This is a genomic window from Ruegeria sp. BG6, from assembly GCF_056538465.1.
The window spans coordinates 1-57,303 of record NZ_JBQFTB010000020.1 but is presented as its reverse complement, the minus strand read 5'-3'; the positions used below and the strand labels follow the sequence as shown (position 1 = coordinate 57,303).

General features: G+C 55.1%; 54 protein-coding genes and 3 pseudogenes (1 of these 57 only partly in view). 28 read left to right on the top strand and 29 right to left on the bottom strand.

The window, feature by feature from the left end:
* The 9 genes from ACR0JW_RS22380 to ACR0JW_RS22340 form a co-directional block, all read left to right on the top strand.
* Positions 1–1,390 carry the 3' portion of an acetolactate synthase large subunit gene (locus ACR0JW_RS22380; protein ID WP_170681120.1) on the top strand. It extends 284 nt beyond the left edge of the window, so 1,390 of the gene's 1,674 nt are visible here — the last part of the coding sequence; its start codon lies off the left edge, out of view; its stop codon occupies positions 1,388–1,390.
* Positions 1,391–2,360: 970 nt separating this feature from the next.
* On the top strand, positions 2,361–2,945 hold the full coding sequence (locus ACR0JW_RS22375; RefSeq protein WP_170681118.1) for an ANTAR domain-containing protein: 585 nt from the start codon (positions 2,361–2,363) through the stop codon (positions 2,943–2,945).
* Positions 2,942–4,111 (top strand): ABC transporter substrate-binding protein, encoded by a 1,170-nt coding sequence (locus tag ACR0JW_RS22370; RefSeq protein ID WP_170681115.1) that lies wholly within the window; start codon positions 2,942–2,944, stop codon positions 4,109–4,111. The genes ACR0JW_RS22375 and ACR0JW_RS22370 overlap by 4 nt, the downstream gene beginning before the upstream one ends.
* A 270-nt stretch (positions 4,112–4,381) precedes the next feature.
* Positions 4,382–5,746: a CmpA/NrtA family ABC transporter substrate-binding protein gene (locus tag ACR0JW_RS22365; protein ID WP_170681113.1), complete on the top strand. Its 1,365-nt coding sequence runs from the start codon at positions 4,382–4,384 to the stop codon at positions 5,744–5,746.
* Between the two features lie 73 nt (positions 5,747–5,819).
* Complete coding sequence (locus ACR0JW_RS22360; protein ID WP_170681111.1) at positions 5,820–6,902, top strand: ABC transporter permease; 1,083 nt, start codon at positions 5,820–5,822, stop codon at positions 6,900–6,902.
* Positions 6,903–6,907: 5 nt separating this feature from the next.
* Complete coding sequence (locus tag ACR0JW_RS22355; RefSeq protein ID WP_480714481.1) at positions 6,908–8,587, top strand: ABC transporter ATP-binding protein; 1,680 nt, start codon at positions 6,908–6,910, stop codon at positions 8,585–8,587.
* 4 nt (positions 8,588–8,591) lie between these two features.
* Positions 8,592–11,027, top strand: a complete 2,436-nt coding sequence (gene nirB, locus ACR0JW_RS22350) for a nitrite reductase large subunit NirB (RefSeq protein WP_480714480.1) — start codon at positions 8,592–8,594, stop codon at positions 11,025–11,027.
* Positions 11,024–11,356: a nitrite reductase small subunit NirD gene (gene nirD / locus ACR0JW_RS22345; protein WP_170614615.1), complete on the top strand. Its 333-nt coding sequence runs from the start codon at positions 11,024–11,026 to the stop codon at positions 11,354–11,356. The genes nirB and nirD overlap by 4 nt, the downstream gene beginning before the upstream one ends.
* A complete protein-coding gene (locus ACR0JW_RS22340; RefSeq protein ID WP_170681105.1) occupies positions 11,356–14,016 on the top strand; it encodes a nitrate reductase in 2,661 nt (886 codons plus the stop codon). Before nirD ends, ACR0JW_RS22340 begins: the two co-directional genes overlap by 1 nt.
* A gap of 516 nt (positions 14,017–14,532) precedes the next feature.
* Here the strand turns inward: ACR0JW_RS22340 and ACR0JW_RS22335 are convergent.
* A complete protein-coding gene (locus ACR0JW_RS22335) occupies positions 14,533–15,900 on the bottom strand; it encodes a sensor histidine kinase (protein WP_480714479.1) in 1,368 nt (455 codons plus the stop codon).
* On the bottom strand, positions 15,897–16,565 hold the full coding sequence (locus ACR0JW_RS22330; RefSeq protein WP_170681103.1) for a response regulator transcription factor: 669 nt from the start codon (positions 16,563–16,565) through the stop codon (positions 15,897–15,899). Before ACR0JW_RS22330 ends, ACR0JW_RS22335 begins: the two co-directional genes overlap by 4 nt.
* 139 nt (positions 16,566–16,704) lie before the next feature.
* On the opposite strand from ACR0JW_RS22330, the gene ACR0JW_RS22325 reads away from it, so the two are divergent.
* The 5 genes from ACR0JW_RS22325 (at position 16,705) to ACR0JW_RS22305 (ending at position 22,346) form a co-directional block, all read left to right on the top strand.
* Positions 16,705–17,793, top strand: a complete 1,089-nt coding sequence (locus ACR0JW_RS22325) for a type 2 periplasmic-binding domain-containing protein (protein WP_170681101.1) — start codon at positions 16,705–16,707, stop codon at positions 17,791–17,793.
* Between the two features lie 80 nt (positions 17,794–17,873).
* A complete protein-coding gene (locus ACR0JW_RS22320; protein WP_480714478.1) occupies positions 17,874–19,904 on the top strand; it encodes a tripartite tricarboxylate transporter permease in 2,031 nt (676 codons plus the stop codon).
* A gap of 88 nt (positions 19,905–19,992) precedes the next feature.
* Positions 19,993–21,081 carry a 4-oxalomesaconate tautomerase gene (locus ACR0JW_RS22315; RefSeq protein ID WP_480714477.1) on the top strand — a complete coding sequence of 363 codons (1,089 nt, stop codon included), beginning with the start codon at positions 19,993–19,995 and terminating at the stop codon, positions 21,079–21,081.
* Positions 21,082–21,132: 51 nt separating this feature from the next.
* Entirely contained in the window at positions 21,133–21,351 is a 219-nt protein-coding gene (locus tag ACR0JW_RS22310; RefSeq protein ID WP_170681095.1) for a hypothetical protein, read from the top strand.
* Positions 21,352–21,365: 14 nt separating this feature from the next.
* Positions 21,366–22,346, top strand: coding sequence for a D-2-hydroxyacid dehydrogenase family protein (locus ACR0JW_RS22305; RefSeq protein ID WP_170681093.1), 981 nt, complete (start codon positions 21,366–21,368; stop codon positions 22,344–22,346).
* Here the strand turns inward: ACR0JW_RS22305 and ACR0JW_RS22300 are convergent.
* A pseudogene (locus tag ACR0JW_RS22300) lies at positions 22,315–22,521 on the bottom strand (AbrB family transcriptional regulator); the annotation flags it as partial. The gene ACR0JW_RS22305 and the pseudogene ACR0JW_RS22300 sit on opposite strands and share 32 nt — an antisense overlap.
* Positions 22,522–22,733: 212 nt before the next feature.
* Between ACR0JW_RS22300 and ACR0JW_RS22295 the strand changes: the two are divergent.
* Entirely contained in the window at positions 22,734–24,047 is a 1,314-nt protein-coding gene (locus ACR0JW_RS22295; RefSeq protein WP_480714476.1) for a serine hydrolase domain-containing protein, read from the top strand.
* Between the two features lie 188 nt (positions 24,048–24,235).
* Here the strand turns inward: ACR0JW_RS22295 and ACR0JW_RS22290 are convergent, their stop codons facing one another.
* The 5 genes from ACR0JW_RS22290 to ACR0JW_RS22270 form a co-directional block, all read right to left on the bottom strand.
* Positions 24,236–25,222, bottom strand: coding sequence for a zinc-dependent alcohol dehydrogenase family protein (locus ACR0JW_RS22290; protein WP_480714475.1), 987 nt, complete (start codon positions 25,220–25,222; stop codon positions 24,236–24,238).
* Between the two features lie 41 nt (positions 25,223–25,263).
* Positions 25,264–26,109 (bottom strand): enoyl-CoA hydratase/isomerase family protein, encoded by an 846-nt coding sequence (locus ACR0JW_RS22285; RefSeq protein WP_480714474.1) that lies wholly within the window; start codon positions 26,107–26,109, stop codon positions 25,264–25,266.
* A 92-nt stretch (positions 26,110–26,201) separates the two neighbouring features.
* Positions 26,202–26,990: an SDR family NAD(P)-dependent oxidoreductase gene (locus ACR0JW_RS22280; protein WP_480714473.1), complete on the bottom strand. Its 789-nt coding sequence runs from the start codon at positions 26,988–26,990 to the stop codon at positions 26,202–26,204.
* A gap of 12 nt (positions 26,991–27,002) precedes the next feature.
* The gene (locus ACR0JW_RS22275; protein WP_480714472.1) at positions 27,003–27,968 is read right to left on the bottom strand and encodes an LLM class oxidoreductase; all 966 of its coding nucleotides are present in this window, start codon (positions 27,966–27,968) and stop codon (positions 27,003–27,005) included.
* Between the two features lie 13 nt (positions 27,969–27,981).
* Positions 27,982–28,758 carry a CmcJ/NvfI family oxidoreductase gene (locus tag ACR0JW_RS22270; RefSeq protein WP_480714471.1) on the bottom strand — a complete coding sequence of 259 codons (777 nt, stop codon included), beginning with the start codon at positions 28,756–28,758 and terminating at the stop codon, positions 27,982–27,984.
* 113 nt (positions 28,759–28,871) lie between these two features.
* On the opposite strand from ACR0JW_RS22270, the gene ACR0JW_RS22265 reads away from it, so the two are divergent.
* Positions 28,872–29,777, top strand: a complete 906-nt coding sequence (locus ACR0JW_RS22265) for a LysR family transcriptional regulator (protein ID WP_480714483.1) — start codon at positions 28,872–28,874, stop codon at positions 29,775–29,777.
* A gap of 330 nt (positions 29,778–30,107) precedes the next feature.
* On the opposite strand, the gene ACR0JW_RS22260 is transcribed toward ACR0JW_RS22265, so the two are convergent.
* From ACR0JW_RS22260 to ACR0JW_RS22205, 12 genes are all read right to left on the bottom strand, one after another.
* Positions 30,108–30,674 (bottom strand): disulfide bond formation protein B, encoded by a 567-nt coding sequence (locus ACR0JW_RS22260; RefSeq protein ID WP_170379215.1) that lies wholly within the window; start codon positions 30,672–30,674, stop codon positions 30,108–30,110.
* A gap of 9 nt (positions 30,675–30,683) precedes the next feature.
* Entirely contained in the window at positions 30,684–30,839 is a 156-nt protein-coding gene (locus ACR0JW_RS22255; protein ID WP_425084400.1) for a DUF5993 family protein, read from the bottom strand.
* A 145-nt stretch (positions 30,840–30,984) separates the two neighbouring features.
* Positions 30,985–31,929, bottom strand: a complete 945-nt coding sequence (locus ACR0JW_RS22250) for an aldo/keto reductase (protein ID WP_480714470.1) — start codon at positions 31,927–31,929, stop codon at positions 30,985–30,987.
* Positions 31,930–32,451: 522 nt separating this feature from the next.
* A complete protein-coding gene (ureG, locus tag ACR0JW_RS22245) occupies positions 32,452–33,081 on the bottom strand; it encodes an urease accessory protein UreG (protein ID WP_170682699.1) in 630 nt (209 codons plus the stop codon).
* On the bottom strand, positions 33,078–33,749 hold the full coding sequence (locus ACR0JW_RS22240; protein WP_480714469.1) for an urease accessory protein UreF: 672 nt from the start codon (positions 33,747–33,749) through the stop codon (positions 33,078–33,080). Before ACR0JW_RS22240 ends, ureG begins: the two co-directional genes overlap by 4 nt.
* Positions 33,715–34,167: an urease accessory protein UreE gene (gene ureE, locus ACR0JW_RS22235; RefSeq protein WP_170682698.1), complete on the bottom strand. Its 453-nt coding sequence runs from the start codon at positions 34,165–34,167 to the stop codon at positions 33,715–33,717. The genes ACR0JW_RS22240 and ureE overlap by 35 nt, the downstream gene beginning before the upstream one ends.
* A gap of 28 nt (positions 34,168–34,195) precedes the next feature.
* The gene (locus tag ACR0JW_RS22230) at positions 34,196–34,372 is read right to left on the bottom strand and encodes a DUF1127 domain-containing protein (protein ID WP_170682697.1); all 177 of its coding nucleotides are present in this window, start codon (positions 34,370–34,372) and stop codon (positions 34,196–34,198) included.
* Positions 34,373–34,540: 168 nt separating this feature from the next.
* Positions 34,541–36,301 carry an urease subunit alpha gene (ureC, locus tag ACR0JW_RS22225; protein ID WP_170682696.1) on the bottom strand — a complete coding sequence of 587 codons (1,761 nt, stop codon included), beginning with the start codon at positions 36,299–36,301 and terminating at the stop codon, positions 34,541–34,543.
* A complete protein-coding gene (locus tag ACR0JW_RS22220) occupies positions 36,276–36,608 on the bottom strand; it encodes an urease subunit beta (RefSeq protein WP_170613842.1) in 333 nt (110 codons plus the stop codon). Before ACR0JW_RS22220 ends, ureC begins: the two co-directional genes overlap by 26 nt.
* Positions 36,605–36,766: a hypothetical protein gene (locus ACR0JW_RS22215; RefSeq protein WP_170613844.1), complete on the bottom strand. Its 162-nt coding sequence runs from the start codon at positions 36,764–36,766 to the stop codon at positions 36,605–36,607. Before ACR0JW_RS22215 ends, ACR0JW_RS22220 begins: the two co-directional genes overlap by 4 nt.
* A 17-nt stretch (positions 36,767–36,783) precedes the next feature.
* Positions 36,784–37,086, bottom strand: coding sequence for an urease subunit gamma (locus ACR0JW_RS22210; protein ID WP_170613846.1), 303 nt, complete (start codon positions 37,084–37,086; stop codon positions 36,784–36,786).
* Position 37,087: 1 nt separating this feature from the next.
* Positions 37,088–37,825: an urease accessory protein UreD gene (locus ACR0JW_RS22205; protein WP_480714468.1), complete on the bottom strand. Its 738-nt coding sequence runs from the start codon at positions 37,823–37,825 to the stop codon at positions 37,088–37,090.
* Positions 37,826–38,124: 299 nt separating this feature from the next.
* On the opposite strand from ACR0JW_RS22205, the gene ACR0JW_RS22200 reads away from it, so the two are divergent.
* The 10 genes from ACR0JW_RS22200 to ACR0JW_RS22155 all read left to right on the top strand — a co-directional run bounded on the left by ACR0JW_RS22200 (position 38,125) and on the right by ACR0JW_RS22155 (position 47,993).
* A complete protein-coding gene (locus ACR0JW_RS22200; RefSeq protein WP_170682695.1) occupies positions 38,125–38,322 on the top strand; it encodes an ATP-binding cassette domain-containing protein in 198 nt (65 codons plus the stop codon).
* 744 nt (positions 38,323–39,066) lie between these two features.
* Positions 39,067–40,017, top strand: coding sequence for a tripartite tricarboxylate transporter substrate binding protein (locus tag ACR0JW_RS22195; RefSeq protein ID WP_170613888.1), 951 nt, complete (start codon positions 39,067–39,069; stop codon positions 40,015–40,017).
* Positions 40,018–40,085: 68 nt separating this feature from the next.
* The gene (locus ACR0JW_RS22190; RefSeq protein ID WP_480714467.1) at positions 40,086–40,571 is read left to right on the top strand and encodes a tripartite tricarboxylate transporter TctB family protein; all 486 of its coding nucleotides are present in this window, start codon (positions 40,086–40,088) and stop codon (positions 40,569–40,571) included.
* Positions 40,572–40,576: 5 nt separating this feature from the next.
* Complete coding sequence (locus ACR0JW_RS22185; RefSeq protein WP_170808133.1) at positions 40,577–42,076, top strand: tripartite tricarboxylate transporter permease; 1,500 nt, start codon at positions 40,577–40,579, stop codon at positions 42,074–42,076.
* Positions 42,077–42,078: 2 nt separating this feature from the next.
* Positions 42,079–43,254, top strand: a complete 1,176-nt coding sequence (locus ACR0JW_RS22180) for an L-rhamnonate dehydratase (protein WP_480714466.1) — start codon at positions 42,079–42,081, stop codon at positions 43,252–43,254.
* Positions 43,251–44,165 (top strand): dihydrodipicolinate synthase family protein, encoded by a 915-nt coding sequence (locus ACR0JW_RS22175; protein ID WP_480714465.1) that lies wholly within the window; start codon positions 43,251–43,253, stop codon positions 44,163–44,165. The genes ACR0JW_RS22180 and ACR0JW_RS22175 overlap by 4 nt, the downstream gene beginning before the upstream one ends.
* Before the next feature lies 1 nt (position 44,166).
* Positions 44,167–44,877 (top strand): GntR family transcriptional regulator, encoded by a 711-nt coding sequence (locus ACR0JW_RS22170; RefSeq protein ID WP_170613893.1) that lies wholly within the window; start codon positions 44,167–44,169, stop codon positions 44,875–44,877.
* A gap of 3 nt (positions 44,878–44,880) precedes the next feature.
* Entirely contained in the window at positions 44,881–45,876 is a 996-nt protein-coding gene (locus tag ACR0JW_RS22165) for a 4-hydroxythreonine-4-phosphate dehydrogenase PdxA (protein ID WP_480714464.1), read from the top strand.
* 3 nt (positions 45,877–45,879) lie between these two features.
* On the top strand, positions 45,880–47,388 hold the full coding sequence (locus ACR0JW_RS22160; protein ID WP_480714463.1) for an aldehyde dehydrogenase (NADP(+)): 1,509 nt from the start codon (positions 45,880–45,882) through the stop codon (positions 47,386–47,388).
* A gap of 317 nt (positions 47,389–47,705) precedes the next feature.
* Positions 47,706–47,993, top strand: a complete 288-nt coding sequence (locus ACR0JW_RS22155; protein WP_480714462.1) for a DUF1330 domain-containing protein — start codon at positions 47,706–47,708, stop codon at positions 47,991–47,993.
* A 9-nt stretch (positions 47,994–48,002) separates the two neighbouring features.
* Here the strand turns inward: ACR0JW_RS22155 and ACR0JW_RS22150 are convergent, their stop codons facing one another.
* The 8 genes and pseudogenes from ACR0JW_RS22150 to ACR0JW_RS22115 form a co-directional block, all read right to left on the bottom strand.
* Positions 48,003–48,530, bottom strand: a complete 528-nt coding sequence (locus ACR0JW_RS22150) for a GNAT family N-acetyltransferase (RefSeq protein WP_480714461.1) — start codon at positions 48,528–48,530, stop codon at positions 48,003–48,005.
* 203 nt (positions 48,531–48,733) lie between these two features.
* Positions 48,734–48,919, bottom strand: a pseudogene (locus tag ACR0JW_RS22145) (transposase); the annotation flags it as partial.
* A gap of 38 nt (positions 48,920–48,957) precedes the next feature.
* Positions 48,958–49,161, bottom strand: a complete 204-nt coding sequence (locus tag ACR0JW_RS22140; RefSeq protein WP_480714460.1) for an HGGxSTG domain-containing protein — start codon at positions 49,159–49,161, stop codon at positions 48,958–48,960.
* Positions 49,162–49,732: 571 nt separating this feature from the next.
* A complete protein-coding gene (locus tag ACR0JW_RS22135) occupies positions 49,733–50,065 on the bottom strand; it encodes a hypothetical protein (RefSeq protein ID WP_480714459.1) in 333 nt (110 codons plus the stop codon).
* Entirely contained in the window at positions 50,062–50,796 is a 735-nt protein-coding gene (locus ACR0JW_RS22130) for a DUF1376 domain-containing protein (RefSeq protein ID WP_480714458.1), read from the bottom strand. The genes ACR0JW_RS22135 and ACR0JW_RS22130 overlap by 4 nt, the downstream gene beginning before the upstream one ends.
* A 117-nt stretch (positions 50,797–50,913) precedes the next feature.
* Positions 50,914–51,120: a helix-turn-helix transcriptional regulator gene (locus ACR0JW_RS22125; RefSeq protein WP_480714457.1), complete on the bottom strand. Its 207-nt coding sequence runs from the start codon at positions 51,118–51,120 to the stop codon at positions 50,914–50,916.
* A gap of 212 nt (positions 51,121–51,332) precedes the next feature.
* Complete coding sequence (locus ACR0JW_RS22120; protein ID WP_480714482.1) at positions 51,333–52,223, bottom strand: tyrosine-type recombinase/integrase; 891 nt, start codon at positions 52,221–52,223, stop codon at positions 51,333–51,335.
* A gap of 51 nt (positions 52,224–52,274) precedes the next feature.
* Positions 52,275–52,415: pseudogene (locus ACR0JW_RS22115) on the bottom strand (Arm DNA-binding domain-containing protein); the annotation flags it as partial.
* Between the two features lie 492 nt (positions 52,416–52,907).
* Here ACR0JW_RS22115 and ACR0JW_RS22110 point away from each other — a divergent pair.
* Positions 52,908–53,054 (top strand): hypothetical protein, encoded by a 147-nt coding sequence (locus ACR0JW_RS22110; protein WP_170825060.1) that lies wholly within the window; start codon positions 52,908–52,910, stop codon positions 53,052–53,054.
* Positions 53,055–53,216: 162 nt separating this feature from the next.
* Here the strand turns inward: ACR0JW_RS22110 and ACR0JW_RS22105 are convergent, their stop codons facing one another.
* Positions 53,217–54,428 (bottom strand): hypothetical protein, encoded by a 1,212-nt coding sequence (locus ACR0JW_RS22105; protein ID WP_170682692.1) that lies wholly within the window; start codon positions 54,426–54,428, stop codon positions 53,217–53,219.
* A gap of 804 nt (positions 54,429–55,232) precedes the next feature.
* Here ACR0JW_RS22105 and ACR0JW_RS22100 point away from each other — a divergent pair.
* The gene (locus ACR0JW_RS22100) at positions 55,233–57,011 is read left to right on the top strand and encodes a caspase family protein (protein ID WP_480714456.1); all 1,779 of its coding nucleotides are present in this window, start codon (positions 55,233–55,235) and stop codon (positions 57,009–57,011) included.
* Positions 57,012–57,303: the final 292 nt, after the last annotated feature.

Sequence of the window (57,303 nt, the reverse complement as noted above, 5' to 3'; positions counted from 1 at the left end):
TGCGCATTTGGGCGGGATGCCTCTGGTTATGATAACGGGCCAAAAACCGATCAAGAAATCGAAACAGGGGCAGTTTCAGATCATCGATGTGGTGGGTCTGTTTGATCCGATCTGCAAGATGTCCAAGCAGATTGTGCACGGCAACACCATCCCCTCGTTAATCCGCGAAGCGTTTCGCGTCGCGCAAGAGGAGCGACCCGGTGCGGTTCTGCTGGAACTTCCTGAGGATATAGCAGCCGAAGATACCACCGAACCAGTCCTGCAACCTCATCCGCGTTACTATGCCGTGGCAGGTGACACGGTTCTGAATGAGGCGGCCGAGATGATCCGCTCAGCCAAAATGCCCTTGCTGCTATTGGGGGCAGGTGCCAACCGGAAACACGCCCGCAGTGCGCTCAGTCAGTTTGTAAATGATACGCAGATTCCTTTCTTTGTCACGCAGATGGGCAAAGGCGTGGTGGACGAACGGTCCGATCTGTTTTTGGGAACGGCAGCGTTATCCGATGGGGACTACTTACATTGCGCGATCGAACGGGCAGATCTGATTATCAATGTGGGTCACGACGTGGTGGAAAAGCCTCCTTTCTTCATGAAAGAAGGCGGAACCAAGGTTATCCATGTGAACTACAAGGCCGCGCAGGTCGACCAAGTCTATTTCCCGCAGGTCGAGGTTGTTGGCGATCTGGCTCAATCTATTGAACGGCTGGGAAAGAAGCTTGACGGTCCCTTGGAGTTTGACCGCAGCTACTTCGAGCGGGTCAAACAGGAAACCGACATGCACATCTCGGCAGGCGCAGATGATCCGCGTTTCCCAGTAATCCCGCAGCGTTTTGTGGCCGATACGCGCAAAGTTATGCGGGATTGCGATATCATCGCGTTGGACAATGGCATCTATAAAATATGGTACGCGCGAAATTATCAGGCCTACCAGCCCAACACAGTCCTGCTGGATAACGCACTGGCCACGATGGGAGCCGGCCTTCCCTCCGCCATGATGGCGGCCAAACTTTATCCAGACCGTCGCGTTATGGCGATATGTGGCGACGGCGGCTTTATGATGAATAGTCAGGAGATTGAGACCGCTGTTCGACTAGGGCTCAATCTGGTTGTGGCCGTGTTGAACGACAACTCGTACGGGATGATCCGCTGGAAGCAGTCTCACGCCGGGTTTGAAGATTGGGGGCTGGAGTTCAAAAACCCTGATTTTGTGGAATATGCCAGAAGCTATGGTGCGACAGGCCACCGGGTAGAGCGAACTGAGGATCTGGTACTGACCTTTGAGAAAGCGTTTGCAACTGATGGCGTCCATCTGATCGATCTTCCTGTTGATTACAGTGAAAACCAACGCGTTCTGATTGATGAACTGGCCGAAAAGGTTTGTTTGATCTAATCTGTTTTGTGGAAGGTCTGTCGGAGCGCTTTGGCCTAAGGCGGGTGAAGGTTTTGCCATTTAGAAATGGGGGTTCATCACCGGCGAGACGCGCTTCAAGCTGGGCTAGCATTTCAATGTAGTTTTTGAACGCTTTGGCATAAGTTTCCTAATCTGAAGAAAAACCAGCTCTGTATCCGTTCTCCCAGGGTGATCCTGGTTCGATGTAGGCGGTCTTCGCACCGACGGCGACGATCCAGTCCCGGGACTTCATGCGCAGCGAATCCTTGGCCGTTACCGTCACACTCAACCTAAATGGCGCTTACTCGGAAGTCGTGTAAAGCGAGTTAATGCCAAAGCTGCGCATCTGGGAACCGGGTGCGCGGCATCTAAGCGGCTATTCGATACTGCGACGTCAATGACGGCAAAGTCAGCATGTCAGTTATTCGGCAAGGTTCACGCTAGCGTCTGCTCTCTGCATAAGCGGACGTTCCCCGTCCGAACCACGGCACGACCCCTGCCGATGACCGCTTAGCGCGGAAGAACGGCCTTCTGAATAATTTGCTCGGATGTCTCCCAAGAGCCCAGACCTACAACGCAAAGTTAAAGGCATGCTGCACTTGCATCCGGCAATTCGCAGTCCAGAGCGTACATCGCCATTTTGCTCATCGGGCGGGAATCCGGACATTCGCTGCGATCGCGGAATAACGTGGTTCTTGCCGTCAAAGCGGACCTTCGATTTCGCATCGTCGATGAAATTGCATTTCGACCCGTCAGATCCAGAGATTGGCCCAAATGAAAATCCAAAGGGCCGATCAATTGCGCCACGCCAGCGCTAATGCCAGATTTCTTTGGTGGCATGTAGATAAACTGTGCAGGCATTCCGTTGAATGTAAAAGTATGCTGAAAAAATAGGCAAACTGGCAGCTTGATGTAATGCTCAGTGGCCTTGGAATTGCGATCGATGAAGTTTGGGCGCACTTGGGTGCCTATGAAACAACACCTTACCGTCGTTGTCGTCGAGCAGAACCAAGAACGTGCTTTTGCAATTGTGGATGCTTTGAAAGAGTCTGGAGACGTAGACGTTTCTGTAATCGGCAATGTCTCTGGACTGGCACGTAGAATCGCAATGCATAGCCCAGACATAGTTCTGATCGACATAGACAATCCTTCGCGGGATATGCTTGAAGAGTTGACCGTTGCCTCCGGCCCGATGGAGCGACCGGTGGCCATGTTCGTCTCGGGCGCTGCGGGCGGATTAGCGAAAGCCGCGGTTGAGGCCGGGGTATCAGCTTATGTGGTCGATGGTTTGCAAGCCGAGCGCATCATACCCGTGATCGATACCGCCATCGCCCGGTTTCAGGTACTTCGCCAGATGCGGACCGAACTGGCCGAGACCCGCCGCGCGCTGGAAGAACGCAAGGTGATCGAGCGCGCCAAAGGGTTGTTGATGAAAGCCAAGGGTGTGTCTGAAGACGAGGCCTACGCCCTTCTGCGCAAAACGGCGATGAACCAGAACCGCCGGGTTGCAGATGTGGCCGAAGCCTTGGTCACGGCTTCGGGGTTGTTGTCATGAGAACCGTTAACCTGCCTGTCGCCTTTATCCCGCTGGTTGACGCGGCCCCGTTGATTGTCGCGCGCGAGATGGGGTTCGACCATGCCGAAGGTATTTCGTTGGACCTGCGACCTGCTCCGTCATGGTCCTCCTTGCGCGATATGTTGGCCTTTGGGCATGTGGACGCGGCGCATCTTTTGTCACCTATACCCGTCGCAATGGCCTTGGGTTTGGGCGGTATCGCGACGCCGCTTTCTGCGGTGTCCGTCCTTTCCCTGAATGGCAACGTCATAGGTGTTGGAACTCAATTGGCCGGGCGCCTGACCGATCAGGGCTATGGCTTCGATTTCGCTGATGCCGCTGCGGCTGGGGCTGCACTGGCAAAGGCTGCTGGTGAAGTTTTGGTGTTCGGTGTGCCGTTTCCGTTTTCGATGCATGTTGAACTGCTGCGCTATTGGGTTGCGGGAACCGAACTGGCGTCGAAACAGATCGAAATCCGCACTGTTCCGCCGCCTCTTATGGCGCAGGCGCTTGCGGGTGGCGAGATCGATGCCTTCTGTGTGGGCGAGCCTTGGGGCTCATTCGCCGTGGATGACAATGCTGGTACTTTGCTGCTGCCCGGTAAGGCGATCTGGACCTGCGCACCTGAAAAGGTGTTGGCAGTTAGAAACGACTGGGCCGAAACCGAGCCGCACCTGCTGGGCAGCCTCATGCGAGCAGTTTGGCGCGCGGGGCGTTGGCTTTCAAACACGCACAGCCGAACAACCGCGTCCGAGATGCTATCTCGCATAAGCTACCTCAACGTCTCACCCGAACTAATCGACCGAGCATTGACGGGCGAATTCACGATCTCGGCGCGCGGCGAGCAACGCCACGTGGATGGGTTTGTCGAGTTCTTTGAAGGCGCTGCCACCTTCCCATGGCGCAGTCAGGCCAAGTGGATAGCGCATCAGCTAGCACAACGGAACGGGATCGATGTCAGCACAGCCGAACGTCAGGCCGCCCGTGTCTTTCGCAGCGACCTCTATCGGCGCGAGCTATTCGGGCTGGGTGTCGAAACCCCCGGAGCGTCAGAGAAGCTGGAAGGGGCGCTTCCTGAGTCGACCACCGTAGCCTCGACAAACGGAAACTTGATTCTGGCGCCGAACGTCTTCTTCGACCGTCGCATTTTCGAGCCAACGGGGTAAGAGTGCCTAAAAATTTTGCAGCGCAGCATCAAATCACGCTGCATCGCAGAAAAAAGACACTTTGACGTTCAAAACCGGGTGACGGCTCGGATCAAGGATGTCTAAATCGGGTCATCGTAAGGCAACGACGCCCACCGACGGAATTCGCCCACAATCCAGGGCACCTTACAAGAGCAAAGCCGCTCGACCATCCGCCACCTCCTCCCGGCGGACTGTGTCGGCGGCTTTTTTGTTTGCCCAAGAGGTTGGGCTGAACCGAAAGGGATCGAGATGAAAAAGCTACTTTTAGGCCTGGCCGCAACGACGGCACTTGTGTCTCCGGCACTGGCCGAACTGGAACTGGAAAAAGACGAACTGACCTTTGGCTTTATCAAACTGACCGATATGGCACCGCTGGCTGTCGCCTATGAGAATGGGTACTTTCTGGACGAAGGCCTGTTCGTGACGCTGGAAGCACAAGCCAACTGGAAAATCCTATTGGATGGCGTGATTGACGGGCAGCTTGACGGGGCGCACATGTTGGCCGGGCAGCCTTTGGCCGCCACTATCGGATACGGAACCGAAGCGCACATCGTCACGCCCTTCTCAATGGATCTGAACGGGAACGGCATCACCGTGTCCAACGAGATTTGGGAAGAGATGAAGCCGAATATCCCGGTGATGGATGATGGCCGCCCTCAACATCCGATCAGCGCCGAAGCACTGGCGCCGGTCGTTAAGAAATACAAATCCGAAGGCAAGCCCTTTAACATGGGCATGGTCTTCCCGGTTTCGACCCATAATTACGAACTGCGCTATTGGCTGGCCGCTGGAGGGCTGCATCCGGGGTTCTACAGCCCGGACAACGTCACCGGTCAGATCGGGGCGGATGTGTTCCTGTCGGTGACACCTCCGCCGCAGATGCCCGCCACATTGGAGGCGGGTACGATCTATGGCTACTGCGTGGGTGAGCCGTGGAACCAGCAGGCCGTGTTCAAGGGCATCGGCGTTCCCGTGGTCACCGATTACGAGCTATGGAAGAATAACCCCGAGAAGGTTTTCGGCATCACTGCCGAGTTTGCCGAGGAATATCCGAATACCACTCTGGCAGTGACCAAAGCGCTGATCCGTGCCGCGCAGTGGTTGGATGAAAACGACAACGCCAACCGTCCCGAAGCGGTCGAAATTCTGAGCCGTGCGGAATATGTTGGCGCGGATTATGACGTTATTGCCAACTCGATGACCGGCACGTTTGAATACGAGAAAGGCGACAAGCGTGAGGTTCCCGATTTCAACGTGTTCTTCCGCTATAACGCGACCTATCCGTTCTATTCGGACGCTGTCTGGTACCTGACCCAGATGCGTCGTTGGGGTCAGATCGCAGACGCGAAGCCGGACAGCTGGTATGACGAAGTGGCCAAGTCGGTCTACAAGCCCGAGATCTACCTGGAGGCCGCCCGTCTGCTGGTTGACCAAGGTCTGGCGGATGAGGCCGATTTCCCCTGGGACAGTGATGGCTACAAGGCACCAACGCCTGCCGAGGATATCATTGACGGGATCGCCTATGACGGCCGCACACCCAACGCCTATCTCGAAAGCATGTCCATTGGCCTGAAGGGCGAGCAGAAGATCGTCGGCTCGGACGTTCAAGGCTAATTCCTCAGCTCCACGTTCGGCCACGGTCGGGCGTGGGCTTCACAAGTGCCCCGCCATCGCAAGGACACATCAGATGACGACCGTCGATCCCGAATTCAACGCAGACGCCGCCCGCCAGGAGCGTCGCACCCGCCTTTTCACCCGCATCAATGCAGCCGACAAATGGTTCCAAGTGTTGGGCCTCAGCTGGGCCACGCCTGTTCTGAAGGCCGCCGCCGGAGACAATCCCCGCGCTCAGATGGCCGAGATCTGGCGCTTGCTGATCGTGCCATTGCTGTCGATCTTCGCCTTTCTGCTTCTGTGGGGCACGCTGGCGCCCAAGGTACAGACCTCGCTGGGCGCGGTCCCCGGGCCAGCGCAGGTTTGGGCGGAGATGGTCGGCCTGAATGAGGACGCCAAAGCTAAAGCGGCAAAACGCGCCAAGTTCGAAGCCATGGTCGAGACGCGCAATCAAAAGTTTATTGATGCCGGCCAGCCGGAGAAGGTGAAAGACGTCGCTTTCACCGGGGCTCCGACCTACTACCAACAGATCTGGACCTCGATCAAAACTGTGTTTTTTGGCTTTTTGATCGCCACTGCCCTTGCGGTCCCGCTGGGCATCGCCGCGGGTCTTTCGCCAACGGCAAATGCCGCGCTGAACCCGCTGATCCAGATATTCAAACCGGTCTCGCCACTGGCGTGGCTGCCGATCGTCACCATGATCGTTTCGGCTGTCTACGTCACCAATGACGGATGGTTTGCCAAGTCCTTCTTGATCTCGGCCATCACGGTGACCCTGTGTTCGCTGTGGCCGACGTTGATCAATACCTCTCTGGGTGTTGCGTCCATCGACAAGGACCTCGTAAATGTCTCCAAAGTCCTGAAAATGAACACCTATACCAAGATCACCAAGCTGGTGCTGCCCTCGGCGCTGCCGCTGATCTTCACCGGTTTGCGCCTTAGCCTGGGTGTCGGCTGGATGGTTCTGATCGCGGCTGAAATGCTGGCGCAGAACCCCGGTCTGGGCAAGTTTGTCTGGGATGAATTCCAGAATGGCTCGTCCAGCTCTCTGGCCAAGATCATGGTTGCGGTTTTCACCATCGGCATCATCGGCTTCTTGCTGGACCGGGTGATGTACGCGCTGCAATCATTCTTTACCTTTACGAATAACCGGTGATCGAGATGAGCATTCTGAGCTTCAAGAACGCCTCGAAATCCTTTGGTGAAGGCACGGCGCGGACCGTTGTTCTGAAAGGGATCGATCTGGATGTGCAAGAGGGCGAGTTTCTGGTGATCCTCGGCTTCTCGGGTACCGGCAAGACGACCCTGATCAATTTGATGGCCGGCCTGGATATGCCGACCAAGGGCGAGGTCACGTTCAAAGGCACTCCGATCAAGGGGCCGGGCCCGGAACGTGGCGTGATCTTCCAGAACTACTCGCTGATGCCGTGGTTGACGGTCAGCGGCAATGTGGGTCTGGCGGTGGATACGGTCTTTCCTGGCCTAAGCAAGGCCGAGAAAGCCGAGAAAGTGGCGGATTACGTCAAGATGGTTGGACTCAACCACGCCGCCTCGCGCCGCCCGGCGGAGTTGTCCGGCGGGATGCGCCAGCGGGTTAACGTGGCGCGCGCGCTGTCGATGAACCCCGAAGTTCTTCTGCTGGATGAGCCTTTATCGGCGCTGGATGCGCTGACCCGCGCCAATCTGGCCGATGAGATCGAACATATCTGGGAAGCCGACAAAAAGACCTGTGTCCTTATCACCAATGATGTGGATGAGGCGATCATCCTGGCCGACCGGATCATCGCTCTGAACCCGGACGGGACTTTGGGGCAGGAGTTCCGCGTGTCGATCCCGCGTCCACGGGATCGGGGCGCGATGAACAACGACGAGACCTTCAAACGTCTGCGTGCAGACGTCACCAAGTATCTCATGGATGTGGGTATCGAGGCCAAAGTCGAAGGTTCGCGCATCCTGCCCGATGTCACGCCAATCCACGGAGTCCCCACTGCTGTTGCCGAGGCACAGAAAGGAATGATCGAGAACCGCTTTCTCGATTTCTCGCAACTGCACAAGGTCTACCCGACGCCCAAAGGTCCGCTGACCGTGGTTGAGAATTTCGATCTGAAGATCGACAAGGGCGAGTTCATCTCACTGATCGGCCACTCCGGCTGTGGCAAGTCCACGGTTCTGACTATGGCTGCCGGGCTAAACGAAATCTCGAAGGGTGCGATCAAGTTGGATGGCCGTCACGTCGAAGGGGCCGATCCCGAGCGCGCCGTGGTGTTCCAGTCGCCCAACCTGTTCCCCTGGCTTAGCGCCAAGGAAAATGTCGCAATTGGCGTCGACAAGGTCTACCCCAAGGCCAGCATGGCCGAGCGGCAAGATGTGGTCGAATACTATCTGGAACGTGTCGGTCTAGCTGACGCGATGGACAAGTCTGCCTCCGATCTGTCGAACGGCATGAAACAACGCGTCGGCATCGCCCGCGCCTTTGCTCTGTCGCCCAAACTATTGCTGTTGGATGAGCCTTTCGGGATGCTCGACAGCCTCACACGCTGGGAATTGCAGGAAGTCCTGATGGAGGTCTGGTCCCGCACAAAGGTGACTGCGATCTGCGTCACCCATGATGTGGACGAGGCGATCCTTCTGGCCGATCGCGTGGTGATGATGACCAATGGTCCGCAAGCGACCATCGGGAAAATCACCGAGGTCGACCTGCCGCGCCCCAGGACCCGTAAGGCATTGTTGGAACACCCTGATTACTACGCCTACCGGCAGGAAGTTCTGGACTTCCTTGAAGAATACGAACACGGCGCCAAGCCGAAATCGCCTGCCCCCAAGGCGATTGCAGCGGAGTGAAACCATGAAACAAAGACTAGTTGTCATAGGCGCAGGCATGGCTTCGGGCCGGGTGCTGGAGCACCTGACCGATGCTGCACCAGATGCGTTCGATATCACCCTGTTTAACGCGGAACCGCGCGGAAACTACAACCGCATCATGCTCAGCCCGGTTCTGTCGGGTGAGAAGACCTATGAAGAGATCGTCACCCATGACGACGCTTGGTACGCCGAGCGAAGGATCACCTGTCGCTTTGGCGAAAAGGTGGTCAGGATCGACCGCGGGATGAAGGTGGTCGAGGGGGCGAACGGCCATGTTCCATACGACAAGCTGTTGATCGCGACGGGGTCGAACCCGTTCATGATCCCTCTGCCTGGGCATGATCTGGATGGCGTGATCGCCTATCGCGATCTGGAAGACACCCGGCAGATGATGGGTATGGGCCCAGGCAACAAGGTCGTTGTGATCGGTGGCGGTTTGCTGGGTCTTGAGGCGGCTGCAGGCATGGCCGCCCACGGAGTGGACGTCACCGTGGTGCACATCATGGGCCACCTAATGGAACGCCAGTTGGATGAGGCCGCCGGGTATCTGCTGAAGAAATCGCTTGAGGATAAAGGCATAAAGATCTGTCTGCAGGCGAACTCCAAGGAAATCATTGGGCAAGGCGGTAAGGTTCGCGCGCTTTTGCTGGATGACGGGACCGAGTTGCCTTGTGATCTGCTGGTCATGGCAGTTGGAATCCGCCCCAATACGGCACTGGCGCAGGAGGCCGGTCTGGCCACTGGGCGCGGCATTCATGTGGATGACCAGATGCTGACCTCGGACCCGGACGTTTTTGCCGTGGGCGAATGCGTCGAACATGACGGAGAAATCTTTGGCCTTGTCGCGCCGCTTTATGATCAGGCGAAGGTGGCAGCGCAGTCGTTGCTGGCGGAAGACGCTGCATTCGCACAGAAAACCCTCTCGACCAAGTTGAAAGTCACCGGCTGCGACCTGTTCAGCGCAGGCGATTTTGCCGAAGGCCCCGAGCGCGAGGATATTGTGTTCCGAGACCCCTCGCGCGGGGTCTATAAACGGCTTATGATCGAAGAAGATCGTCTGGTTGGCGCCGTGATGTATGGCGACACTGCCGATGGCAGCTGGTTCTTCGGGCTAATCAAGGACGGCACCAGCATCGAAGAGATGCGCGAGACGCTGATCTTCGGCCCTGCCTATCAGGGGGGTGACACTGCGGACCCTCTCTCAGCCGTTGCAGCATTGCCGCTTGAGGCGGAGATTTGCGGCTGCAACGGCGTATGCAAGGGCGATATTGTCGCTGCGATCAACGCAGGTGCTGGCGATCTGGGGGCCGTACGTGCAAGCACCAAAGCCAGTGCCTCCTGCGGCACATGCACGGGTTTGGTCGAACAGGTTTTGCAAATCACTCTGGGTGATGACTTCCAAATGCCAACGGCGCAACCCGTCTGCGGCTGCACGGATCTGACCCATGAGGATGTGCGCCGCCTGATCAAAGGGCAGGAGTTGAAAAGCCAGGCTGCCGTCTGGCAGGAGCTTGGATGGAACACGCCCAACGGCTGCCATGTCTGCCGCCCCGCGATCAACTATTACTTGCTGGCTGATTGGCCGCTTGAGTATCAGGACGACCCGCAAAGCCGGTTTGTCAACGAACGCAAGCACGCAAACATCCAAAAGGATGGTACGTTCAGCGTGGTGCCCCGTATGTGGGGTGGGATTACCACACCAGAAGAACTGCGCGCCATCGCGGATGCGGCGGATAAATACGACGTGCCAACCGTCAAGGTCACTGGTGGCCAGCGGATCGACCTTCTGGGCGTGAAGGGTGAGGACCTGCCCGCGATCTGGTCGGATCTGAACAAGGCGGGTCTGGTCTCGGGCCATGCTTATTCCAAGGGTTTGCGCACGGTGAAGACCTGTGTCGGAACCGATCATTGTCGGTTTGGAACGCAGGACAGCACCGGGCTTGGGATCAAGCTTGAGCAAATCCTGTGGGGGTCGTGGACGCCTCACAAGCTGAAGCTGGCCGTGTCGGGCTGCCCGCGCAACTGTGCCGAGGCCACCTGCAAGGATATCGGCGTGGTTTGCGTGGACTCTGGGTTTCAGATCAGCATCGGCGGAGCTGCCGGCATGGATGTGAAAGAGACCGAATTGCTGTGCCAGGTGCCAACCGAAGACGAAGCAATCGAGGTTGTGATGGCCGTCACTCAGGCCTATCGGGAAGGCGGCAAGTACTTGGATCGTTTGTATAAATGGATGGGCAAAGTCGGCATAGGTTGGATCAGGGGGCATTTGGTCGACGATCTGGAAAACCGCGCGGCTCTGGTCGAAAGGTTCGAGCTGTCTCAAAGCATCTACCGCAAGGACCCGTGGGCCGAACATGTGCGGGACAAGGCGCAAACCTACGCGCCGATTGCAGATTTCACATTGGAGGCCGCGGAATGAGCTGGATCGACGTCGGGCATATCGATGAGGTGCCACTGCGCGGGGCGCGCCTGATAAAAACTCATATCGGCTGCATTGCGATTTTCCGAACTGCCGAGGCCGAAGTCTTCGCAGCTACCAATAATTGTCCCCACAAGGGCGGCCCGCTGTCCGAAGGCATCGTGCATGGTCAGTCGGTGACCTGTCCCTTGCACAATTGGGTCTTCGATCTGAACACGGGCGAGGCTCAGGGCGCGGATGATGGTCGCATCACAACCTATCCGGTGCGGCTGGAAGGCAGTCGTATCCTGCTGGACGACAAAGCGGCAACCCGGCGGAGCGCGGCCTGATGGACGGAAGTGGTCTGCCCGAAGTTCGCTCGACCTGCGCGTATTGCGGCGTTGGCTGCGGTGTGCTTCTGCGACCTGATGGAGTTGGAGGGCTGACCGTACGGGGCGACCCGGATCATCCAGCGAACCATGGTCGTTTGTGCTCGAAAGGGTTGGCTTTGGGTGAAACCGTGGGGTTGGAACACCGGTTGCTGGCTCCTCGCGCCTTTGGTCAGGACACCAGCTGGGATAACGCGTTGCGACTGGTCGCAGACCAGTTCTCTGCCGCGATAGCTGAACACGGGCCGGACAGCGTCGCGTTTTACGTCTCGGGGCAGTTGCTGACCGAGGATTACTATGTCGCCAACAAGCTAATGAAGGGCTTTATGGGCTCGGCGAATATCGACACCAACTCTCGGCTTTGTATGGCCTCGACCGTGGCCGGACACAAACGCGCTTTTGGTACTGATACGGTGCCTGGAACTTATGAGGATCTGGATCAGGCTGACCTGGTTGTGCTGGTCGGCTCGAACCTCGCTTGGTGCCATCCCGTTCTCTATCAACGTCTCATAGCTGCGCGTCAGGCGCGGGGCGCGAAGATTGTGGTTATTGACCCGCGTCGAACAGCGAGCTGCGATCAAGCCGACCTCCATCTGGCGCTTCAACCGGGCAGCGACGTCGCATTGTTCAACCGCTTGTTGGCTAGAATTCACCAAACGGGGCATGTGTCAGCGGATTTTCTGGATGGCAGTGTTGGGTTCAATGAGGCGGTTGAGCTGGCACAGCTTGACGATCCTGAAGAGACAGGGCTGAGCCCTGATGAGATTGAAGCTTTCTGCGATATGTGGATTGGGACTGAGCGCGTTGTGACAGTCTTTAGTCAGGGTGTGAACCAGTCTTCCAGCGGAACCGACAAAGTCAACGCGATCCTGAACTGCCATTTAGCCACCGGACGGATCGGTCGTGAGGGAATGGGTCCGTTTTCAGTCACCGGTCAGCCAAACGCCATGGGTGGTCGAGAGGTGGGCGGCTTGGCCAATATGCTCGCGTGCCATTTGGATATCGAGAATAAAGCCCACAATGCAGCCGTCCGGAAATTCTGGAAGGCACCCAATATGCCACAGAAGCAGGGGCTCAAAGCAGTCGACTTGTTTCGCGCTGTCGAAAGCGGCCAAATCAAAGCACTGTGGGTCATCCACACCAATCCGGCGGCCACTATGCCAGATGCAGACCGCGTGAAGGCGGCCATCGAAAACTGTCCATTCACAGTTGTCAGCGACCTGACCGCCAGAACAGATACCGCGCGTGTCGCAGATATATTGCTGCCAGCAGCGGGTTGGGGCGAAAAAAGCGGTACAGTTACCAATTCGGACCGCACGATCAGCAGACAACGCGCCGTTTTGGCGCCTCCGGGACAAGCGCGCGCGGATTGGGATATTTTGGCCGAAGTGGGCCGCCGCATGGGCTGGACAGAAGCATTCAGCTATGAGAACCCAGCACAGGTTTTTCGAGAATACGCGAAGATGACTTCGCTCGCCGTATCATTTGGCAAGGATCTGGATATTACAAGTTTTTCGGACCTTGATGACGAAGACTATGAAGCGCTGAGCGCAACACGGTGGCCGACGACATCTCGTAAATCAGATGGCCGTTTTTTCGGCGATGGGCAATTTTTCCATCCTGATGGTAAAGCACGTTTTGTGCCTGTTACCTATCGTCCACCTAAAGCGACGACTTCAGAACAATTTCCGTTTCTTTTGAACACGGGGCGAAACAGGGACCAGTGGCACACCATGACAAGGTCCGGGTTGTCGCCGCGACTGTCAGCCCATCTTGCCGAGCCTTATGTTGACGTTAACCCCAACGACGTTGATCGATTGGGCCTTAGTGCCGCAGATTTGGTTGAACTCAACAGCTCAGTTGGAAGCGGTATATTTCGGCTTCGGGTCACGGAGTCTGTGGCACTAGGTCAAGTGTTTGCGCCAATTCACTGGACGGGTGAAACGGCCCCATCAGCCTGTGTGGATGCGCTTGTTCCAAGTGTGACTGATCCGATTTCAGGACAGCCGGAAAGTAAGTCAACACCGGTATCTATAAAACCTATGCATGCCGCGTGGTACGGCTTTGCCGTTTCAGTTGACGCGGCGGCCCCTGGCTCAGAGTACTGGGCAACAACCAAAACACCCAACGGCTACAGGATGGAGTTGGCAGGCAAGCAGATCATAGACGATTGGGAAAGCACTGCCCGCGATTGGTTTGGGCTAGCGGATGCCGAGGCCACCGTAGTAGAAGATCCAAAGAGGGGCTCGTTCAGGATAGCGCTGACAGACGAGCAGCGCGTATTGGCAGCGCTCTTCGTCTCGCACCAACCTATCACACTGATGCGAGACTATTTGGCAAGCTTTCCCAAAGTGACGCCTCAGCAGATTTTGTCTGGCCGTTCCTCTGCGTCTTCAGAGGATTGCGGACCAATTGTCTGTTCCTGTTTCGAAGTCGGGCTAAAAACCATCATCCGTGCCATTCATGACCAGCATATGATCAGTGTGGACGACATCGGAGATGCCCTTCAGGCTGGAACGAATTGCGGGTCTTGCCGGCCAGAGTTGGCTGACTTGCTCACCGAGCATTCGAAATCAATCCGCAACAAACAGAAGAACTGCCAGCAAGAACAATCCGCGTAGATTCAAGGTTCTTTTGAACGGTACTGCGGTCCGCTATGCTTGGTTTTCAAAGCCAGCGCAGGTTCCATTCAATCTATAGAACAGATCAAGTTGGGCCCTCCTAACCGGTTCGAACAAATTGGTCAGACAATGGCTTCGCCCTGTGCTCCAAACCAACACTCGCGTCCCAGTTTCGCGTTTGCGGCGAATGTCTCCTCTGACGAGCCACACAACGGCTAAGGCGACCGAAGCCGAACGGCAGGTTAGGGCCGTTCGTTTAACTTTGCAAATTCCGGTTTCTGCGCATTTCCGACGTTCTACAGCCGGGATGCTGCCCGGCAGCGAATTGGAGATTTGTCCCGCATAGCGGTCGCCCGCGATAATCACGCGAAGGTCAGCACCAAGCCCAAAGACGACATAGATATAGATGATAAGCGCTGCGTTCGTCGTTCAGGGCGAAAAACTGACTTTAGCGGCAATCGAAAAACTCGCCTTAACATTTACTGGTTTCGGGTTCCGAGGGGAATTTGAAACAGATTACAGGACTATGGGGAGCTCAAGCGTAATGCTCGCTCCTCTTTCGACTTGGTTGATTTCGACAATTCCTCCGTGGCGCTGCGCCACTGCAGAGACGATTGATAACCCCAATCCGCTGCCCTCGGAATACTCCAACTGAGAAAACCGATTGAATGCCACTTCGCTTTGGTCTGGCGAAAGGCCAGATCCGTCATCCGCCACAGTTAGGTTGACGAATTTGCTGTCACACCGCAGCACAACTGAGATTTGGCTTAACTTTGGGCCACCGTGTTTGACTGCGTTGTCCAGCAGGTTTTTTAAAGCCTCAATCAGAAAGACCCGATCGCCGGATACAGTGACTGCCGTCTCAGGCATCGTGACATCAAACTCGATACCCTTTGCGAGGATGTGAACTCCCATCTCAGCGCAGGCCACTTCCACGACCGAACGAAAGTCAATTTTATCCATTTGGTCTTGGTGCGTCGGCTGCCTGAGCCTCTCAAGTGACAACAACTGTTCGGCCACTGTTGCTGAGTTTTTAGCCGCTGCAACAAGCTCTGAGATGCGTTTTTCTCGGTCGTCATCCGTTTTCGCATCCTGCAGCGCTTCGGCCATTGACTGAACGGCTGCCGCTGGATTCCGCAGCTGATGTGCAGCTTCGGATATAAACACTTGGTGGGCGTTGATACTTTTTTCCACCTGACCAAAAAGCCGGTTCAGGGTTCTGACAACACCTTGAACTTCGATTGGGACAGGGCGCTTGATTTCACTGAGGTCATCTGGTGAACGCAGGTCAATTGCGTCCTGCAAATCCAACAAGGGCCTCAGGCCACGAGCGACGCCGAACCACACCACAATGGCGAGGGCGGCCATCAGAATTCCCATGAGAATTCCTGCGCGGATTGACAGTTCATTTGCAAAAGCAATGCGATCGGCCATACGTTGCCAAACTGTAACCGTCGCGTCTCCGACTAGATTTTCTATGGTCACTCGTTCCGTCATCTTAAGAACGCGGACCGGTTCTTGGCGGTAGAGGGCTTCGAAAAACTGCGGCTTGTACACCTCTTGAGCAGACGGGTTAGTGGCGGCCGGAGGGTAGGCATAGCCTGTCACATAGATGCCGCCGGGGCCCGTTACGTGGTAAAAAATCTCTCCGCCCGATGCGTCGCGGATCATGCGGCGTGTAGTTGGTGACAGCGCGTCACCTCCTGAAATCGCAACATCTCGCGAAATTGCGAGACCAGCAGATAACAGGCTGTCGTCGAACAATTCCTGAGCCGTCTTTTGCGCAATCATAAAGCGCCAAAGACCAAGCAGGGCGGCAATTAGCACCAAGGGAGTCAGGATAAGAATGAAAAGCCTTAACCTGAGCGAGCCGTGATTGATCACTTCTGCACCTCAAGCAGATATCCAAGACCACGGGCTGTCTTAATTCTAATACCCAGATCTTGAAGACGTTTTCTCAGCCGAGATACATGAGGTTCAACGGCCGAGACCTCGACATCGGAGCCCACGCCATAGACATAATCTGTGAGTTGGCTTTTGGGAACAATTCTGCCCCTGCGCTCCAACAGGCATTCAAGCACCGCGATTTCCCGCCGCGGAATATCCATAACTTCGCCTTGCACACTTACCTGACGGGCAGTGCGGTCGAATTCCAGGCCGCCGATGCTCTCTTTTGCTCCGTACTCGAGTTCCTTGCGTCGAGAAAGCGCCCGGATGCGTGCTTCCAATTCGTCCATTTCGAATGGCTTAACCAAGTAGTCATCGGCCCCCATATCCAACCCCGAAACCCGATCGCTTGTTTCGGCACGTGCCGTAAGCAAGATCACCGGTACGCCATCGCCACGATTGCGAATAGATTTCAGGATCTCCAGCCCTGACAGCCCGGGCAAATTGATATCCAAAACGACTAAGTCTGCGCCCTCTTGCGCAAGATACAAGTCAGCCTCATCGCCATCCAAAAGCACTTCTGCTGCATGACCCCGGTCACGTAGGCGATAGGCAATAGCTTTGGCGAGGGTCTCGTTGTCTTCGACGATGACGATCCGCATCGGGTCTCCTGCAAGTTTCGCGCAAGGTTGGCATTCCATGATTGCCAGATGGGAGGGGGAATCAACCCCACAGTTCTATTTGCGATCACGGTAGCGCGGAGGGCGTTGACGTGGTTGTCTGGTCAACAGGGAGGAACCAATGACCATTTCCAACTTCACCCGTCGCGCCGTCGTGGGGCTGATCGCTGCCGCCGGTATCACAGCGCCTGCCGCAGCCGAGGTTGATTTCTCGGGTAAGACTGTGGAATGGGTCATCCCGTTCTCGGAAACAGGCGGGTCCGCCAAATGGGCCAACTTCTTTGCGCCGCTTCTGTCCGAAGCTCTACCGGGTCAACCGACAGTGGTCGTGAAATTTATGCCGGGCGCTGGTTCGACCAAAGGCGCAAACTGGTTCCAGGAGCAGAGCCATGATGATGGCACCCTCTTGTTTGGCACCTCCGGTTCAACTCAGTTCCCGTATCTGCTGAGGGATCCGCGCGTGCGCTACGAATACAACGACTGGATTCCTGTTATGGCATCCGGAACCGGTGGTGTCGCCTATCTGAACGCAGAGGATGGCGCGAAGTTTGATGGCTCTGCCAATGCGCTGAAGGACACCAACTTCATCTACGGTTCGCAGGGTGCAACACGTCTTGACCTTGTGCCTCTGCTGGCCTGGCAAATGCTTGGCATGAATGTCGAGCCTGTCTTCGGCATCAAGGGACGCGGAGACGGTCGTCTGATGTTCGAGCGCGGCGAAGCTAATATCGACTATCAGACCTCGTCCGGTTATCTGGGCGGATCGGCCCCGCTGGTTGAATCCGGTCAGGCTGTGCCGATGATGACCTGGGGTGCTCTGGATGCAGACGGCAACATCGTCCGTGACCCAACCTTCCCGGACATCCCGACATTCAAAGAAGTATGCGAAGCCACCGATGGTTGTGAAACCAGCGGTGAGGCATGGGATGCATGGAAGGCGTTCTTTGTAGCCGGTTTCCCGGTTCAAAAGCTGGCCTTCCTGCCGGGTGATACACCTCAAGAAGTGGTCGACGCATACACCGCAGCGTTCCAGGCTGTAACCGAGCGTGGCGACTTTGCCGACATCTCCTCGAAGCGCGTGGGCAAATACCCGGTGTTCGTAGGTGACGGCTCCAAGTCGGCGCTTCAAACCGCGACAAACGTCGACGACAACGCCAAAGCCTACGTTCTGAACTGGCTTAAAGAAGCCTACGGTGTCGAGTTGAACTAAGCCGAACAATCACAGCGCGTGCCCACAGCAATGGGCGCGCGCATTTGATCCCTACAAGAATTGAATGAAAGGCGGCCGCTATGGAGGTTTTCGCCACAGCTCTTCCTGCGCTCAGTGACGCGTGGGGTCTGATCCTGCAACCCATCGTTCTGGGGTATCTTGTTCTCGGTGTCGTTATGGGACTGGCAGTAGGTGTTTTCCCCGGACTTGGCGGCATTGCCGGCCTGTCCCTGTTGCTGCCTTTCATGTTCGGCATGGACCCGATCCTTGGATTGGCGTTGATGATCGGGATGGTTGCCGTTGTTCCGACCTCTGACACCTTCGCATCAGTTCTCATGGGCATCCCCGGGAGTTCCGCCTCGCAAGCGACCGTGCTGGACGGCTTTCCGATGGCGAAAAAGGGCGAAGCCGCGCGGGCGCTGTCTGCAGCCTTTGCGTCATCGCTGTTTGGCGGTCTGGTTGGTGCAACCTTCCTGACCATGTTCATCCTGGCCGCGCGGCCCATTGTTCTGGCATTCGGTCTGCCCGAGATGCTGATGATCACCATTCTTGGCTTGTCTATGGTTGCCATCCTAGCCGGACGTATCCCGTTAAAGGGCGTTGCCGCCGCTGGGCTGGGCCTGATGGTTGGTACGATTGGCGAAGCGGACGCTGGCGGATCGCTGCGTATGGCGACCTATGACATTCCCTATCTAACGGATGGTCTGAAGTTGGTCATCGTTGGCTTGGGTATCTTTGCGGTGCCCGAAATCGTCTCGCTGCTGCGACAAGACCGATCCATTGCCAAGGGCGCTTCGTTAGGGGCTGGTTGGCTGGATGGCGTCAAAGACTGGGCTGCGAACATCTGGTTGTCGGTCCGCTGTTCGATCATCGGCGTGGTTGTCGGTGTCATTCCTGGCCTTGGTGGCTCGGTCGTTGACTGGATCGCTTACGGCCATTCGGTTCAATCGACCAAAGACAAAAGCAACTTCGGCAAGGGTGAAGTGCGCGGCGTCATCGGGCCGGAAAGCTCGAACAACGCCAAAGAGGGCGGGGGGCTCGTCCCAACGCTGCTGTTTGGTATCCCCGGCTCGGGTTCGATGGCGATCTTTATCGGCGCTGTTGCACTGTTGGGATCCGGCGATATCGAGGTTGGTCCTAGCATGCTCAAGGATAATCTCGACATCACCTATTCGATTGTCTGGCTGCTGGCTCTCGCCAACGTGGTGGGCACCATCCTATGTATCGCCGCCTCGGGCGGGATCGCCAAACTGACGACAATCCGCTTCACCTATCTGGCGCCGTTTCTGTTCATGCTGATCAGCTTCGCGGCATTCCAGTCCGGCCAAAACTTCGAAGACCTGCTGGCCCTGTTCGTCATCGGTCTGATCGGCATTTTCCTGCGCCGTTTCGACTGGTCGCGCCCGGCCTTTCTTATTGGGTTCGTGCTGTCGAACCCGGTTGAAAAATTCACCAACCAGGCGTTCCAGATTGCCTCTTTCCGCTTCCGCAAGAGCTTTGGCGAAGGCATGGAGTATGTTTTCAGCCCGATCGTTATCATACTGATCGTGGTCACCTTGGTTTCGGTCATTCTAGGCATTCGTCAAGCCAAGATGATCATGGCCGAAGGTGAGGTCAAATCCGGCAGCAAGCGCGCGCCGCTGATCTTTCTGCTGGTGATCATGGCCTATCTGATCTTGGCTTTGGTCAATGCCAACATGATCCCTGACTACAACATGACCGACAAGATCATCCCGCTGGTGATCGGCAGCGTGTCGCTGTTCTGCTGCGTCCTTCTGTTGATCCAGATGATGCGGCGACCCGAGGGGGATGCAATCTTTGCCGACAAGGAAATTGCCGGCGAGGATGCAAGCGCGCCACATGGACTTTGGTCAACGCTCGCGTGGTTCGCAAGTCTGATCGCGGCCACCTGGGTTGTGGGGTTCATCCTCGCCCTGATCGGGTTCCTGATCGCATTTTTCCGCATTCGCGCCGGGACCAGCTGGCAGATGACGCTGCTCCTGACGGCCTGCGGCATCGGTTTCATGTGCTTTATGGCTGGTGCCCTGAACCGGGATTTCCCGCCGGGTCTGCTGCAAGACATGGTGAACCTGCCATGGCCGCTAAAGTAGGCGCTCAACGTTTGCCCGGCCGGTCAAATAGGCGGGCCGGGCGGCACTGAAATCAGAAATTTCAAAGGTTTGTAAAGGAGGGTTCGCAATGACCCAGACAGCAATCCCATATGTCTTCATGCGCGGCGGCACTTCCCGAGGACCTTATTTTCGGCGTTCTGATCTTCCTGGAGATAGGGACAAGCTGGCTGATGTGCTGGTTGCTGCCCTCGGGGCTGGACAAGCGCTCAACATCGACGGGATCGGTGGTGGTAACGCAGTGACGACCAAAGTGGCGATGCTTTCAGTCAGCGAGGACGACTGGGCAGATATCGACTATTTCTTCGCACAGGTTTCTGTTGATGAGAAGCTGGTCGATTTTAAGCCCACCTGCGGAAACATCCTCTCGGGAGTTGGTCCAGCTGCGATCGAAATGGGATTGCTTCAGCCCAACGGCGATGAGACCGAAATCCGCATTCGCGCTGTAAATACGGGTGCCCGTGTCGTTGCAAAAGTACAGACCCCAGGCGGAGAGTTGGTCTACGAGGGCGATGCGGAAATCGCGGGGGTTCCCGGTCATTCTGCACCCGTGCAACTGAGCTTTATGGGCGTTGTGGGCTCGGCGACAGGTTCATTTCTACCAACAGGAAATTTGCGCGATACAGTGCAGGGGATCGAGCTGACTTGCATGGATGTCGCTATGCCGATGGCCATAGCCCGGGCAGCGGATTTCGGACTGACAGGGTACGAAAGCGCCGAAGAGCTGAATGCTAACCGGGCTTTCTTTGACCGGATGGAGGCAGTACGGATCGAAGCTGCGGAACTGATGGGTATGGGGGACGTATCGAAATCTGTAACTCCCAAATTCGGCCTGATGGCACCCGCCAGAGAGGGTGGAACCCTTGCGGTTCGGTATTTCATGCCATGGAAAACCCACCCAACAATGGCCGTTACGGGTGCGCAATGCATGGCATCCTGCGCTTTGACGCCGGGAACCGTTGCCGACGGGCTGCTTGATCGCCCAGTTTCAAGTCCGGCTGAAGTTGTGTTGGAGCACGCCTCAGGCAAGATTGACGTTCTGGTGAACTTCTCGAACGACGGGGAGTTCAACGTAAATTCTGCTGGTCTGGTGAGGACTGCGCGCAAATTGGCGGATGGTCATGTTTATGTACCGGGATCTGAGTGGAACGGCAGTTGAAATGGCATCTCTCATTCAGTATACAATAGTATACATTTTGAGGATATCCCGATGGACGACTATTCTGAATGCCTTGATATCGCGCGTCAGGAGCTCAGGCTGGCGCAGTCGGCTCTGCGGAGGGACATCGCGGAATACCCAACACCGATTGCCGGGTGTGATGAGCAATTCAACCATTTGCTGGATCAACGCGAACGGGTTCGCAATGCGCTCGAAGCACTCGACACGCGTCATTCTGTGCCGACGCCAAGAAAACTGAGCACCGAGTAGGGTATAGGAAGTCGATGAAAGTTCACATTCTGGATGATTGGTTTGACACACTGCAGGGCCTGCCCTGTTTTGAAAAGCTATCTGGCCACAACGTGAAGGTCTGGACAGATCATGTCGAGGATACCAGCAAATTGGCTGAACGCTTGCAGGAGGCTGAGGCGTTGGTGTTGTTTCGCGAACGAACCAAGATCACCCGCGATTTGGTTGAAAAACTCCCGAACCTGAAATTGGTCAGTCAGCGCAGCGTATACCCGCATGTCGACGTGCAGGCATGCTCGGATAACGGAGTGCTGCTGTGTTCGAACATGCATGGCGGCACGCCTTCATATGCCGCAGCCGAACTGACATGGGCGCTGATCATGGCGGGGATGCGCGATTTGCCTGCGCAGATGGCCTCGGTCAAAACCGGGCATTGGCAGGCCGGAGTTGGTAAGACCCTGAAGGGGAGGAAACTGGGGCTGTATGGATATGGCCGTATCGCCCGCGCTGTTGCTGGCTACGCCGAGGCGTTCGGGATGAATGTGGTCTGGTGGTCCTCGGACGAAGGTCGGGCGAGAGCGCATGCAGATGGCGTTCAGGTCGCCGCAAACCGCGAAGCGTTCTTTGCTCAAAGTGATGTTGTCTCAGTCCATGTTCGCCTGAAGCCAAACACACACGGCATCATCACCGCGTCGGATTTCGCGCAGATGCAACCTGGAGCACTTTTTGTGAATACATCACGTGCAGGCCTTATCGCAAGGGGTGCATTGCTTGAGGGGCTAAATGCCGGCCGCCCGGGCAAGGCCGCGATTGATGTCTTCGATACTGAGCCGCTCACCGACCCGAATGACCCTTTGCTATTGCTCCCAAACCTGATTGCGACACCACATATAGGTTTTGTGACCGAGGACGAATTCGACCTGCAATTCTCAGACATTTTCGATCAGGTGAACGCTTATGCTGAAGGCGCTCCCATCCACATGATCAACCCCGAGGTTTTGACCAGCGCAGGATAAGGTGGGCTGCTATCGGCGCACCAATGATCACCAACACAATCCTTGTCAGGTGGTGAGTTATGACGAAGCCCAGATCCTCGCCAGAAATGATGGCCAAACCTGTCATCTCTGCCTAACCGCCGGGGGCAAACGTCGAGAATGCCTCCACAGGTTGGCCGAGCCCCAACGTGGTGACATCAGGAATGGGTCGTTTGCTGTGTTTGACAACATCGGCACGAAGGGCGGCTTTGTCCGCAAAGCGGTCATTCAGACAGAACGAAGCGAACGGCGGCTCTGAGCCCAGAACGGACTTTCATTTTTCAATTCCTCCAGAGTTGCTCGCGCAAGAAAGTTGCGAACGTTCAAAAAACCTGATGTGTTAATTTCATCTTGGGAGGGTTCAAAAATATGTTAATCAAAACGCTTACCACAACAGTTGCAATCATTGTTATTTCAGCGACTTTTTCGTCAGCCGATGAGCATGGAGACAATCCCTACGCCACACATAATGAACTCGGTCTTATGCAAGGCTTTCCGCCTCCAGCCGACAAGCGTGTCACGCGCAACAACGCGTTGTTTGGCGTGCCATACAATCGATGGTCCTACCAAAACATGCGCCAATTCTATCCTTCGGCGAACATCCCTCCCTCCACAGTGCCACGCAAGCTAAGGGTCTCCCCAGACGGAGGGATTGAAAGACTGAGTATCGCCCATCCAGATGGCGAGAATGTCGGTCTCGATGATTTCCTAGAGCAAACTTACACAGATGCGTTTTTGGTTCTGAGGGGCGACACTATTGTCTTCGAAAGATATCTAAACGGCATGCACGCCGATCAACCGCATCAAATGATGTCGGTGACTAAGTCCTTTGCAGGTCTCTTTGGCTTGATGGCCGTCGATGCAGGGCTTGTTCAAGAAGACGCTCTTTTGAAAGAAATCATTCCGGAACTGGCACCCTCTGGAGCTTTTGGAGAAGCAACCTTTGGCCAAGCTCTGGATATGACTAATTCGATGGCATTCACGGAAGAATATGCTGACCCCAATTCCGGTATCCAACAGTATGGACGCGTTCTTGGCCTGCTTCCCTCCAACCCTGGAGAGGACTTGCCTGATAGCATTTATGGGTATTTGCCGACCCTGGACATTGATCCCGAGCATGCGCATGGAGAAGTGTTTCACTACCAAACCCCGAAAACGGACGTGGTCAACTGGGTCACCAATCGTGTGACAGATCAGTCTTTCTTTGACCAACTCACAGAACTTATGGAGAAGGTCGGCGCTGAGGGTGAGACCTACGTTTTGCTTGATCAAAATGGCACCCTATTTGCTGGTGGCGGGTTGAATGCAACACCGCACAACTTGGCACGATTTGCTGCCATGATGCTGAATGATGGAATGGTGAACGGTGAAGTCGTCGTACCTGAGGCCGTAATCGAAGCGTTGGAAACAGGGGGTGATAGAGACGCCTGGACGAATGGTCCCAATGTCAACGAAATGCCAGATGGAGAAGGTAGCTATCGTGCACAATGGTGGGTGCGTCACAACGAAGGCCGTGAAGCCTTCACCGCGCTCGGCATTCACGGTCAGTGGATTTACATTGATCGGGCTAACAACACGGCCTTCATCAGGCAAGCTTCACAACCTCAATCGACAGGCGCGTTCTACGATGATTTCACATACGCGACAATAGACGCAATCAACGATTACTTGGCGGGAGATTGAAGCAACCGGAGATAGTCCGCATCGCAGTCATTGAGTGGAATTGAGCGAACGTCTGCCACGAGCCCAAATCGACCGATGCTGCGCTTTGCACGAAGGTCTGCTAAGCACTGATAGTTGACATAAATTGCAGCTCAAACTGAGTTGGTGCGCAAGGTCGTATTGCGGGCACCAATCTCAGTTGAAACTTATCACAGCTCCACTACGACTTTTCCGACCTTAGACCCATTTGTCAGGTGCGCATAGGCTGCGCCGACGTCAGACCATCCAAACTTCTGTTCGTCGACAATCGGTTTGAGCGCTCCGTCATCCGCCAGTTCCGCCAGTTTCCTCAGGATGTCGCCATGTGTTTGCCGCCCGACATCGTGCATCATCGGGATCAGCATGAAAACGACATGCAGAGACAGACCTTTGAAATGCACAGGCGTCAAATCAATCTCGACCATCGCGACCGTTGAGGCGACATGGCCATTGAGCCTGGCGGCTTCGAACGAGTTCGTCATGTTCGGACCGCCAACGCTATCAAACACCATATCGAAGCCAACACCTTCGGTGTGATCAGCCACGTAGTCCTTGACCCTTTGCGTTGTGAAATCTATTGCGTGAGCGCTCAGCTCTTCGATCAGGGCCAACTGATCCTCGCCGCGACCTGTTGCGGACACTTTGGCACCAAGGTGGCGGGCGATTTGGATGGCAATATGACCAACGCCACCGGCGCCGCCTTGTACCAGCACAGTCTGCCCCTCGCCAACACCAGCGCGGGTCAGCCCTTCGTAGGCGGTGATGCCGACGAGAGGCAGCGCTGCGGCTTCCCGCATGCTCAGCGTCCTGGGTTTGTGGGCAATCAGGCGGGCATCGGCATTAGTATACTCTGCTAGAGCTCCCGGGACATCCATCAATCCACCAGCACAACCGTACACCTCATCGCCTATCGCAAAACCTGTCACACCGTCGCCAATCGCAACGACCGTGCCAGCGAAGTCCATGCCAAGCACGGCGGGCAATTGTGGAGACAGAGGTAGGTTCGCGCCCATGTTTCGGATCATTGTGTCGACGGTGTTGACGCTGACTGCGGCCACTTTGACGAGCACATGTCCAGAAGTCGCGACCGGGTCGGGAATTTCAGCAAGCTCGAACGGTGCATCGGGTCCGTAGGTGTTCAAAACCATTGCCTTCATTGGGGTATTCCTTTTCTTACGCGTTGATTTGGTTAGGGGGGTCAGTTGATGTCCTGCACCTGCATAACCAGATCGCCCCACTTGCGCTGGTTTTCGATGTCGTGTTCCAGACCTTGTTCATCCGCGATGGTGAAACGTTTGACCGCCGGGGTTTTGCTGGTGGCCTGATAGAGCCAATAAGCCTCGGCTTTAAGCGCCTCATCAATGGGTTTGTCGATTGATTCGTAGACCATCTTCTTGCACGCATTGATCGACTCAGCTGGGAATTTTGCAATCCGTTCGGCCAGTACGGTCACATAGGGACCAATTTCATCCGGCTCCAACGCCTTGTTGATGGTGCCCAGACGTTCTGCATCATCCGCATCGTAGTCTTGCGCGCTCAGGATGATTTCAAGCGCTTTGCCAAGACCCGTCTGGCGCGCCATGCGCGAAGCGCCGCCGCCGCAGGGCAGGATGCCCATTCCAACTTCCATCTGCATAAACTTGTACTTGCCCCGTGCCGCAAAGCGCATATCCAGCGCCAACGCCAATTCGTGACCGCCGCCGCGTGCGAACCCTTCCAGCTTTGCGATGGTGGCCTGTGGCACCTTGCTGATCCGCTCGCAGACCGACTGCAGGTCCAAAAGCTGGGCATCCTCGCGGGATACGACCTCAGTCGACATGTCCTTGAGCAGGTCGGTGTCGTAGTGGCAGACCCAGATTTCCGGATTGGCGGATTGAAATATCACGACCTTGGTGTCGCGGTCCCGCTCTAGCCGCATGGCCAGACTGTTGAGATCGGCCAGCATTTCCTGGCCCTGCACGTTCACGGAGCCAAAGTTGAAGGTGACCGTGGCGATACCGTTTTCGACGGCTACGTCAAAGGTTTGGAAGTTCTCATACTTCATCAGGCAGTCCTTTCTTGGGCCTCAACGCGGCATGCGTGAGGGATAGGGGAGTGTTAAAGGCGGAGATGCGCGGCGCTTTCGCGCCGGAATGGTCAGCCCGTCCGGCTGATCAAGAGTTTGATTGTGTTCATGATGTCGGCAGCGTGGTTCTTGTCGCGCGCTGCGGCATGCGGATCAGCGAAAGCCCCGCTGTCATTGTCAAAATAGGCGCCTGACGCGTCAGCGAACCGTGCACCCAAGGCTGCGTCAATCAAGATATCAGCACCGATATTCATATCGTTCCCGGCGAGGCCAAAGCCTTCTTTCACCATCTTTGAGGCCAGAAGTGATCCGGGATTTACCGCGACCACCACAGGCGCATTGGACAGCGATTTGGCCCATTCGCGTGTCCAGATAGTGATCGCCAACTTGCTTTGGGCGTAGGCTTCCATATCCGCCAGTGGCACATTGCCCTGCATGGCCTTGATGTTCACCGGAGCCTGAGCTGCCGATGACAGGTTCACGACACGCCCGTCGGCGGGAATGATCGGCAGCAGCAATTCGGTCAGCAGAAACGGTGCAAGCGTGTTCACCACAAAGCGGATGTCCTGACCATTTTCAAGCACGGTTTGGGGGGCTTTAAGCACACCTGCGTTGTTAATCAACACATCCAGATTGTGATGCTTGGCCCGAACGTTTTCGGCCAGTTTTCGAACCGCGGACAGGTCGCTCAGATCAGCGGTATAGGTTTCGACATCGTCTCCGACGGCGGCAGCCGCGCGCTCCAATTTGGAGGCACTGCGTCCATGGAGGAGAACTTTGTGCCCATCGGCAGCAAGCTTCTTTGCCGTCAGCAGGCCAATGCCGTCGGTTGAACCTGTAACGAGAATAGTTTTGGTCATCGGTCTGATCCTTCAGGAAAAGTCAGGCAGCACAGTATGCGCCAAGTGTTCGAGGGTCGCCTCGATGGGCGCTTGATTGAACCTAAGGTTCAGTGCGACGTGATTGACCCCGAGCATTTCAATCTCGCGCAGATAGCTGCGAAGGAAGTCAGTGCCAGATTGAAACCCAAGATGGATCGGGCGAGGAGGGGCAGCTGGATCAGCAACGAGATCGACATAGAGCGATTGCATAACAGGCTTATCCGCTTGACCCGCCGCCTTCACACGTCTGCGGTAAACTGCGATGACTTGACCTTGAGCCGCAGCAGTACGCGGATAGGTCATCAAACCATCTCCGTTCTGCGCCACCCAATCGGGTGATTGTTGGCTACCACCGGTAATGAGCATAGGTAGGCGCGTTCCATGCGGCTTTGGCAACAGATCAATCCCGCCACGCAGTTTGCCCTGTGCATTTTCATGCTTGGGATAGGCCGAACCAACCGCACGAATGTAGTCAACGCTGTCGCGGAAACGACCGCCCCGGTCATCATAACTCTGGTTTGTCGCCGGGTACTCCTGGGGCCGATCACCGGAGGCAACGCCCAAGAGCAACCGCCCGCCCGAGAGCACATCTGCCGTCGCCGCTGCCTTGGCCACATGGGCGGGGTGACGCAATGGCAGGATCACGCTCGCCGTTCCAAGCGCAATCCGCTCCGTCGCCGTTGCCAGTGCACCCAGATAGACAAATGGATCGAATACCTGCCCGGGGTCACCAAAGCTTGGTACATTGAAGGGCACGTCGCGCAGCCAAAGTGCTGCAAACCCAAGCTCCTCGGCTTTCTGAGCCGCTTCCAGGTGCCCTCGTAGCGTCGGCTCTGCGCCGACTGCATAGGCTTCGAGAGGCAACACAAGGCCAACGCTCAGTCGTCCGAGACGGAACACCCGGTTATAGGCCGCATTGATTTGGTCAAACTCAACTTGCTGCGTTTTATCCAACATATCTGGCGCTCCTTTAATAGCGCACCAAAGTGCGGCTTTCGATGCTTTTGCGAATGGTCGTGACATTTGGGTCCTCGACCATATCAAGCGCACTATGCGCAATCGACGGCAGGCCTTGATTGTCATAGATGTTGAAGATCGCGACCTCATCCGGCGTCATCTTGGATTGATAGATCCACTCATGTTTGGGGTTTCCCACCAACCCCATGATTTGTCCCACGCGGTCAGGATAGATCAGGTCCAACAGAATCCAATCAGACGGGTCAACCGATGATGGGCGAACGAATCCAAGTGGCGCAGAATTGATGGGATGATCCAAAGGGCGCCATACATTGACAAACGCGTAGTGATCTTGCGCCCATTCCGCTGCGGCCTCGGCACCCAGCAGATCGACAAGCCGCTGTTCGGCTCCGTCCTTGCTGTAGTCGCTGTGGACATTGCGCGCTGATTTACGCATTGCTTCAGGGTCATCCACCCGAACGGTATGATCAAAAACCATCACCTCTCGCGCACCCAGCCTGTCCTGCAGCATCGCCTTAAGTTCTGTATCGTATATTGGTTCCCAGCTATCGCCTGCAAAGTCTAAGACCTGCGTTTCCAGCGCCGTGATTTCAACGGCATCACACGCAAATGAAACCGACGACGTCGTTGTGCGGTTGTCCGCTAGCACAATGGATGTCGCGATCAGTTCAGGGGAAATCAGTTTCCCTGCGACCCCGCCAGCATCAAGTTCAAAGGCTTGCCGGTAGGATTTGTGAACATGGTAGTTGACTAGGGTTTTCTGTGTCATTTGCGCCTCCCGCCTAAGCTCTGCTGTATCTGTGAAAGGGATTTAATGCTGATCAAATTGCAGATAAACTGCCTAATAATGGATTGTTAATTCGGATAATAAATATAATGGGCTTGGACACGGACGCGCTTCGATTGTTTGTCAAGGCTGCAGAAATGCTGAACATCAGCGCGGCGGGGCGTGACCTTGGCATGGCCCCAGCAGTCTCCAGCGCAAGGCTTGCCAAGCTGGAGCAGAACCTGGGCTTCGAGCTTTTGCACCGCACGACGCGCAAAGTGTCGCTGTCGGTAGAAGGAGCCGATTTTCTGCCCTTCGCCCGTGAGATCATTGCGCAAGAAGAGGCAGCACTTGCTGCATTGGGCAAGCAAACGACAACGATCAAGGGTACATTGCGGTTTGCTGCACCAAGCAGTTTTGCACAGCTTTACATCGCGCCAATCCTGCCTAAGTTCCTTGAACAGCATCCCGACCTCACACTCGATCTGCGCCTTTCAGATGTGCAGTTCGACCTGATCGAAGGTAGCTATGATCTGGCGCTCAGGAACGCGCCACTTGTCGACACCAGCCTGAAGGGCCGCAAACTGGCTGATGACCAGCGTATTCTTTGTGCTGCGCCACACTACCTCGATACGCACGGCGTTCCCGATGCACCAGCCGATTTGATAAACCACCGTCTGATCGCATTCCAAAACCTCCAACCGCGGTCACTGATAGGACCGGCAGGCGAAAACGCTGCTTTCGATCCTACGTCAGCCAAAGGCCAATTGATTATCGATGACGGTCAAAGCCAGGTTCGCGCCACATTGGCCGGGGCCGGTATTTCCTTGAATGCTAGATGGAGCGTGCATGAACAACTGAAGTCAGGCCGTTTGGTACGGGTTCTTCCAAACTTTGAGGCCAGCGAAGACAATGTCTTGTGGCTGATCTATCCAAAGTCCAACGTTCTGTCCCCAAAAGTGCGGGTGTTCATGGACTTTCTGGTAACAGAGATTGGCGCAAAGCCTCCTTGGGAAACATGAGCTCAAATTAAGTTTAGCGTGCTATCAGACATCCTGACGCCAATGTCGGAGACAGGCGTTGAGCGGACATGCCTTGTCCATTCGCAAAAGTCAGCTTTGTCCGCAGAGCGGTTGCTCGCAACATTTCGGCGATTGAACGCACCGAGCCCAAAGCGGTAACTGCCTTAACATTGACCATATACTTTGTTTCTGGTCGTTAATTTGCTTGTTGGTAGTTATTTGTGATCAAAATGAAGCAGAGTTCGCTTTTGTATTTCCTCTTTGATTTTGGAGGGTAAAACACCGGAAAAACTGCGCACAAGCTCTCTCCTTGACGTAAGTTTTCGTTGCTTACTCAAGCTTATCCAAAAACTTGTAATCTGTTGGCGGATCGTCGCAAATACCTGGTCCACACTCCAGTAGAGCTGAGCCTGCGTTGGCAACTGCCAAAACCAAGATCAACATGAATGCCGTTTTGGCCAACTTGCTTCCACCGAACCGTTCCGATGCCCTAACGTCCGCAGCCAGATCATATTGCTTTTCAAAGACAAGCATCACTGCGGTCCCGAGTATTATCAAACCGAAGGCTATGCCAGCCCAAGTGTAGAAATGTAGACCAAGAACCGGAGACCCATAGTGCCCGGTGCCGGGCACTATGTGCAGTAGGATTTGGCGGATCGAAACGCTGATGCCAAATATTGCTGCCACAAGGACGATTCCGTAGTTCCTTGCACGCGTGCCCCACAAGAGATTTAGCCCGAGCCCAAACCCCACGGCCACGAAACCGACACGCTGCAATAGACACAACGGACAGGGTAATTCGTAGAGAACAAGTTGAAAATAGAATGCAAGAACCAACACTAGGCAGACAGCCAAGGCACCAAGCGCGTTCATGTTTCGGGCGAATTCAGGTGACATGGAACGATCTCACAATTGGATTGAAAGCGGCGTTGTTGCATGAAATTTGAGCCAATAAACGCTCGCCAAAAGCGTTACTACGAATAGGGCGTATGAAAGGCGGACGAGTTTATAGTAAGCTAGCCCCAAGGCGCATGTGAACAACGCAAATAGTAATGCAATCATATTGATCCCTTTGACTTTTTGGCCTTGCCGAGACTGGCAGGTACTGAGGACACTGTTTCCTTTTCGAAAATCGGTCTAAGCACCATATCAAGTCTCGAATGATCTTCCGCCTTGTTCGCGATACTGCCCCTTCAAGGATTTAACCCTAAGCCTCTGGATCCTCCGAAGATTTCCCGAGCTCAGCGAGGTCCTCCCAAACACCTTCAGGGATGGACCACTCTGCCCATTCCATTGCCTGTTGAACATGCTGAGGCCATGTCACTCCGCAAATCGTCGAAGTGATGTCGTCATTTTTCAAAGAGTGTTGCAACGCGACCGCCCCGACTGGGACATCGTAGTGCCCGCATATCTCTTCAACAGCACGTATTGGCGCAAGTACTTCATCATCTGCAGGTCGATAGACATAAAAGCGATGGATCGCGCTGCCTCGGGCAAGCGCACCCCCGGAATAAGGTGCCGCGTTCAATATCGAAACCGCTCGTGACTTCGCGAGTTCTATCAGAGGTGCCGCGTTGTCGTTTACCAGCGTATGCCGGTTGTGTGTCAGGACTACGTCAAAATCCCAACCCTCCAAAATTGGCATCATCAAGTCGATACGTCCCGCTGCGATTCCGACCGCCTTTGCCAGACCTTCCTCCTTGATGCGGAATAACTCTTCAATCGCGCCACCCCGTCCTTTGACCTCAGATAGATCATTTGCATATTCGACATCATGGACGTGGAGTATATCGACGCTGTCGACACTTAGGGCCGAAATACTTTCCTCGAATGACCTACGTGTCTGAGAAGCATCAAAAGCACCGGTTTCCATATCCCGGTCGACTTTGGTGGAAAGCACCCGCCCGGCCGGCCAACCGCCAAGCTCACGAATGACTTTACCTATGCGCTCTTCACTTCGTCCCATGGCATAGCAACGGGATGTGTCCAGGAACGAATTTGGCTGCGAAAGAATTGCCCGAATTGTATCAATCGCGCGGTCTTCCTCAACTTCATACCCATAGATCTCCGGAATACTGCCCAACCCTGTCGACCCAAACCCGATACGAGGAACCCGTATCCCTGTGTTACCAATTTCGCGTAGCTCCGCCATGCCAAACTCCCAATTGGTTCCGGACGTTCGTAGATGTTGCGCGAGTAGTTTGTTTAAAACAAGCCAGAGTTGCCGCGACGCTGTTTGGTCGTGCAGGGACCATTCAAGCAATCGCACTACGGGACTCTTGCTACATGGCTACTTTGTCCGCGAAGCAGACGATCAGTCAAATTTGTCGAGCGTCCGCTTTGAGCCCAAAGCGGACGTCGCAGTTTCGCGCCCTGCGGAGAAATTTCTGCAAAAGCACTAACAACCATGACAAAGCGCAGCATCGTGTCCGAACTTTCGGGCATCACGCAGAAATATCGGAGGGTGAAACTCGCAGAGCGCGCAAAAAACCGGCCTCGAAAAATGGCTTGGTTGTGTGTAGTTGTATGGCTGAGCTTATTGCTCTTCCTGTACAGACAACAGGTAGGTGAAGAAAAAAGATAACGTCCAGACGAACGAGGAAATGAAAGACTGTACTTTCGGCCTCTCCAATCGACTTCAGGTGCCGACAATTTGGCATCTTCGTTCTGGGTGCTAATTCGCTTCTGAAATTGTTAACCCACCCCGCTTCACCAAGAGGTCAACAATTGCGTCAACCCCTTTTTTGTGACGAAGGGACGAAAACAAAAAAGGCCGTCCTTTGCGCATTCTGACTGCGTCTCTTTCCATGACCTCCAGTGAAGCGCCAACATGCGGCGCCAGATCCGTTTTGTTTATGACCAGGATGTCGGACTTTGTTATGGCCGGTCCGCCCTTTCGTGGGATTTCCTCACCAGCGGCGACGTCAATCACATAGATTGTAAGGTCCGCGAGCTCCGGGCTGAAAGTAGCCGACAGGTTGTCGCCGCCGCTTTCGATAAGAACAATATCGAGATCGGGATGGCGTTCCTGCATTTCAGCGACCGCTGCTAGGTTGATCGATGCATCCTCGCGGATCGCTGTATGTGGGCAACCGCCCGTTTCGACGCCGATAATTCTATCTTGGGGAAGAATTTGCATACGCATCAATGCTTCAGCGTCCTCCTGAGTATAAATGTCATTGGTGATGACACTCACCGAACAGACGTCGCGCAGAGCTTCAGATAAGGCAGCAGTCAAAGTGGTCTTTCCGGCTCCAACCGGACCACCGATGCCAACGCGAAGAGGGCCGTTCATATTGTTCATGTACGGAATATCCTTGAATACTGTGTTTCGTGTTTCATCGACGCTATGTCCGTCAGGAACGCAGTCGAACTCAGTTCTTCTAAGCCTGCCATTTGCGCTTTTTCGGCGATATGAGCGCATAGCGGTGTCAAATTACGTATCAGTCTCTGAGAATCGGTTTGGCCCAGCGGCACTAGGCGCGTTGCGCAGGCGACCAAGTTGCTTGCAAATGCTTGTAAATACATCTTTGTCGCCAGTAACATGGGGAGGCCCTGCAGACGCGCGGCGTGGCCTACTGAAACTGGGTAGGCATATTGTTGGATATCTAGTTCCCAGACGTTTCCTGTGACCCTCCCGAATGCTTGTCCCAGCAATTCGGTTTCCATTTTTCTTTCAGATGACGCGCAGATGGCCCTCGCTTTGGCATCGACACTGATAAGTTCATCTTTATCCTGAGCGTTGTATGCGGACACTACGAACAGAGCGTCATTCCATCCAGATCCATGTTCCAGCGCATGTGAAACCCAGGCTTGGGTATCTTGTGAACTGGAGACAGCTCCCTCGTCAATTGCAGCTTCCAGCCCATGAGAATAGGCAAAGCCCCCTACGGGATATGCCGGAGACAACCACTGGGTTAGCGTAAGGATATCAGCGTCAGTGGGCGTGGCCATGAGTCCTGCCGTGGCCATAGGCCCCACCTTCGGGGGTGAACGGTTCGTGAACCTCCCGAACCGAGGCTCCGATTTTCAGAAGCATGTCTCGGATCACATGATCGACCTGAATCAGAAGCCGATCCTTTTCGATTTGGCAGGGCGTGTGGCGATTGCCGATATGCCAAGCAATGCGCGTCAGGTCCGGGGCTTTAACCTCCAGCAACGCTTCGGGTGCAGCCTGTATTTCCACTTCGCGACCGTCATCCAGAACCAAAGCGCCACCGTGGTTCAACGAAGTCGTTTGTGCCAGATCGATGAGAATCTGTTCGCCACTTTCGCAGGTCAAAACCTTGCGCCGCAAAAAGCGGTCGTCATAGGTTAATGACAGACAGTCTGCTGGATCGCCATGCGTGTGATCCGAATACTTACGTGCAATACAGAGCAGGGCGGTCATACCGTCGCCTCCTCTGCAGGGGGAATGGTCAGAGCCAGATTGAGTCCGAAAATACCCGATGCACGATCCGTTCGCGCGCCAGGCCGCGCTTTTTCAACTCTTCGTCGCTCAGTGATTGCAGGAATTCGACTTGCCGGACGCGTGATTGAGCTTCGGCCACGCTGATCAGGGCCGAGTAGATTGACGATCCGATGGATGCGATCAAATTTGGCAGCGAAAAGCGTGCGTGTGTTTGTGCTGTTGAGTGTGCCATTTGGACCCTCGTAAATGTTGGTCCTCCCATTGGATTTAATATTTGTCATAGTGGCCTCATTTAGAAGAGCGTGTTTGGTCATTTCAGCCTTGCGCGGGCCGCAACTCAGCACATTTTTGATCAGAACAAAAAGTATCGTTGCGCCATTGGCAGGACTTCGGCGGGTTGGCAGGTCAGCAACTCGCCATCCGCCCGGACTTCGTAGGTTTCCGGATCAACTTCGACTTGCGGCGTCGCGTTGTTCAGCAGAAGATCCTGCTTGCCGATCTCACGCGTGTTTTGGACGGCGACGGTCTGTTTTGCCAATCCCAGTGCATCACCGATCCCGTCCGCATAGGCGGCTTGCGAGACAAATGTGATCGCCGAGTTTTCTACCGACCGACCATATGCGCCAAACATGGGGCGGCTATAGACAGGCTGCGGAGTGGGGATAGACGCGTTGGGATCGCCCATCTGCGCACACGCAATCGTGCCGCCCAGCAGAACCATCTCGGGCTTCACTCCGAAAAAGGCAGGGTTCCATAGGACTAAGTCGGCGCGCTTGCCTTCTTCGATGCTACCAATCTCATGGCTGAGGCCGTGGGCAATGGCTGGGTTGATGGTGTATTTCGCGATGTAGCGGCGGACGCGAAAGTTGTCGTTCTCACCGGTTTCTTCGGGTAGACGACCGCGCTGTTTCTTCATCTTATCGGCGGTTTGCCAAGTGCGGATCAATACCTCTCCGACCCGACCCATGGCCTGGCTGTCAGACGCGATGATCGAGAACGCGCCCATGTCGTGCAGGATATCTTCGGCTGCGATGGTCTCGCGCCGGATGCGGCTTTCGGCAAAGGCCACGTCCTCGGGGATGGACTTGTCGAGGTGATGACAGACCATCAGCATGTCCAAATGCTCTTCGACCGTATTCACTGTGAAGGGCCGCGTGGGATTGGTCGAGGACGGCAGAACGTAGTTCTCGCCGCAGATCTTGATGATGTCCGGGGCGTGTCCACCGCCTGCGCCTTCAGTGTGGAAGGCGTGAATCGTGCGACCTTTTATGGCCGCCAAGGTGTTTTCCACAAAGCCTGATTCATTCAGCGTGTCAGTGTGGATCATCACCTGCACGTCCATTGCATCGGCTGTCGACAGGCAGCAGTCGATGGCGGCGGGGGTTGTTCCCCAGTCTTCGTGCAGTTTCAGGGCACACGCTCCGGCTTTGATCTGTTCCTCCAGTCCAGCGGGTAGAGAGGCATTGCCCTTACCTGCAAAGGCTAGATTCATTGGAAACGCATCAGCGGCCTGCAACATCCGCCCGATATGCCAAGGTCCAGGGGTGCATGTGGTCGCCAGCGTACCATGCGCAGGCCCTGTGCCGCCGCCCAGCATTGTGGTCAGGCCGGAATGCAGCGCGTCCTCGATTTGTTGCGGGCAAATAAAGTGGATATGGCTGTCGAACCCGCCCGCCGTCAGGATGCGACCCTCTCCTGCAATTGCCTCAGTACCAGGGCCTATGATGATGTCCACGCCAGGTTGCGTATCGGGGTTGCCGGCTTTCCCAATCTTGGCGATACGCCCGCCCGTCAACCCAACGTCCGCTTTGTAGATACCGGAATAATCGACGATCAGTGCGTTGGTGATCACCGTATCCACGGCCCCTTCGGCGCGGGTGGCCTGAGATTGCCCCATCCCGTCGCGAATGACTTTGCCACCACCGAACTTGACCTCTTCCCCATAGACATCTTCGCGGTGCCCGGTTTCGCTGAAACGCGCAGCCGTTGCGCGCTCAACGATCAGGTCCTTCTCAACCTCGATGATCAGTTCGGTATCTGCCAATCGTACTTTGTCACCAACCGTGGGGCCGAACATTGACGCATAGTCACTTCGGCTGATCTTGCCCGGCATCTTTCAGAGCCCCCATGATATGCATATTGAAACCGTAGATGTGCCGGCGCCCGTCAACTGGCACCAGTATGACTTCGCGAGTCTGGCCCGGCTCAAATCTCACAGCCGTGCCTGCCGGGATGTCCAACCGCATCCCCAAGGCCGCGTAGCGATCAAAATCCAAGGCAGAGTTGGCTTCGGCAAAATGGTAATGGCTGCCGACCTGCACCGGTCGATCACCGGTATTGGCGACAACAACAAGACGACTGCTGCGTCCTGCGTTGAGTGTCAGTGAACCCTCGGCAGGTATGATCTCACCCGGGATCATTTAGGCAGATTCAATATGACCGTGATGGCGATGACCGCGATCAATGCCAGCCCAGCTGCGAGCAGGGCGAAATCACTGCCATGGGCATGAATATGGGTATCCGTATGGGCCAAAGCAGGACCAGCCAAAATAAAAGCGGGAAACAACATTCGGTTCATTTGGAACTCCTTGGAAATTAGCGGATTGGGTTGTGAACAGTGACAAGCTTAGTGCCGTCTGGGAAAGTAGCTTCGACCTGCACCTCGTGGATCATCTCGGGCACGCCTTGCATGCATTGGTCGCGGGTGATCACTTCGGCGCCGGCTTGCATCATATCGGCGACTGAACAGCCATCGCGCGCGCCTTCGACCACGGCGTCGGTAATCAGGGCAATGGCCTCGGGGTGGTTCAACTTGACACCGCGGGCCAGCCGTTTGCGGGCGACCTCAGCAGCCATGGCAACCAGTAGTTTGTCTTTTTCACGAGGGGTCAGGTTCATCTCAGAGAATCCAGCAACGGGGTAATGTGTCTTTGTTCAGCCTGCGCAGAACCGGGACCAGAGTGCGGCGAAGGGCCAAGCTGTCGTGGGCTAGAACACGGATAGCCAGCAGGTCATTTTGGATTAGTGTTGCACCGGCGTCGTCGGGCAGCATTCCGCGAATAGAATCCAAATGACCTTCGGCAGCTTCCGATGCAAAGACGATCAGTGCCATCGCCCCTGCGCCGTTTGCAATATGCGGCTTGGATAGGTGAGAGTGCCAATTACCGGAGAACCGCATCGCATCCAGGAACACCAGCTTTCCTTCGTGTCGTATCTCGATCCGATCGCTTAAGCGGATATCGGTCAACGTCTCGCCCATGGCGGCGCGCCCAAAGACCAACGGCTCTACCATCAAAACCTCGGCACCCGGTTGCTTGTCGATCTTCAGGCGTCGTTCCAAAGCACTGCCGTTGAACAAAATGCTCTCTTGCGGCAACCAATTCAGGCGGGCTCCTGCTTCAACTGTCAGGTGATTGATAACCTGGGCACGTTCTTCAGATTGGGCCTTGTAGGCACGCTCGCAGGCTTGTGTCGTCAGTGTCAGCGCGGTGCCTTCCGCTGCCTTGCCTGAAAACCGGAATGAATCGCCGCCTGTCACACCACCTGCAGTGTTCAGAAGAACCGCATCAAGATCAGGCGTCGGGGTTCTGGGAAACAGGCATTTCAAAGACCCGGACTGGCGAAACTTGTCTAGCACGGTCCTTTGGCCCAATTGCTTGGTGCTCAAGTAGACGGTGCCTGCAGCACGGGGCGGCAGCGCATTGTACGTCGGCAATATGGCAGCAGCTTGGGTAATCGGGCACCTTTAAAGCGTCGTTTTGGTGCCTCTTGTTTCTCTGTTGTAGGGTCGGAACGCTAATCTGCAGCGTCTGAAACTGCCTATTTCCATATCGTGTGGCTAAATATTAGACAGAGACGTCAGTCCTGGATGAAAAAACAGGCACACCTCGCTGGCTTTCTAATTTGGGTCAAAGGTAAGTTGCCAAACTTACTGCGATGCAGAACTGGCGCGGGAGCGGCCTTTCTGGCGGTAAGCAGCAACAGCTGGCCATCGCGCGGGCGCTGATTGCGATGCTGAGACTGCTGCTGAATGAGCCAACCGAAGGCATTCAGCTGAAGCTAATCCAACAGATTGGCGAAGTGATCCGGCGCCTCAGAAAGATGGGCGGATTGGCAATTGTTGTAGTCGAGTAGTATTTCGACTTCACCTATGACCTTGTCAAAAAAGATTGTCGTGTCGTGACGTGGAGAAGTCATGGTCAAAGGCACACGATGCACCTTGGCTGGCAGCGTTCAAACGGGAGCTGCAGTCCTTTCCACGCGGACGCAACGACGATCAAGTCGACAGCATTGCCCATTTTCTGAACTGGTGCAAGGGACTGGGTTTCTACCGGGCACGGGGTTGAGATCACCAGATCAACATCGAAGGTCGGGAACGCAATCGCGAGAGTATCAGACGACGGTAGAGTCTCGGATAAAAACTTGAAGACGCATCGAACTGTGCTTCAAAGGTGGTCACCTCTATCTATCCCGCGAGCGGTCCCAATGACTGCTCGCAACCGCTAACCAGTCTTTTGACTATAGCCCCGAACGACCGCTCTGAGCCCAAAGCGGCATTTCGTCTAAACGGATCGAACGTTTTGAAAGTGCACAAGTTGTGTGCGTTAGCGTGGTTGGCCTTACTCAAGCGAATAGCTGACGCAAAATTCTTGAAAAACTCTTTGAAATTGCTGGGCGGTTGAAAGTCAGCTTTGGGTTGAGGTCGGTCCATCATCTAAGAATAGAAAAAAGCTGTGCCTATTTTCTCTCCCATTATAAGGCAGGAGCCTTCATAAAATATTTTGGTATACCAAATTCCAAATACCTGATACGAAATCCGGGCGAGATTGCGAATCGGATCTGAGGAGGCCCGGTTCGAGAACTTAGGAGGATCGATAAATGATGAAGTTTCTTGCCACCGTTTCGGTTGCAGCCATGACCCTGACCGGGACCATCGCCGCCGCTGATGAGTACCCATCCAAAACCATCGAGGTCGTGACCCATGCCGGAAACGGTGGTGGTACTGACGTCACCACTCGCATGATGATGCTGCGCGCCCGTCGCGAATTGGGCACCGACATGGTTGTCGTAAACAAGAAAGGTGGCGGCGGTGCAGTCGCCATGGACCACTACCTGACCGTCCCGGCGGATGGTTACACGATCCTGACCTTCACCATCGGTCACGCGGCGACAGTTGCAAAAGGCAAGACCAAGATGTCTCTGGACGATATCCGCCCGATCGCCCGCGGTACCGATGACCCGCAGATCCTGATGGTGCGTTGCGGTGCATATGAGGATGCCGAAGCCTTTGTTGCAGCTCAGAAAGAAGCACCAATCAGTTATGGCACCACCCACCTGGGCAACATCGACGACGTATCGGCGTTCATGTTCACCAAGAAAGGCGGCATGCAGACCCCGAAAATTGTTCCCTTCGAAGGCGGTGGTGAACTGGCGACCCAACTGGTTGCAGGTGCGGTTGACGCGGCTGTTCTGAACCTGGCCGAAGCCGGATCTCAGATCGACGCAGGCGACGTTTGCCCCATCGTTGTTTTGGCCAACGAGCGTATGGCAGGTCTGCCAGATGTGAAAACCGCCAAGGAGATGGGCATTGATGTCAGTTTCTCGACGGTTCGCGGCTTTGTTGTTCACGCCGACACGCCCGATGATGTTGCTGTCAAGATCGAGGATTCCCTGCTGAAGTCCATGAACCATGGCGTATACCAAGGCTTCCTGGAATCCGTCGGGTTGGACAGCACTTCGGTCGTGGGTTCCGATGAGTGGGGCAACCAGATCACCACTATGGTCACCGATATGGAATCCGCTCTGAAAGAGCTGGGTTTCATCGAGTAATCTGACCCTTTACGCGCGGCAGGTCAGTTGCTTGCCGCGCTCACTTTTTGAGCGGACAGGTACAACTAATGCAAAAGTCCAATGAGAATACCGGACACGGTCCAAAGCGCGGTTTCGCGCAGCTCGCCGTCCCATTGGGGGTCTTGGTGTTTTGTGCCTGTGCCTTCTGGCTTTCGACGCAATTCGAACGCGTTCCGCCGATCCTGAAACGCGGCATGCAGCCGTCAGATTTCCCTCAACTGGTAATCGGCCTGATCGTTCTACTGTCAGTCTGGTTGCTTTTTAAGGACCGTGATGAGGCACCTGCCAGGCTCTCGCGACTTGTGCAGTCCACAATCGGGTTGCTGATCGGTTTCCTGCTGATCGCCGAGATTGATCTCTTTCTGGGGCTGGGCCTGTTTGCCGTGTCGCTCGCGGCCCTGTGGGGTGAGCGGCGTGTCTGGGCATTTGTACTGGTCGGCATCATTGCGCCGCTGGCGGTGTTCTTCCTGTTCAACGGTATATTCGAGGTCCGCTTCCCGCGCGGGATCCTCACCAACCTCTGGTACGGGTAAAGACGATGGATGCTGCTCTGAACGGCCTTTTGGCTCTTGCTGATCCCAACCTACTGGCGTTGATATTTGCAGCGACTCTGGGCGGGGTGTTGGTCGGCGCTCTCCCGGGATTGAATGCGACAACAGGTGTTGCGCTGCTTCTTCCCTTTACGATCACGATGGAGCCCATTCCGGCCATCGCGATCCTGACGACAATTTATTGCGCGGCGACTTTTGCCGGGGCGATCACCGCAATTCTCATCAATACGCCCGGGACGTCGGCCAGTGCCACCACTTGCTTGGACGGCTATCCCTTGGCGCAAAGGGGAGAGGCAGGCCGCGCGCTGGGGATGGCCGCTGTCTCCTCGACCATTGGAGGAATTATCTCGGTCGTGTGCCTGATGGCCGCTGCCCCATTGATGGCGCGGGCTGCGTATAACTTTGCACCGCCTGAATACTTTGCGCTGACAGTTTTCGGTCTGTCGATGCTGGCAACAATTGGAGATGGATCGCCGGTCAAGAACATCCTGTCCGGCGCGTTTGGCGTGCTGATCGCAACTGTCGGCATCGATCTGCTGACCTCGATCGAGCGTTTCACCTTCGGCCTGAACGAGCTGAGCGAAGGTATTCCATTTGTGCCCGTCATGATCGGTGTGTTCGGCATCTCAGAACTGCTCGTCCAGGCCGATAACCTGCATGTGGAGCGCAAGCGCGTCATCATGAAGGCCATCCGCTTGCCATCGCGCGAAGACTACTCGCGGGTTTGGAAAACCATTTTGCGGTCGTCCGGTATTGGCACGTTCATCGGCATTCTGCCAGCTGAAGGTGCGACGGTAGCCTCGATGATCGGCTATAACGAGGCCAAGCGCTGGTCGAAGAGGCCTGAAGAGTTTGGCAATGGATCTCTCGAAGGTATCGCTGGGTCCGAGGCAGCAAACAACTCGGCCACGGGTGGGGCGATGGTTCCGACTCTTGCGCTGGGGATTCCAGGCAGCCCGACGGCTGCTGTGATCCTCGCCGGTCTGATGGTGCATGGCCTGCGACCCGGCCCTACGATGTTTACCGAACAGGCCGACTTTGCCTTCGCAATCTTCTGGTCGATGATGCTGGTGAACATCTTGTTCTTCTTCATCGGACTGTGGGGTGCCAAGATCTTTGCCCGCGTCACGCTGATCCCGATCCAGATCTTGTGGCCTTGTGTCTTCATCTTCTCGATCGTGGGTGCCTATGCGCTGGAACAATCCATGCTGGATGTCTGGATCGCCATCGGCTCGGGGATACTGGGCTTCTTCATGCGCCGTTATGGTTTTTCCGTGGTGCCCATGGCCATCGGCCTGATCCTGGGCGGTATGCTGGAAACACGCCTCGGTCAGTCGATGGTGATGCTGGACGAAAAATGGTGGCTCATGCTGACCCGTCCACTGACGCTCTTCTTCTTTGTTCTTACGGTCCTGGCTCTGTTTGGCCCGCTGCTGTGGGGACGCCTTTTCAAACAACGCTCGCCGCTTAAGTCGACCGGAGAATAACAATGACCAAGATCAAATCCGTCCGCACCCGTGTCTGGAATTGGAAAGGCAAGACCGTTCCACCGCAGGGTAATTTCTGCACCAACGCCAGCGACTTGTTGTGGGAAAAGGGCGATGCGATGTCCTCTTTCCGGTTTCACCAGTGGCTGACCTGCGAGATTGAAACCGAAGATGGCACAGTCGGCATCGGCAACGCTGCACTAGCGCCAGGTGTTGTGAAAAAGGCCATCGACGAATGGTTCGCGCCCATGGTGATCGGCGAGGACCCATTCGACTATGCCTACCTTTGGGAAAAGATGTACCGCCGCTCGCATGCTTGGGGCCGCAAAGGTATCGGAATGACCGCGATTTCTGCTGTCGACATCGCCATCTGGGACCTAATGGGCAAACTGGCGGGCAAGCCTGTGTTCAAGTTGCTGGGCGGTCGCACCAAGGAAAAGATACCGGTCTACTATTCTAAGCTCTATTCGGGGCCCATCGAAGCGATGCAGGCCGAGGCGGAAGAGGCCAGGAAGAACAAATATCAAGGCTACAAGATGCGGTTTGGCTGGGGCCCCAAGGACGGCATGACCGGCATGCGGGAAAACCTCAAACGCGTGGAAGCGGTGCGTGAAGTTATTGGCTATGATGTAGACCTGATGCTGGAATGCTATCAGGGCTGGAACGTCGATTACACCAAGCGGATGCTGCCCAAGCTTGCGAAGTACGAACCGCGCTGGCTGGAAGAACCGGTGATTGCCGACGATGTGGAAGGATACCGTGAACTGAATGCTATGAATATCGTGCCCATCTCGGGCGGGGAGCATGAATTTTCGCTCATCGGCTGCAAGGATCTGATCCAAAAGAAAGCCGTCAGTGTGCTGCAATATGACACGAACCGCGTGGGTGGCATCACGGCCGCGCAAAAGATCAACGCCGTCGCCGAAGCTTTCCAGGTTCCGGTCATCCCGCATGCAGGTCAGATGCACAATTATCACCTGACTATGGCCAATGCGAATTGCATGATCAGCGAATACTTCCCGGTCTTCGACGTCGAGGTCGGAAACGAGCTGTTCTATTACATCTTCGAAGGCGACCCGGATGCCGTGGATGGCTATCTGGATCTGGACGACAACAAGCCCGGCCTCGGGATCGAGATCTCGGACAAGCATCTGCATGACTTCGAGGTGAAGGAATGAACCGGAAATACGCAGGTATCTGGCCGGTTGCGCCAACACCGTTCAATGATGACGGGACGCTTGATCTCGAAAGTATGAAACGGGTGCTCGACTGCCTGATTGATCAAGGGGCGGATGGAATCTGCGTTCTGGCCAACTTTTCGGAGCAGTTTCTGATTTCGGATGCCGAACGCGAAGTACTGGCGCGGCTTTCGGTCGAACATATCGCGGGACGGGTTCCGGTCATCGTAACGATCAGCCACTATGCCACGCAGATAGCCGTTGAGCGCGCGCAATTCGCCAAGGATTTGGGGGCTGACATCGTAATGATGATGCCGCCATATCATGGTGCACTTCTGAAAGGCACACCCGAACAGAGCTTCGAGCAGTTCGCATCTGTTGGCGAGGTCGGCATTCCGATCATGGTGCAGGATGCACCACTTTCCGGCGTGGATCTGCCTGTGCCACTGCTGGTGCGAATGGCACAAGAGATTGAGGAAGTGAAGCTGTTCAAGATCGAATGCCCCCGTGCCGCCAACAAAATCCGTTCGCTGATAGAACAGGGTGGCGACGCAATCGAAGCGCCTTTTGATGGCGAAGAGGCCATCACCCTTCTGGCGGATTTGGATGCCGGTGCAACAGGTTCGATGACCTCGGGCATGATCGTGGATCAGATCAAACCGGTGCTGACCCACCACCATGCCGGACGCATCGACGAAGCGACAGCCGCATATGGTCGAGTAGCCATGGCAATTAATCACGAAAACCGTCAATGCGGCTGGCAATCGTGCAAGGCCGCGATGGTCGAAGGCGGCGTAATCAAATCAGAATTTTGCCGCCACCCAATTCCGCCGTTGCATCCCGCCATCCGCTCGCGTCTGATCGACCTGCTGCGGCCGTTGGATCCTATGGTTTTGAGCTGGGGGAAGTGATTTGAGCGAGAGCTGGATTGATAGCCTGAAAGAAGAAGGTGGTGTAAAGCCACGCAAGACACTTGCCGAAGAAGCCGCCGACAACCTGCGCGAATTTATTCTGCTGGGTAAGCTTGCCCCCGGTACGGCAATTCCCGAACGTGATCTGGCCGAGGCGCTCGGCGTATCCCGTACGCCTTTGCGCGAAGCCTTGCGGTTGCTCGAAGTTGAAGGGTTGGTGGAGTACTCGGCCACACGGCGCCCGCACGTTGCCGACCCTTCTCTGCACGAGTTGACGCAGTATATTTCGGTCTTGGGCGCTCTCGAAGCGTTGGCGGGTGAAATCGCCTGCGTCGAAGCAACGATGGCTGAAATAGCCGAAATCGTTCGTTTGGGCGCTCGTATGTCCAAAGGTTCCGGAAAGCTCGAACCGCTGGAGTTCTTTCAACTCGACATGCAGTTTCACGCGGCCATCGTTGAAGCCAGCCGGAATGAGCCCCTTATCGAAACGCACCGGCAATATAACGCCCGCCTTTGGCGTGCACGTTTCTTGTCGTCGCAACAGGTTGATCGCCGTGACAATACTCTGTCCGAACACTCGCGGATCACCGACGCCCTGCAAAAACGTGACGCAGCCGCGACGCGGCGGGCGCTGCGCGATCACCTGAATAGTACAATCGAGAATATTGAACGCCTTCACGCCCAAAGCAGTGGAGCAAAGTCCGAGGACTGAAAGATGAAGCCCAGAATTGGTATTATCCCCGGTGATCCAAGCGGCATCGGGCCGGAACTGATCGCACGGTTACTGACTTCGGAGGGCGTTTCCGAGGCGGCGGACATTCTGCTGATCGGCGACAGGCATGTGTTTGAAACGGGACAGACCGTCGCCGGTGAAACTTATGACCTGACCCCCGTTGACGTGTCGGGCGACTGGACCCAAGCCCCTGCGTTCGCCCTACACGAGATGGAGACGATTGCGCCTGACGAAGTGAGGGTTGCCGAAGTGACCGAAGCTGGCGGAGCATCGGTTCTGCGAACGCTGGATTCCGCTCTGGAACTGACGCGCTCCGGTGTGATTGACGCCATCGTATTTGGACCGTTCAACAAGGCTGCGATGCACTTGGCGGGGCTGGGTCATGATGACGAGCTTCACTACATGGCCGAAAAGCTGGGCGTGACGAACTACATCTCGGAACTCAACACGCTTGACGGCATGTGGACCAGCCGCGTGACCAGTCATGTCGCCCTGCGTGACGTGGCCGACATGATCAGCGAAGAACGCGTTGCCGAAGCGGTGCATCTGATCCACAACACACTGCGCCGTTCTGGTTTGAATCGCCCTCGGATTTCAGTGGCCGCGATCAATCCGCATGCCGGTGACGGTGGAAATTTTGGCACCGAGGAGATCGACATCCTCGAACCGGCAGTCCGCAAACTGGCGCGGGGGCAGATGTCAGTTGATGGTCCGTGGCCGTCCGACACCGTGTTCCTCAAGGCGGTTGCCAAGGAAATCGACGCGGTTGTGACGATGTATCACGATCAGGGTCAGATAGCGCTGAAACTGCTTGGCTTTGACCGTGGTGTGACGGTGCAGGGTGGGCTGCCATTCCCCGTGTCCACCCCGGCCCACGGAACGGCGTTTGATATCGCAGGCCAAGGCTGTGCGGATGTCGGCGCAACCCGCGCTGCTTTTGACATCGCATGTGACATGGTCACGCATTGGGACAACTGAAACATGACTTTCAAGCCGCACGGAAAACACCTGATTGCAGGTGAATGGATCGCTGGAGACGTGAAATTCTCATCCTCCCCGGCGCGTCGGCCCGCACATGAATATTCATCCGGAACCACCGCCCATATCGACGCAGCGGTCCAAGCCGCCGAAGAGGCATTCTGGAGCTTTGGGTATTCCACCCGCGAAGACCGCGCGGCCCTGCTGAATGCGATTGCTGATGAGATCGACGCGCGCGGCAATCTCATTACCCAAATTGGCACGCAGGAAACCGGCCTTCCCGAAGCTCGGATTCAGGGAGAGCGGGGTCGTACCGTAGGCCAGTTGCGCCTGTTCGCCTCTCATATCCTGTCAGGTGACTATCTGGACCGCCGCCATGACAAAGCGTTGCCGGATCGAGCCCCTTTGCCGCGTCCTGATCTGAAAATGGTACAGCGCCCTATCGGGCCAGTTGCCGTTTTCGGGGCATCAAACTTCCCGCTTGCGTTCTCAACCGCTGGTGGCGACACTGCTTCGGCGCTGGCCGCCGGTTGCCCTGTTGTGGTCAAAGGCCATCCCGCGCATCCGGGGACCGGAGAGATTGTTGCAGACGCCATCAAGGGCGCAATCGACAAGACGGGCACGCATCCTGGCGCTTTCTCATTCGTACACGGTGACACGATGGCGGCAGGGCAGGCACTGGTAACACACCCGCTGATCCGAGCGGTAGGGTTTACCGGCTCTTTGACCGGTGGCCGTGCTCTTTTTGATCTTTGTGCGCAGCGTCCTGAACCCATTCCGTTCTTTGGTGAACTGGGTTCAACCAACCCGATGTTCATCCTGCCGGCAGCCGCTGCGACACGGGGTGCTGAGATTGGTGCCGGCTGGGCCGGTTCGCTTACGATGGGTGCGGGCCAGTTCTGCACTAACCCAGGCATTGCAGTCGTCTTGAAGGACCACGCCGAAGAAATTGCCAAGGCAGCAGTCGAAGGCTTGAAGAGCACCGCCCCACAAACCATGCTGACAGACGGCATTGCGGCGGCATACCGTAGCGGTCAGTCGATGATCGCTGCAGAACCGTCTGTTACCGAATTGCTGGCAACAGCGTGCGACGGGCGCACGGCAACCCCTTTCCTTTATCAGGTCTCGGCACAGGGTTGGCTGGGCAATGAAACACTGGGACACGAGGTTTTCGGGCCATTGGGGCTCCTGGTAGTCGCAGAAAACATCGGCCAGATGCGGGAAGTGTCTATGTCCCTGCAGGGGCAGCTCACATGCACGCTGCACGTGGATTCAGATGACGCGGAAATTGCGCAAACGTTGTTGCCAGTTCTTGAACGCAAGGCTGGCCGGATTCTTGTAAATGGTTTCCCGACTGGTGTGGAAGTCAGCGACACGATGGTACACGGAGGTCCATACCCGGCTTCCACGAACTTTGGAGCAACATCCGTAGGCACACTGGCCATCCGCCGCTTTTTGCGGCCTGTTTGTTTCCAGAACGTACCGGCAGCAATGTTGCCAGAGCAATTCTAGCCTTGTCTGACGTTTTTTGGGGTTAGCAGATCAGCAGTCTGGTTTTATGGAGTTCGCCAAAGTTTGTGCTCGGCCTTCAGGTGTGTCGATCTGGTAGAACCGGTTTGACATTTTTTCCGACTTTTCTGGTTCAACTTCCCGGCGATACCGCCCGCAGAGCGGTCGTGCAAGCAAAACACTCCGAATGATCGTACCGAGCCCAAAAAAGCACCATTGATACTTCAGCCTTGTGATGCGGCTGATCGAAAAACCGTTTTGTTATCTTGCCCTACAACCGTACCTTGGTCAGAGACGCACAACCGAACGAGGAAGACAGGATGGCTAAAGGATATCTAGTCGCGCATATTCGCGTTCACGACAAGGACGCATTCGAGGAGTTCAAGCTGCTTTCAGGCGCTGCGATCAAAGCGCACAAGGGAAATGTCTTAGTGCGGAACCCGTCACCTGACCATCGCGAGGGCGACGCGCAGGGCCTGTCTATAGTAATTGAGTTCGAGAGCATTGATGCAGCTCGAGCGTTTTATGAGTCAGATGCGTACACTGAGGCACGTTTAGTCCGAGAGAAGATTTCCGACACGGATCTAATTCTCGTTGAAGGTGTCTAAGAATCTGTCTCAAAGGTCTTTTGCGAAAAAGTGTAGATGTGGGCGCAACATCGGCTGATCCTTGTAGGTTGTAGTTTCTATGGGGCTGTTCAACTCTAAAAATCCAAGCTTGGGATAAAGGTCTCTCATTTCCACATTCGGTGTGAGCGTATCTGCTATCAGCCGTTTTAGGCCCATTTTCCGCGCGATATTCTCACGCGCCTCTATCAAAGCACGCCCAGTGCCCGTTCCTCTCGCTTTCTCGGTAACAAAAACTCTTTTGAGTTCACCGGTGTCTGGTCCGAGACACTTCATCATCCCACAGCCTACGATCTCACCACCGTCAGATCGGGCAACAACCAAGCATCCGTTCGGAGGCAGATAGTCATCTGAATTTTCCCAAAATTCAGCGAGCGCACTTTCGGGCGCCGCTAGATCGATATCGAAGCCCATGGCCCGCATTCTCTGAACGATGAGTTCGTAGTACTGCGATAAAATGTTATTGAGCTCGTCCTTTGTTGGTAGTTTCTCGCAGGTTTCAATAATGATTCTTTGCATAAGCCGTCTTCCAGTCCCAAGCATTCTCAGTGCAAACAGGATACTTAGGGATCGTGTTTTTGTCAGCTTTGTCCGCAAGGCAGTCATTGATGGGCTGCGTAGCGAACGACCGCTCCGAGCCCATCTTGACGGTTGCCTTTTTGATTATGAATGACTGTGATCAGGTCGGAAGCGGATGTGCCGAGGTCGCCTAGGCTCAGGACTCATCGACAGTAAATGAAGAGTAGGGCAATGGTGATGGCAGACAGGAAGACCTTTGGGCACTTGTCGTATCGAGTTGCCAAGCGCCTCCAATTCTTCAGCTTGCCGAACATGATATTGATGTGGTTGCGTCGTTTGTATCAGCGTTTGTCGTATTTGAACGCCTTATTCAGCTGTTTCCGGCCAGGGAAGCCAATAGTCTAAAGAGGTACCGCAACGCCTCTGTTCAGCCGCCCTCTGGTTCAAAATTGGCTTTAACTCTTCGCTTCCCCTTCGGGCCTGTACTAAGACCACCATGCAACCTGCAACGCCGCTTTCCAGGTACGACCCGGGCCTGACACTGGCTTCCTACTCGGGTTTTTGCGCCGCATGTTGGGCGTTCTGACTTAGGCAGTGGTTCCCCGGCATCATTCAACCCGAGCTCCGCCATCCGTTTGCAGTTTGCACCGCCGCACTGTGAGCAATCCCTCCGATAGTTTGGGTGCTTATGCGCTTCTGCCGGGCACGGCCGCCAACGTGACTGCAGTGCCTGCCAATCGATGGGGGCACGATGAAAGAGCGATCGTATTTTGATTTCTCGCTTTGTCGGCCGTCCCATCAAAAAACCTCAACATTTGTTAGCATAGTTGGCAAACCCCATGATGGGCGCGAGGCGATGGTGTTACTCCCACCGACTTGCTTTTAGCAGTGGCAAACGTTTCCACTCGGTTCATTCTGCGCCATCCCAAATGTAATGAGTTGGCTGCAAAGGATCGGGCGCGGGGAGAGTTTGAGGCTTGGAATTTTCACGCGCGGCCCGCTCAGCCGCTTCCTGGCGCTGGTCCATTTGGTCCTTCATCTGGAGGGCTTTTTCTCTACCGTATTGCCTCTGGGCGTTGAAAAACCATCCATTCCGGTAATTGCGAAGTGTGCCTGCGTCCAGGAGCCCGCGAGATTGCATTTCAACGCAGATGGCGCCAAACAGGCAGCCTTCGGGAACGAGTTCACCTGCCTCAATGCGGTCAGCGTAAACCTTCAGCGTAAACCTTCAGCGTGTCAATCTCGTCGCCCTGCACAGGGCGTTGGGTCGTGGTTCCCTGTACCAACTGAGCCGCAGCCTTGATTTCGAATGCCGTGGGCCAAGCGCGAGTTTTGGCGTCCTCGTCCAACTGCTGTTGAAACTTCGGCCACCAAGCCTCGTAACCACTCCGAGGCGCGAACTTACCAACTGTGATTGCCAACGACTTCGTTTCTTCGCTCTGGGCCTTTTCAATCCCGGCCAGATGCCGGGGCATAGAGCGCCGTTCAAGCAGATCCTTGAGCTTGGATTTCAAGAAATTCTCTCGATGGCTCATTTGTGGCCTCCAAAACTGACACCGTTAATGAGCGCGTCAAGGTCGGGCTTGGTTGAGGTATTGGCTTTAAGGGCGGCGGTGATCCAAGAGACTGGCTCTGTCACACCCATTCGGCTTGCGTTCCGAAGCGCATTAAATGTGGCCGCGTCGCCGGATTGCTTGCGCCACATCCCAATAAGAGTGCGCGCTTTCTGCTCAGGAGTTCCGTATTTGCCAAGGAAGGCAACACCTCTGTCGAAGACTTCTTTTGTGAAATCGACTGTGTCGGCAAACGCCGATACGTAAGTATCGGAATTACTTGGGTTGTTGGGTTGTTGGGTAGGTTGCTCCGCGGAAGGATCCACGGTTGCCGTCGTATCTTTACTTTTCAGAGGCTTATCTGGATTCTGACCCTTTTTTCGGTTTGGCTGTCGCGCAACCTGTTGTTCAACGTAAGCGGCTTCTTTCCGTAACCTCTGGGAAACCAGCATGCCGCCGTCGACTTTAAGGAACTCCCTGATGACCGATCCGATACGCGCTTTCCAGAGGCGGGAAGACACCCTAGATACCGCCGCAAGGCGGCGGTCATCATCAGGAAAATCACATGTTTCGCGCACCCACATCGCCATGAGAATAAGCATGTAGGCGCCAACTTCATCGGCTGCGAGGTGTTGTGTATCACGCTGGAATGCGTCTACCCAAAGTGGGCAGGGACGTTTTGTGCGGGCACGTTTGGCGTTGAAATTACTCATCGTGAGTAACCTTCCGCAGCTTTCCAATTTCCCGTGGGCTCACAGCGTCACAAGTGATGTTAGCTATTTTCGATGTATCGAAGCGACCGACCATAATGGATCCTCCACTGCGCGCGATTAGCATATTTCGCCATCGCGCAGAGCGCGGAGGTGGGAATCGATTTCTTCCTCGATCCACAACAAACGACCACCAAGTTTGACGGGTTTGGGAAGCCGCTCTGCAGCCAGGTCGGCATAAATGGATGAACAAGAACGGTTCCCGAGTTTATCGCGAAGCTCATTCAGGGTCAGGTACTTTGCGGGCGTCGAAATAATTGCGCTCATAGGGCCAGTCGTCCTTTCTTACTTGGGACGAAAGCCAGAGTGATCGCAACCGGCCGCTCGTCCCACCAATGGGTGCCCCGTGTCGGGGAAGACGAGCTGCACATCTTGCGCAGCAACAGTTCCAATGTTAGCGGACTAATTGGTGCAATTCAATATGTAGCTGTTTAGATTTGCGCGGCCACTGTATTTAGAGTGGTGCCGGCTGGCGTAAATTACCGTGTTGAGACGCAAGAAACGACTTCCCTAGTTCCACCGCACACGTAGCTCGCCCATTGCTCGCTCAACACCCTGCGCTGCTCAAGAAAATCTGTGCGTCTGTAAGCTCGAACGACACCAGAGTCGGTTACGTGTCCCAGCATCGCTTCGGCTGCTTCGTGTGTCGCGTCGGTGGCTTCAGCCAGCCAGTCGCGAAGACTGCTGCGGAAGCCATGCGGGCGGGCGTCCAGTTTGCGACGTTCCATCATTCGTGAGAGTGTCATATCAGAGATCACGCCCCGCCGTGTATTCGGAAAAAGGAAACCATTTCTGGAATGCGGCAGGGCAAGTTCGATAACGCGTTGCGCTTCCTGCGAAAGCGGCACACGGAAATCACTTGTTGCCCCTATTCGACCTTTCATGGCGTCGCCGGGTATAGTCCAGACGTCTCCTTCAATCTGTTCGAGCCTGATAAAGCGCAAAGGTTTAGAGCGAACGCCGGTTAGGATGAGCAACCTCACTGCCAAGTTCGAGAGCGACGGTTCCTCCAAGCTTGCATAGAAATTGAGAACTTCACTCCATGGCATAGCAGGGATGTGTTTTGGCTTATGACGTGACTTTCCCAACAACGCTTTGGCTTTTTCTGTGGCCTGAAGATCAACGTCCAACCCCAGCGCGGCCGCATGGCGAAAGACTATGTTTAGCCGATTCATTGCTTTGCGCGCTGTGTCGGCTTTTGTGTGCCAGATAGGAGCCAGGGTGTCGCGAATGTCGCGCTGGTCAATGTTTGTTATTGGCACCTTTCCAAGCTTGGGCAGTACATGCCCATTCAGCGGTGAGAGCCAACGCCCAGCTTTTCCATCGCCTTTGAGTTCAGCCTTTCGCGCTTCGAATGCATCTGCAGTCAGAACCGCAAGTGAAACATCTTCCCGTCGCGCCGCACGTGCCTCTGCTTCACGCTCCTTGACCGGATCACGGCCTTCCGCAGCAACTGTGCGCCATCGCTGGGCAACACTCCGGGCACCTGCAAGAGAAAGAGTTGGATAGCCGCCTAAGCCCATTTCGCGCCTTCGGCCATGCACAGTCACACGAAGCATCCACTGCGCGCCACCATCGTCTCGTTAAATTAACCAAAGCCCAGCGCCATCGCAATGTTTACCGACCGGTGCGGATTTAACAAAGGAAGCCGAAAGTCTGTTTGTTGCCCGCATTTCTATCCACCTAAATATCCACCTTAACCTACCGGATGGCGGAGAACACAACAACACAAATTCGGACACTTTATGTCATATTTTTCATGATTTTAGCTGCCAAATTGAACGAATTTGGGTATGAAGGAACAGAATGTTGTTGCCGTCTGGGGGCACCACTTCAACATTCAGTTGTGTCCGATTATCACTGATAGTAGCTTGTATTAGCAGGGTTTCTACTGTCGGTGTGTCCGATGTTGTTCTGCTGCGTGCGCTGAGATCTACCCCCAAGTGGGGTACCGAATTGGGGTACGTGCTGTCTGACGTCAGCACCAACGGGACAGTTTAGGCCGATTTGATAAGGGAGGGTTTCTGGCACATCGTGACCACCAAGGAGTGGAGATGAGACAGAAACCCGGAACCCGTAAGAGCCACGGCGCGAAGATCGTTAGAGACATCCGTCGAGCCACCCGCAAGCAGTATTCAGCGGAAGAGAAGATCAGGATCGTGCTGGATGGCCTGAAAGGCGATTTTTGCAAAAGCTTTTGACATGCCTTCCCCGTTTTCTTGGATCTGCCATTGGGATATTGACCTCAAACGGCAATCATAAACATGGAGCTGTGACATACCCCGCGCATCGAGCAAGTGCCGTGGGCACCTGTTCGACACTCATTTGCAAAAGCACAGTCGATTGGCCAGCAAAGGTCGGCTTCAACTGTTTTTTGAAGTGTTGTTTTGCGCCGGGAGTTCTGAGACATAAGTGTTCACGCGGTCCAGAAGTCCAATAAAAGAATCAATGGAGTAGCCGAAAATAAACGCTGCGAGCGACGTTATCGGTGCCGCACCACTGGTGGGTTGACCCATGATGCCTGTTGGTAGGAAGAGAGCCGAAATCAGGTACCCAACGAAGGCACCAAAAAACAGGCGCAACATGATATCACGCGGGCCAAGCGGCAAAAGGAAGGGTTCTCGAATAGCGCGCACGAGACAATAGATAACGGCGCCGAGCGCTCCATGAAGGGTTGGAAGGAGCCACCGGTGTACGACGGATTGAGATTCCAGAAGATCTTTTTTCAACACCTCGATGCTCGCCGTACCGGTGCCGCGAAACAATTCCACGCCACTGACGAGCGGAATCGCCGCTGCGAGATCTCTGAAGGACGCTTGGTACCAGCGGAACTCTTTTTCCAAGGTGCGATTCTCAGGCTTTTCAAAGATGTCACAGGGGTTCCCCGACTCCGCGGTAATGCCAGGACCAAGGATCTGGTTGTTTAGATTGCGGTTGTTGGTGCCGCTGTCTTTAGCTTCGAATATTCCGTTCACTGTGGTTCGCACTGTACGGAACTGATGTTGCAGGGGCCAAAATCCTGACTTCAGGTTTTGTGCTTCGTTGCGAGAAGCCACCCAAATCGTGTCATAGTACGCCATCTCGCGGGCTGCGACGACAAAGCGATAAACGTCTTGATCATCAAGTTGGACCTCTTGGTATTGGCATAGGTCACGTGTGTGGACAATCTCTTCGATGTTCAAGTTTCGCTGTGTCTCCAGGACACTATCGAGGCTGACAATAACGGCGCTTGCCCGGGTCGACCAATAAGTCCAATGTAGAGAGGCCGCGATAAGAATAAGTCCAAGCATGGCAATGATATTGGTCGGAGCAAACAGATTTCTGCCTTTGCGCGGGTCTTCTGCGTTTCCAGGCTGAAAGGTGCCAGCCAGAACAGCTGCCAGGGTACGCTTTTCGATAGTGGGGTAGACCTCACTGATGGCGCTCCGTAAGTCGCTTTGCACTTGGGCGTCGGAGGTGTTCATTTGGTAAGCGGTGAGAGCAGCCTCCAAGCGAGAGGCCTGGGGAGATCCTGAGGCAATCAGATAGTCGCAGACACGGCGGACACGGCGGGCGAAACGGTCTTCCTGCTTCATTTGGCTACCGCAGCGTGCCTGAAATCGTACCGTAACCACTCGGGTTCGGGCAAACACAATGATCTCCGGGGTTGCCAGGAGGTGATGCCCAACACCACCCTTGGTCCGTAACACAGCGTGAACCTGCTGCTTGAGACATCACGCCAGTCGAAAAACTTGACGCAAAAATGGAAGCCAAAAATAGAAAGCGCATACTCTGCAATCCCCCATAAAGTAAGAAAACTGAAAAAATTCAACTTTAAGAATATATCAAACCAATCAAAATTTCTAGCATTAAGGGAGTGCGGCCCTTAAGCACCTGTTGTTGAAGCGCCTAGTGGGCCTGGTCGCAGTCTTGTCAGTACGATCAAACAGATCGCAGTTTTCTACAGAATACTGCAGATGCTCAATGTGCTCATTCGCTGCGAAGCAGCGCGAAACCGTGGGACAAAGGCCTACCCTGGGCTCGAATCAGACGCTCGCGGGGCATTATCGGGACGACCGCTTAGCGGATATTCTCCACATTGGTGTTTAGACATGTTGCCTTCGTAGCATTCGTTCGCATTCGCGAAAGGTGAAAATCTTTGTTGCGGAAGTTGTCGACAGACCGGTCATTCACAATGCATAGTTTTGATCGTAACCGAAATCACGCTTTCGCGGCATCCAGTTCAAACATGAAAACCGCGAACTAACCGGGCTTTCAATTCCTGCCCTAAAAATTTTCTTCAGCCTGGAGCCGCATTTCTATGGGCATTGTTCGCCGTGTTTTGGTGAAGAGCTGAGTTTGTGATACGGTTGCGGCCGATTGTCCGATTGGAACTAGCTGTGTTGAGAAACGCCGTCATATGGGCCGCATTAACCCTTTGCGTTTTCATTACTTCTGATGCTTTTGCTAAAGAAAATCGTGTGGCCTTAGTTATAGGGAACGCGGATTACGAACACGTTGCGAACCTCCCGAACCCATCCAATGACGCTAAAGACATCGCGGCGGCTCTAGGAAGGCTCGGATTCGAAGTCACGATCAAAGCCGATTTGGACTACCGCGAAATGCGCCTTGCCCTTCGCGATTTTGCCGATGCCTCCCGGTCCGCTGACAAGGTCATTATCTATTACGCCGGGCATGGCATCGAAATTGAAAACAATAACTATCTCATTCCTGTCAACGCTGAACTCCGCAGCGATCTCGATGTGGACTTTGAGGCAATTCGCCTTGACTTGGTAGTGAACTCAATCGCCCAATCTCCCGGATTGAAAATCGTGCTTGTTGACGCGTGCCGTAACAACCCGTTTGTGACTGACATGATCAGGACAAGTGCCACCCGCAGTGTTGGACAAGGATTGGCCCGAATTGATCCGGGCGGCGTTCTTGTCGGTTATTCAGCTCGTGGAGGGACATTGGCCCTCGACGGCGATGGTCGTAACAGCCCTTACGCCTCCGCTTTGCTAACGCATCTCGAAGAACCCGGGCTTGAAGTGGGCAAGATGTTCCGCAAAGTGCGAGACAGTGTGTTCCAGGCGACCGAAGGGTATCAAGAGCCTTTCACATACGGATCGCTACCGGGATCTGATCTCTTCCTGAAGGAACCTCTACCACCCGACCCGACAATGCAGATGTCAAAGGCTGAAATCGCCATGGCAGCAGCGCAGATTAATAGCGAACTAGCCTCGGATTATATCCAAGCTGAAAGCCGCGGAACAGTCTATTTTTGGGAAAAATTCCTGGAAAAATACAAAGCGCACTCAGAGCACTACCTAGTTGCTTTTGCGAAAGACAAGCTGGACGTGTTGCAGTCCGAAGCCGAGGCAAAACGCAAAAAGCGAAACAGAGAGCCCTGGCTGAAGGCGAACTTTCCGGATGGCGAACTCGAAGCTGATCTGACGTTGGAACAACGAAAACTGGTGCAAGAAGCTTTGAACATGATGGGGCAGAACGTCGGCAGCGTGGACGGTGCCTTCGGTCCCAGAACCCGCAACGCGATCTCTACGGTTCGGGTTGCCAACGGTCTTTATCCGGGAACCCGGGTCGATATTGCATTCTTGCGCCTGCTGCCGGACGTACCCGAGATCAAAGCGCTCCAGAGCGACACCGCTCGCGCTTATAAGCAGGAAGAGATGCCGGAAGCCATGGAAGAAAGGTTGCAGAGGGCACTCAAAATCCTTGGTCGCAGCGAAGTCGTTTTTGGATATTTCGAAGGACACCTTTATCTTGTTGCGCATCGGAGGATGAACTTTTCTCAAGCCAACGGCTTTGCCGAAAAGATGGGTGGACACTTGGCAACAATCGGCAACGCCAGAGAAAATCGATTTATCTATGACCTTGTAAAAAACGACAAACGTTTTTTTAGTACGGACGGCGTAGGAAACATTCACGGCCCAGCTTTTGGGCTTTATCAACTGCCTGGCAGCAAAGAGCCGTCTGGCGGCTGGGTTTGGAGCACAGGTGAGCCCTTGTCGTACACACATTGGTCGAAAGGTAATCCCGACAATTTTCGCGGCAGGCAAGGATATGGTCACTTTTTTGCCAACCCAAAGCATTCACGCGAACCACACTTTTGGGACGATGGAAGTGACTACTCAAGGTCTTTCGTCATCGAGATTGAGTGACGAGTGTTACTGGGTCCGCTTTGGGCTCGTTCATGATCCATTGTTCGAACCCCGTTTTTGAGATCCCGCTAGGCGGGGTAGGGGAGCAGGGTCTTTAAGATCGGACATGTTGGATCTCTGCTCCCTTTTTTCTTGCTAACCTATTGTTTTTGATTAATTATGAGCTTTCCCAGTGTATTCTGTCCGTCGTCAGGGATTTTGGGACAGATGGCGTCCTGAGCTAAGAGATGGTCGGCGCATCTGATTGGTTTGATTATGCGACGGATTTGCGGTGAAGCAAGCGCCGGGTTTC

Bases quoted from the DNA above. Each gene is read 5' to 3' on its own strand.
- ACR0JW_RS22275 (WP_480714472.1), bottom strand. From the start codon at position 27,968: ATGTTGGATAAAACGCAGCAAGTTGAGTTTGACCAAATCAATGCGGCC.
- ACR0JW_RS22255 (WP_425084400.1), bottom strand. From the start codon at position 30,839: ATGATTGCATTACTATTTGCGTTGTTCACATGCGCCTTGGGGCTAGCT.
- nirB (WP_480714480.1), top strand. From the start codon at position 8,592: ATGAAACAAAGACTAGTTGTCATAGGCGCAGGCATGGCTTCGGGCCGG.
- ACR0JW_RS22165 (WP_480714464.1), top strand. From the start codon at position 44,881: ATGAAGCCCAGAATTGGTATTATCCCCGGTGATCCAAGCGGCATCGGG.
- ACR0JW_RS22130 (WP_480714458.1), bottom strand. From the start codon at position 50,796: ATGAGTAATTTCAACGCCAAACGTGCCCGCACAAAACGTCCCTGCCCA.
- ACR0JW_RS22220 (WP_170613842.1), bottom strand. From the start codon at position 36,608: ATGATCCCGGGTGAGATCATACCTGCCGAGGGTTCACTGACACTCAAC.
- ACR0JW_RS22330 (WP_170681103.1), bottom strand. From the start codon at position 16,565: ATGCGGATCGTCATCGTCGAAGACAACGAGACCCTCGCCAAAGCTATT.
- ACR0JW_RS22160 (WP_480714463.1), top strand. From the start codon at position 45,880: ATGACTTTCAAGCCGCACGGAAAACACCTGATTGCAGGTGAATGGATC.
- ACR0JW_RS22325 (WP_170681101.1), top strand. From the start codon at position 16,705: ATGACCATTTCCAACTTCACCCGTCGCGCCGTCGTGGGGCTGATCGCT.
- ACR0JW_RS22135 (WP_480714459.1), bottom strand. From the start codon at position 50,065: ATGAGCCATCGAGAGAATTTCTTGAAATCCAAGCTCAAGGATCTGCTT.
- ACR0JW_RS22210 (WP_170613846.1), bottom strand. From the start codon at position 37,086: ATGAACCTGACCCCTCGTGAAAAAGACAAACTACTGGTTGCCATGGCT.
- ACR0JW_RS22110 (WP_170825060.1), top strand. From the start codon at position 52,908: ATGAGACAGAAACCCGGAACCCGTAAGAGCCACGGCGCGAAGATCGTT.
- ACR0JW_RS22290 (WP_480714475.1), bottom strand. From the start codon at position 25,222: ATGAAGGCAATGGTTTTGAACACCTACGGACCCGATGCACCGTTCGAG.
- ACR0JW_RS22260 (WP_170379215.1), bottom strand. From the start codon at position 30,674: ATGTCACCTGAATTCGCCCGAAACATGAACGCGCTTGGTGCCTTGGCT.
- ACR0JW_RS22365 (WP_170681113.1), top strand. From the start codon at position 4,382: ATGAAAAAGCTACTTTTAGGCCTGGCCGCAACGACGGCACTTGTGTCT.
- ACR0JW_RS22140 (WP_480714460.1), bottom strand. From the start codon at position 49,161: ATGGCGGAGCTCGGGTTGAATGATGCCGGGGAACCACTGCCTAAGTCA.
- ACR0JW_RS22280 (WP_480714473.1), bottom strand. From the start codon at position 26,990: ATGACCAAAACTATTCTCGTTACAGGTTCAACCGACGGCATTGGCCTG.
- ACR0JW_RS22105 (WP_170682692.1), bottom strand. From the start codon at position 54,428: ATGAAGCAGGAAGACCGTTTCGCCCGCCGTGTCCGCCGTGTCTGCGAC.
- nirD (WP_170614615.1), top strand. From the start codon at position 11,024: ATGAGCTGGATCGACGTCGGGCATATCGATGAGGTGCCACTGCGCGGG.
- ACR0JW_RS22250 (WP_480714470.1), bottom strand. From the start codon at position 31,929: ATGGCGGAGCTACGCGAAATTGGTAACACAGGGATACGGGTTCCTCGT.
- ACR0JW_RS22360 (WP_170681111.1), top strand. From the start codon at position 5,820: ATGACGACCGTCGATCCCGAATTCAACGCAGACGCCGCCCGCCAGGAG.
- ACR0JW_RS22355 (WP_480714481.1), top strand. From the start codon at position 6,908: ATGAGCATTCTGAGCTTCAAGAACGCCTCGAAATCCTTTGGTGAAGGC.
- ureG (WP_170682699.1), bottom strand. From the start codon at position 33,081: ATGAACAATATGAACGGCCCTCTTCGCGTTGGCATCGGTGGTCCGGTT.
- ACR0JW_RS22150 (WP_480714461.1), bottom strand. From the start codon at position 48,530: ATGCAAAGAATCATTATTGAAACCTGCGAGAAACTACCAACAAAGGAC.
- ACR0JW_RS22155 (WP_480714462.1), top strand. From the start codon at position 47,706: ATGGCTAAAGGATATCTAGTCGCGCATATTCGCGTTCACGACAAGGAC.
- ACR0JW_RS22320 (WP_480714478.1), top strand. From the start codon at position 17,874: ATGGAGGTTTTCGCCACAGCTCTTCCTGCGCTCAGTGACGCGTGGGGT.
- ACR0JW_RS22190 (WP_480714467.1), top strand. From the start codon at position 40,086: ATGCAAAAGTCCAATGAGAATACCGGACACGGTCCAAAGCGCGGTTTC.
- ACR0JW_RS22375 (WP_170681118.1), top strand. From the start codon at position 2,361: ATGAAACAACACCTTACCGTCGTTGTCGTCGAGCAGAACCAAGAACGT.
- ACR0JW_RS22240 (WP_480714469.1), bottom strand. From the start codon at position 33,749: ATGGCCACGGCAGGACTCATGGCCACGCCCACTGACGCTGATATCCTT.
- ACR0JW_RS22185 (WP_170808133.1), top strand. From the start codon at position 40,577: ATGGATGCTGCTCTGAACGGCCTTTTGGCTCTTGCTGATCCCAACCTA.
- ACR0JW_RS22270 (WP_480714471.1), bottom strand. From the start codon at position 28,758: ATGACACAGAAAACCCTAGTCAACTACCATGTTCACAAATCCTACCGG.
- ACR0JW_RS22295 (WP_480714476.1), top strand. From the start codon at position 22,734: ATGTTAATCAAAACGCTTACCACAACAGTTGCAATCATTGTTATTTCA.
- ACR0JW_RS22200 (WP_170682695.1), top strand. From the start codon at position 38,125: ATGCAGAACTGGCGCGGGAGCGGCCTTTCTGGCGGTAAGCAGCAACAG.
- ACR0JW_RS22215 (WP_170613844.1), bottom strand. From the start codon at position 36,766: ATGAACCGAATGTTGTTTCCCGCTTTTATTTTGGCTGGTCCTGCTTTG.
- ACR0JW_RS22285 (WP_480714474.1), bottom strand. From the start codon at position 26,109: ATGAAGTATGAGAACTTCCAAACCTTTGACGTAGCCGTCGAAAACGGT.
- ACR0JW_RS22125 (WP_480714457.1), bottom strand. From the start codon at position 51,120: ATGAGCGCAATTATTTCGACGCCCGCAAAGTACCTGACCCTGAATGAG.
- ACR0JW_RS22340 (WP_170681105.1), top strand. From the start codon at position 11,356: ATGGACGGAAGTGGTCTGCCCGAAGTTCGCTCGACCTGCGCGTATTGC.
- ACR0JW_RS22195 (WP_170613888.1), top strand. From the start codon at position 39,067: ATGATGAAGTTTCTTGCCACCGTTTCGGTTGCAGCCATGACCCTGACC.
- ACR0JW_RS22305 (WP_170681093.1), top strand. From the start codon at position 21,366: ATGAAAGTTCACATTCTGGATGATTGGTTTGACACACTGCAGGGCCTG.
- ACR0JW_RS22370 (WP_170681115.1), top strand. From the start codon at position 2,942: ATGAGAACCGTTAACCTGCCTGTCGCCTTTATCCCGCTGGTTGACGCG.
- ureC (WP_170682696.1), bottom strand. From the start codon at position 36,301: ATGCCGGGCAAGATCAGCCGAAGTGACTATGCGTCAATGTTCGGCCCC.
- ACR0JW_RS22180 (WP_480714466.1), top strand. From the start codon at position 42,079: ATGACCAAGATCAAATCCGTCCGCACCCGTGTCTGGAATTGGAAAGGC.
- ACR0JW_RS22315 (WP_480714477.1), top strand. From the start codon at position 19,993: ATGACCCAGACAGCAATCCCATATGTCTTCATGCGCGGCGGCACTTCC.
- ACR0JW_RS22310 (WP_170681095.1), top strand. From the start codon at position 21,133: ATGGACGACTATTCTGAATGCCTTGATATCGCGCGTCAGGAGCTCAGG.
- ACR0JW_RS22175 (WP_480714465.1), top strand. From the start codon at position 43,251: ATGAACCGGAAATACGCAGGTATCTGGCCGGTTGCGCCAACACCGTTC.
- ureE (WP_170682698.1), bottom strand. From the start codon at position 34,167: ATGACCGCCCTGCTCTGTATTGCACGTAAGTATTCGGATCACACGCAT.